The 55391-nt window shown below is 70.8% G+C and carries 54 protein-coding genes, 3 tRNA genes and 2 pseudogenes (1 of these 59 cut by a window edge); 29 read left to right on the top strand and 30 right to left on the bottom strand.

Annotated elements, in window-relative coordinates:
* The first annotated feature begins 19 nt into the window (after positions 1 to 19).
* Entirely contained in the window at positions 20 to 2080 is a 2061-nt protein-coding gene (locus tag ACFXJ8_RS19195; RefSeq protein WP_379645248.1) for a hypothetical protein, read from the top strand.
* Positions 2081 to 2082: 2 nt separating this feature from the next.
* Here the strand turns inward: ACFXJ8_RS19195 and ACFXJ8_RS19190 are convergent, their stop codons facing one another.
* A complete protein-coding gene (locus ACFXJ8_RS19190; RefSeq protein WP_379645247.1) occupies positions 2083 to 2634 on the bottom strand; it encodes an HIT family protein in 552 nt (183 codons plus the stop codon).
* Positions 2635 to 2736: 102 nt separating this feature from the next.
* On the opposite strand from ACFXJ8_RS19190, the gene ACFXJ8_RS19185 reads away from it, so the two are divergent.
* The gene (locus tag ACFXJ8_RS19185) at positions 2737 to 3459 is read left to right on the top strand and encodes a PIG-L deacetylase family protein (protein WP_379645246.1); all 723 of its coding nucleotides are present in this window, start codon (positions 2737 to 2739) and stop codon (positions 3457 to 3459) included.
* 25 nt (positions 3460 to 3484) lie between these two features.
* Here ACFXJ8_RS19185 and thrS read toward each other — a convergent pair whose 3' ends face one another.
* The 3 genes from thrS to ACFXJ8_RS19170 are packed head-to-tail and all read right to left on the bottom strand — an operon-like array spanning position 3485 to position 7285.
* A complete protein-coding gene (gene thrS, locus ACFXJ8_RS19180; protein ID WP_379645245.1) occupies positions 3485 to 5455 on the bottom strand; it encodes a threonine--tRNA ligase in 1971 nt (656 codons plus the stop codon).
* A 43-nt stretch (positions 5456 to 5498) separates the two neighbouring features.
* A complete protein-coding gene (locus ACFXJ8_RS19175) occupies positions 5499 to 6104 on the bottom strand; it encodes a glycoside hydrolase family 25 protein (protein WP_379645244.1) in 606 nt (201 codons plus the stop codon).
* A gap of 11 nt (positions 6105 to 6115) precedes the next feature.
* Positions 6116 to 7285, bottom strand: a complete 1170-nt coding sequence (locus tag ACFXJ8_RS19170; protein ID WP_379645243.1) for a glycosyltransferase — start codon at positions 7283 to 7285, stop codon at positions 6116 to 6118.
* 132 nt (positions 7286 to 7417) lie between these two features.
* On the opposite strand from ACFXJ8_RS19170, the gene ACFXJ8_RS19165 reads away from it, so the two are divergent.
* From ACFXJ8_RS19165 to ACFXJ8_RS19150, 4 genes are all read left to right on the top strand, one after another.
* Positions 7418 to 8170, top strand: a complete 753-nt coding sequence (locus tag ACFXJ8_RS19165) for a CoA transferase subunit A (protein WP_379645242.1) — start codon at positions 7418 to 7420, stop codon at positions 8168 to 8170.
* Entirely contained in the window at positions 8170 to 8805 is a 636-nt protein-coding gene (locus tag ACFXJ8_RS19160; protein WP_379645241.1) for a 3-oxoacid CoA-transferase subunit B, read from the top strand. Before ACFXJ8_RS19165 ends, ACFXJ8_RS19160 begins: the two co-directional genes overlap by 1 nt.
* A gap of 9 nt (positions 8806 to 8814) precedes the next feature.
* On the top strand, positions 8815 to 9555 hold the full coding sequence (locus ACFXJ8_RS19155) for an IclR family transcriptional regulator (protein WP_379645240.1): 741 nt from the start codon (positions 8815 to 8817) through the stop codon (positions 9553 to 9555).
* Positions 9556 to 9621: 66 nt separating this feature from the next.
* Positions 9622 to 10782, top strand: coding sequence for a 4-hydroxybenzoate 3-monooxygenase (locus ACFXJ8_RS19150; protein WP_379645239.1), 1161 nt, complete (start codon positions 9622 to 9624; stop codon positions 10780 to 10782).
* 113 nt (positions 10783 to 10895) lie between these two features.
* Here ACFXJ8_RS19150 and ACFXJ8_RS19145 read toward each other — a convergent pair whose 3' ends face one another.
* Positions 10896 to 11789 (bottom strand): TIGR03564 family F420-dependent LLM class oxidoreductase, encoded by an 894-nt coding sequence (locus tag ACFXJ8_RS19145; RefSeq protein WP_379645238.1) that lies wholly within the window; start codon positions 11787 to 11789, stop codon positions 10896 to 10898.
* Positions 11790 to 11915: 126 nt separating this feature from the next.
* On the opposite strand from ACFXJ8_RS19145, the gene pgm reads away from it, so the two are divergent.
* Entirely contained in the window at positions 11916 to 13523 is a 1608-nt protein-coding gene (gene pgm, locus ACFXJ8_RS19140; RefSeq protein ID WP_379645237.1) for a phosphoglucomutase (alpha-D-glucose-1,6-bisphosphate-dependent), read from the top strand.
* A gap of 8 nt (positions 13524 to 13531) precedes the next feature.
* On the opposite strand, the gene ACFXJ8_RS19135 is transcribed toward pgm, so the two are convergent.
* Positions 13532 to 14227 (bottom strand): DUF2786 domain-containing protein, encoded by a 696-nt coding sequence (locus tag ACFXJ8_RS19135; RefSeq protein ID WP_379645236.1) that lies wholly within the window; start codon positions 14225 to 14227, stop codon positions 13532 to 13534.
* On the bottom strand, positions 14224 to 15459 hold the full coding sequence (locus ACFXJ8_RS19130) for a hypothetical protein (protein WP_379645235.1): 1236 nt from the start codon (positions 15457 to 15459) through the stop codon (positions 14224 to 14226). Before ACFXJ8_RS19130 ends, ACFXJ8_RS19135 begins: the two co-directional genes overlap by 4 nt.
* A 200-nt stretch (positions 15460 to 15659) precedes the next feature.
* Here ACFXJ8_RS19130 and ACFXJ8_RS19125 point away from each other — a divergent pair, with 200 nt between their 5' ends.
* The 4 genes from ACFXJ8_RS19125 to ACFXJ8_RS19110 all read left to right on the top strand — a co-directional run bounded on the left by ACFXJ8_RS19125 (position 15660) and on the right by ACFXJ8_RS19110 (position 18078).
* Entirely contained in the window at positions 15660 to 16835 is a 1176-nt protein-coding gene (locus ACFXJ8_RS19125) for a cytochrome P450 (RefSeq protein ID WP_379645234.1), read from the top strand.
* A 59-nt stretch (positions 16836 to 16894) separates the two neighbouring features.
* Entirely contained in the window at positions 16895 to 17578 is a 684-nt protein-coding gene (locus tag ACFXJ8_RS19120) for an HAD family hydrolase (protein ID WP_379645233.1), read from the top strand.
* A 10-nt stretch (positions 17579 to 17588) separates the two neighbouring features.
* Positions 17589 to 17819: a hypothetical protein gene (locus ACFXJ8_RS19115; protein WP_379645232.1), complete on the top strand. Its 231-nt coding sequence runs from the start codon at positions 17589 to 17591 to the stop codon at positions 17817 to 17819.
* A gap of 103 nt (positions 17820 to 17922) precedes the next feature.
* Positions 17923 to 18078 (top strand): hypothetical protein, encoded by a 156-nt coding sequence (locus ACFXJ8_RS19110; RefSeq protein ID WP_379645231.1) that lies wholly within the window; start codon positions 17923 to 17925, stop codon positions 18076 to 18078.
* Positions 18079 to 18152: 74 nt separating this feature from the next.
* On the opposite strand, the gene ACFXJ8_RS19105 is transcribed toward ACFXJ8_RS19110, so the two are convergent.
* On the bottom strand, positions 18153 to 18680 hold the full coding sequence (locus tag ACFXJ8_RS19105; protein WP_379645230.1) for a carboxymuconolactone decarboxylase family protein: 528 nt from the start codon (positions 18678 to 18680) through the stop codon (positions 18153 to 18155).
* A gap of 328 nt (positions 18681 to 19008) precedes the next feature.
* Here ACFXJ8_RS19105 and ACFXJ8_RS19100 point away from each other — a divergent pair, with 328 nt between their 5' ends.
* A complete protein-coding gene (locus tag ACFXJ8_RS19100) occupies positions 19009 to 19404 on the top strand; it encodes a hypothetical protein (protein ID WP_379645229.1) in 396 nt (131 codons plus the stop codon).
* 162 nt (positions 19405 to 19566) lie between these two features.
* Here the strand turns inward: ACFXJ8_RS19100 and ACFXJ8_RS19095 are convergent, their stop codons facing one another.
* The gene (locus tag ACFXJ8_RS19095) at positions 19567 to 19722 is read right to left on the bottom strand and encodes a hypothetical protein (protein ID WP_379645228.1); all 156 of its coding nucleotides are present in this window, start codon (positions 19720 to 19722) and stop codon (positions 19567 to 19569) included.
* A gap of 171 nt (positions 19723 to 19893) precedes the next feature.
* Between ACFXJ8_RS19095 and ACFXJ8_RS19090 the strand changes: the two genes are divergently transcribed.
* Positions 19894 to 21393 (top strand): protein kinase, encoded by a 1500-nt coding sequence (locus tag ACFXJ8_RS19090; RefSeq protein ID WP_379645227.1) that lies wholly within the window; start codon positions 19894 to 19896, stop codon positions 21391 to 21393.
* The gene (locus ACFXJ8_RS19085; protein ID WP_379645226.1) at positions 21393 to 22838 is read left to right on the top strand and encodes a protein kinase; all 1446 of its coding nucleotides are present in this window, start codon (positions 21393 to 21395) and stop codon (positions 22836 to 22838) included. The genes ACFXJ8_RS19090 and ACFXJ8_RS19085 overlap by 1 nt, the downstream gene beginning before the upstream one ends.
* Positions 22839 to 22946: 108 nt before the next feature.
* Here the strand turns inward: ACFXJ8_RS19085 and ACFXJ8_RS19080 are convergent, their stop codons facing one another.
* A complete protein-coding gene (locus ACFXJ8_RS19080; RefSeq protein ID WP_379645225.1) occupies positions 22947 to 23183 on the bottom strand; it encodes a hypothetical protein in 237 nt (78 codons plus the stop codon).
* A 46-nt stretch (positions 23184 to 23229) separates the two neighbouring features.
* Here ACFXJ8_RS19080 and ACFXJ8_RS19075 point away from each other — a divergent pair, with 46 nt between their 5' ends.
* Both ACFXJ8_RS19075 and ACFXJ8_RS19070 read left to right on the top strand, forming a co-directional pair.
* Positions 23230 to 23649, top strand: coding sequence for a YciI family protein (locus ACFXJ8_RS19075; RefSeq protein WP_379645224.1), 420 nt, complete (start codon positions 23230 to 23232; stop codon positions 23647 to 23649).
* Between the two features lie 64 nt (positions 23650 to 23713).
* On the top strand, positions 23714 to 25009 hold the full coding sequence (locus ACFXJ8_RS19070; protein WP_379645223.1) for an RNA polymerase sigma factor: 1296 nt from the start codon (positions 23714 to 23716) through the stop codon (positions 25007 to 25009).
* Positions 25010 to 25103: 94 nt separating this feature from the next.
* On the opposite strand, the gene ACFXJ8_RS19065 is transcribed toward ACFXJ8_RS19070, so the two are convergent.
* Positions 25104 to 25178, bottom strand: a tRNA-Val gene (locus ACFXJ8_RS19065).
* A 417-nt stretch (positions 25179 to 25595) separates the two neighbouring features.
* Between ACFXJ8_RS19065 and ACFXJ8_RS19060 the strand changes: the two genes are divergently transcribed.
* On the top strand, positions 25596 to 26012 hold the full coding sequence (locus ACFXJ8_RS19060) for an SsgA family sporulation/cell division regulator (protein ID WP_379645222.1): 417 nt from the start codon (positions 25596 to 25598) through the stop codon (positions 26010 to 26012).
* Between the two features lie 62 nt (positions 26013 to 26074).
* Here ACFXJ8_RS19060 and ACFXJ8_RS19055 read toward each other — a convergent pair whose 3' ends face one another.
* Positions 26075 to 26677, bottom strand: a complete 603-nt coding sequence (locus ACFXJ8_RS19055) for a DUF305 domain-containing protein (RefSeq protein WP_379645221.1) — start codon at positions 26675 to 26677, stop codon at positions 26075 to 26077.
* 80 nt (positions 26678 to 26757) lie between these two features.
* Here ACFXJ8_RS19055 and ACFXJ8_RS19050 point away from each other — a divergent pair, with 80 nt between their 5' ends.
* Complete coding sequence (locus ACFXJ8_RS19050; RefSeq protein ID WP_379645220.1) at positions 26758 to 28182, top strand: LVIVD repeat-containing protein; 1425 nt, start codon at positions 26758 to 26760, stop codon at positions 28180 to 28182.
* Positions 28183 to 28364: 182 nt separating this feature from the next.
* Complete coding sequence (locus tag ACFXJ8_RS19045) at positions 28365 to 28796, top strand: SRPBCC family protein (RefSeq protein ID WP_379645219.1); 432 nt, start codon at positions 28365 to 28367, stop codon at positions 28794 to 28796.
* A gap of 25 nt (positions 28797 to 28821) precedes the next feature.
* On the opposite strand, the gene ACFXJ8_RS19040 is transcribed toward ACFXJ8_RS19045, so the two are convergent.
* The 8 genes and pseudogenes from ACFXJ8_RS19040 to ACFXJ8_RS19005 form a co-directional block, all read right to left on the bottom strand.
* Complete coding sequence (locus ACFXJ8_RS19040) at positions 28822 to 30522, bottom strand: ABC transporter transmembrane domain-containing protein (protein WP_379645218.1); 1701 nt, start codon at positions 30520 to 30522, stop codon at positions 28822 to 28824.
* Positions 30509 to 31327, bottom strand: coding sequence for an ATP-binding cassette domain-containing protein (locus ACFXJ8_RS19035; protein WP_379645217.1), 819 nt, complete (start codon positions 31325 to 31327; stop codon positions 30509 to 30511). Before ACFXJ8_RS19035 ends, ACFXJ8_RS19040 begins: the two co-directional genes overlap by 14 nt.
* Before the next feature lie 127 nt (positions 31328 to 31454).
* A pseudogene (locus tag ACFXJ8_RS19030) lies at positions 31455 to 32156 on the bottom strand (ABC transporter transmembrane domain-containing protein); the annotation flags it as partial.
* A 184-nt stretch (positions 32157 to 32340) separates the two neighbouring features.
* Positions 32341 to 33114, bottom strand: a complete 774-nt coding sequence (locus tag ACFXJ8_RS19025) for an ABC transporter ATP-binding protein (protein ID WP_379645216.1) — start codon at positions 33112 to 33114, stop codon at positions 32341 to 32343.
* A complete protein-coding gene (locus ACFXJ8_RS19020; RefSeq protein WP_379645215.1) occupies positions 33111 to 34157 on the bottom strand; it encodes a FecCD family ABC transporter permease in 1047 nt (348 codons plus the stop codon). Before ACFXJ8_RS19020 ends, ACFXJ8_RS19025 begins: the two co-directional genes overlap by 4 nt.
* Positions 34154 to 35125, bottom strand: coding sequence for a FecCD family ABC transporter permease (locus ACFXJ8_RS19015; RefSeq protein WP_379645214.1), 972 nt, complete (start codon positions 35123 to 35125; stop codon positions 34154 to 34156). The genes ACFXJ8_RS19020 and ACFXJ8_RS19015 overlap by 4 nt, the downstream gene beginning before the upstream one ends.
* A 66-nt stretch (positions 35126 to 35191) precedes the next feature.
* Positions 35192 to 36220, bottom strand: coding sequence for an ABC transporter substrate-binding protein (locus tag ACFXJ8_RS19010; RefSeq protein ID WP_379645213.1), 1029 nt, complete (start codon positions 36218 to 36220; stop codon positions 35192 to 35194).
* A 103-nt stretch (positions 36221 to 36323) separates the two neighbouring features.
* Positions 36324 to 36591 (bottom strand): annotated as a pseudogene (locus ACFXJ8_RS19005) (alpha/beta hydrolase); the annotation flags it as partial.
* Here ACFXJ8_RS19005 and ACFXJ8_RS19000 point away from each other — a divergent pair.
* Positions 36502 to 36726 (top strand): hypothetical protein, encoded by a 225-nt coding sequence (locus ACFXJ8_RS19000; protein WP_379645212.1) that lies wholly within the window; start codon positions 36502 to 36504, stop codon positions 36724 to 36726. The pseudogene ACFXJ8_RS19005 and the gene ACFXJ8_RS19000 sit on opposite strands and share 90 nt — an antisense overlap.
* Positions 36727 to 36839: 113 nt before the next feature.
* On the opposite strand, the gene ACFXJ8_RS18995 is transcribed toward ACFXJ8_RS19000, so the two are convergent.
* The 3 genes from ACFXJ8_RS18995 to ACFXJ8_RS18985 are packed head-to-tail and all read right to left on the bottom strand — an operon-like array spanning position 36840 to position 39545.
* Positions 36840 to 37673 (bottom strand): aminotransferase class IV, encoded by an 834-nt coding sequence (locus ACFXJ8_RS18995; RefSeq protein WP_379645211.1) that lies wholly within the window; start codon positions 37671 to 37673, stop codon positions 36840 to 36842.
* On the bottom strand, positions 37670 to 38671 hold the full coding sequence (locus ACFXJ8_RS18990; RefSeq protein ID WP_379645210.1) for a chorismate-binding protein: 1002 nt from the start codon (positions 38669 to 38671) through the stop codon (positions 37670 to 37672). Before ACFXJ8_RS18990 ends, ACFXJ8_RS18995 begins: the two co-directional genes overlap by 4 nt.
* 4 nt (positions 38672 to 38675) lie before the next feature.
* Positions 38676 to 39545: a LysR family transcriptional regulator gene (locus ACFXJ8_RS18985; RefSeq protein WP_379645209.1), complete on the bottom strand. Its 870-nt coding sequence runs from the start codon at positions 39543 to 39545 to the stop codon at positions 38676 to 38678.
* A 57-nt stretch (positions 39546 to 39602) separates the two neighbouring features.
* On the opposite strand from ACFXJ8_RS18985, the gene ACFXJ8_RS18980 reads away from it, so the two are divergent.
* Positions 39603 to 40769, top strand: coding sequence for a Rid family hydrolase (locus ACFXJ8_RS18980; protein WP_379645208.1), 1167 nt, complete (start codon positions 39603 to 39605; stop codon positions 40767 to 40769).
* Positions 40770 to 40974: 205 nt separating this feature from the next.
* Here the strand turns inward: ACFXJ8_RS18980 and hutH are convergent, their stop codons facing one another.
* Both hutH and ACFXJ8_RS18970 read right to left on the bottom strand, forming a co-directional pair.
* Positions 40975 to 42525: a histidine ammonia-lyase gene (gene hutH / locus ACFXJ8_RS18975; RefSeq protein WP_379645207.1), complete on the bottom strand. Its 1551-nt coding sequence runs from the start codon at positions 42523 to 42525 to the stop codon at positions 40975 to 40977.
* A gap of 291 nt (positions 42526 to 42816) precedes the next feature.
* Positions 42817 to 43575, bottom strand: coding sequence for a class I SAM-dependent methyltransferase (locus ACFXJ8_RS18970; RefSeq protein WP_379645206.1), 759 nt, complete (start codon positions 43573 to 43575; stop codon positions 42817 to 42819).
* 72 nt (positions 43576 to 43647) lie between these two features.
* On the opposite strand from ACFXJ8_RS18970, the gene ACFXJ8_RS18965 reads away from it, so the two are divergent.
* The 3 genes from ACFXJ8_RS18965 to ACFXJ8_RS18955 all read left to right on the top strand — a co-directional run bounded on the left by ACFXJ8_RS18965 (position 43648) and on the right by ACFXJ8_RS18955 (position 44795).
* On the top strand, positions 43648 to 44214 hold the full coding sequence (locus ACFXJ8_RS18965; RefSeq protein WP_379645205.1) for a CGNR zinc finger domain-containing protein: 567 nt from the start codon (positions 43648 to 43650) through the stop codon (positions 44212 to 44214).
* Between the two features lie 424 nt (positions 44215 to 44638).
* Positions 44639 to 44710 (top strand) — tRNA-Gly (locus ACFXJ8_RS18960).
* Between the two features lie 10 nt (positions 44711 to 44720).
* Positions 44721 to 44795, top strand: a tRNA-Val gene (locus ACFXJ8_RS18955).
* Positions 44796 to 45900: 1105 nt separating this feature from the next.
* On the opposite strand, the gene ACFXJ8_RS18950 is transcribed toward ACFXJ8_RS18955, so the two are convergent.
* The gene (locus tag ACFXJ8_RS18950) at positions 45901 to 46413 is read right to left on the bottom strand and encodes a pyridoxamine 5'-phosphate oxidase family protein (protein ID WP_379645204.1); all 513 of its coding nucleotides are present in this window, start codon (positions 46411 to 46413) and stop codon (positions 45901 to 45903) included.
* A gap of 292 nt (positions 46414 to 46705) precedes the next feature.
* On the opposite strand from ACFXJ8_RS18950, the gene ACFXJ8_RS18945 reads away from it, so the two are divergent.
* The 5 genes from ACFXJ8_RS18945 (at position 46706) to ACFXJ8_RS18925 (ending at position 50746) form a co-directional block, all read left to right on the top strand.
* A complete protein-coding gene (locus ACFXJ8_RS18945; RefSeq protein ID WP_379645203.1) occupies positions 46706 to 46957 on the top strand; it encodes a substrate-binding domain-containing protein in 252 nt (83 codons plus the stop codon).
* Positions 46958 to 46975: 18 nt separating this feature from the next.
* Positions 46976 to 47494, top strand: a complete 519-nt coding sequence (locus ACFXJ8_RS18940; protein ID WP_379645202.1) for a hypothetical protein — start codon at positions 46976 to 46978, stop codon at positions 47492 to 47494.
* A gap of 49 nt (positions 47495 to 47543) precedes the next feature.
* Positions 47544 to 48230, top strand: coding sequence for a type 1 glutamine amidotransferase (locus ACFXJ8_RS18935; protein ID WP_379645201.1), 687 nt, complete (start codon positions 47544 to 47546; stop codon positions 48228 to 48230).
* Between the two features lie 32 nt (positions 48231 to 48262).
* Complete coding sequence (locus tag ACFXJ8_RS18930; RefSeq protein ID WP_379645200.1) at positions 48263 to 49774, top strand: M1 family metallopeptidase; 1512 nt, start codon at positions 48263 to 48265, stop codon at positions 49772 to 49774.
* A gap of 96 nt (positions 49775 to 49870) precedes the next feature.
* A complete protein-coding gene (locus ACFXJ8_RS18925) occupies positions 49871 to 50746 on the top strand; it encodes an SGNH/GDSL hydrolase family protein (protein ID WP_379645199.1) in 876 nt (291 codons plus the stop codon).
* Positions 50747 to 50790: 44 nt separating this feature from the next.
* On the opposite strand, the gene ACFXJ8_RS18920 is transcribed toward ACFXJ8_RS18925, so the two are convergent.
* The 4 genes from ACFXJ8_RS18920 to ACFXJ8_RS18905 all read right to left on the bottom strand — a co-directional run.
* A complete protein-coding gene (locus tag ACFXJ8_RS18920; RefSeq protein ID WP_379645198.1) occupies positions 50791 to 51984 on the bottom strand; it encodes an RNA-guided endonuclease InsQ/TnpB family protein in 1194 nt (397 codons plus the stop codon).
* A gap of 106 nt (positions 51985 to 52090) precedes the next feature.
* The gene (locus ACFXJ8_RS18915) at positions 52091 to 52822 is read right to left on the bottom strand and encodes a sulfite exporter TauE/SafE family protein (protein WP_379645197.1); all 732 of its coding nucleotides are present in this window, start codon (positions 52820 to 52822) and stop codon (positions 52091 to 52093) included.
* Between the two features lie 193 nt (positions 52823 to 53015).
* The gene (locus tag ACFXJ8_RS18910) at positions 53016 to 54182 is read right to left on the bottom strand and encodes an erythromycin esterase family protein (protein ID WP_379645196.1); all 1167 of its coding nucleotides are present in this window, start codon (positions 54180 to 54182) and stop codon (positions 53016 to 53018) included.
* A gap of 347 nt (positions 54183 to 54529) precedes the next feature.
* Positions 54530 to 55391 carry the 3' portion of an FAD-dependent oxidoreductase gene (locus ACFXJ8_RS18905; RefSeq protein ID WP_379645195.1) on the bottom strand. It continues 428 nt past the right edge of the window, so the window shows 862 of its 1290 coding nt (coding positions 429-1290); the start codon falls outside the window, past its right edge; it ends in the stop codon at positions 54530 to 54532.

Raw genomic sequence — 55391 nt, 5'->3', positions numbered from 1 at the left:
AAGACTCGGGAGGTCGTGCGTGAGGCGGACCCTGCTGGTGCTGGCCGTGCTGGTCAGCCAGATGCTGCTGGGCTGGGCCCCCGCGCACGCGGCCGATGGGGCGGTCGACAAGGAGCGGGTCGCGCTCATCGGCGTCTCAGGCCTGCACTGGAGCGACCTGTCCAGGGCCGACACGCCCAACCTGTGGGAGCTGGCCGGCGCCGGCGCCATCGGCTCGATGTCGGTCCGCACGGTCGGCAACATCACCTGCCCCTACGACGGCTGGCTGACGGTCTCGGCGGGCATCCGCTCGGCCTCCGGCTACCGGTGCGGCCCGCCGCCGACGCCCGAGCAGCAGGGGCGGGGCGCGGTCATCCCCGACTACGACTACCTGAGCGAGGTGGCCGAGCAGCGCTACGCGGGCCTGCTGGGCGACACGCTGGCCAAGGCCGGCGAGTGCGCGATCGCCGTCGGTCCAGGCGCGGCGCTCGGGCTGGCCGACAGCAAGGGCGCGGTGGGCACCTACTACCCCTCCCCCGTCCAGGTGAAGGCCGAGGAGCTGGAGCGCTGCCGGCTGATCGCCATGGACGTCGACGATCTCATCAGGCCCTACCTCGCCGACGACGGCAAGCTCCCCAGGGTCGCCGAGAAGCTGTCGGCCCAGGACCGGCGGGCGGCGCTGCGCCTGGCCGACGCCAAGGCGGGCGCGCTGCTGGCCGTCCTGCCCCAGGACACCACCGTCCTGCTGGCCGGCATGTCCGACCACGGCTCCGTGCCGCACCTGCGCGTCGCCGCGCTCCGGCAGCAGGGAGCGCAGGGCCACGAGCTCGGCGCGGCCTCGACCCGCCGCGACGACATCTCGATCCTGCCCGACCTGACGACGACCGTGCTGACCAAGCTGGGCGTGGTCGTGCCCGACAGCGTCGTGGGGCAGGTCATGCGGGTCAACGGGCCCGGCGCGACGTTCGAGCGGATGGCGGAGGCCGACCAGACCGCCCAGGCCATGCGCTCGGTGAAGGGCTACTACTTCATCGCCCTGGCCGTGCTGCAGGTGCTCTTCTACCTGGTCGCGTTCCTGCTGCTGCGCCGCCGCAAGGGCCTTTCCTGGGTACGGCTGGCGGCGGTCACGCTGGCGGCCATCCCCATCACCTCCATCCTGGTCAACCTGCTGCCCTGGACCACGCACCTGGAGCTGTTCGGCGGCATGCTGGCCTGGCTGATCGTGATCACCGTCGCCGCGTTCGCGGGGCCGTGGCGGCGCAGCCCGCTCGGTCCGCTCGCGGTCGTCGCGGGCGTCACGGCGCTCACCCTCGCCGGTGACCTGCTGACCGGCACCACCCTGCAGCTCAACAGCTTCATGGGCTTCAGCGCCGAGCAGGGCGCCCGCTACTACGGCCTGGGCAACATCCCGTTCGCGCTCCTTGCCACCGGCACGCTGCTGACCTCCACGGTGATCGCGCACCGGCTGTCGAGGCCGTGGGGCGCGGCGGTGGTGGCGGTGCTCGGCACGTTCGCGATGGTGCTGGGCGGCTCGGGCATGGGCAGCGACTTCGGCGGGGTGATCGCGTTCGTGCCCGGCATCGCGGTGACCGCGCTGCTGATCCTCGGCAAGCGGATCTCGCTGTGGAAGCTGGGCGCCTTCTGCGTGGCCGGCGGCGTGATCGTGATGGGCTTCGCGATCGCCAACTACCTGCGGCCCGCGGCCGAGCAGTCGCACCTGGGCAGGTTCGTGGGGCAGGTGATCAGCGGCGAGGCGATCGACGTGATCGTCCGCAAGCTGGTGGCGATGCTCAGCACGCTGCTCAGCCCCACACTGATGCCCGTGGTGATCGCCGCCGTCGCGTTCCTCGTCTACGCGATCATCCGCCCCGACCGGGCGACCGCCGGCGTGCTGCCCGCCGCCTTCGAGTACTCGCCATGCCTGAAGGCGGGCCTCATCGGCACGCTCATCAGCGGCGTGGTCGGTACCCTGGTCAACGACTCGGGCGCCGCGGTCCTTTCCATGGCGCTGGCGCTGGCCATCCCGCTGGTGCTGTCGGCGGGCATCGCCGCGCTCCCCGGCGCCGCCGCCACCGAGGAACGCCCCCTGGCCAAGGTGTAGCGTCAGGTGGCCGGCCAGGCGTCGGCCAGCATCTTCCTCGTGTCGCGCAGCAGTTGCGGCAGCACCTTGGTCCTGGCCACCACGGGCATGAAGTTCGTGTCGCCGCCCCATCGGGGCACGACGTGCTGGTGCAGGTGAGCGGCGATGCCCGCGCCCGCCACATGACCGAGGTTCATGCCGACGTTGAAGCCCTGGGCGCCGCCTGCCTGGCGCAGCGCCCGCAGCGCCCGTCTGGTGAAGTCGCCGAGCTCGGTCATCTCCTCGTCCTTGAGCTCGTCGTAGTCGGAGACGTGCCGGTAGGGGCAGACCATCAGGTGACCCGAGTTGTACGGGTAGAGGTTGAGCACCGCGAACACCGTCTCACCCCTGGCGACGATCAGGCCGTCCTCGTCGCCCATCTTGGGGATCTCGCAGAACGGGCAGCCGTCGCCCTCACCTTCGCCGTTCGGCTTGTTCTCCCCCTTGATGTAGGCCATCCGGTGGGGTGTCCACAGCCGCTGGAAGTTGTCCGGCGAGCCCGCCCCAGCCTGCTCCATCGGTTCGCTCTGCTGCATGTTCTGCAGCATATGACCATGGCTGACCCCGGAAGGACCGGGAGTCCCCCGGGCGGCGGGTCGCTACGCTGGCCGTACCCCCGACGCAATCATGGAGGATCGATGGCCGAGCAGCTCGAACCCATGCCCGACGACTGGCGGCGCGCCCTGGCGATCGTCGCGCACCCCGACGACCTGGAGTACGGCTGCGCCTCGGCCGTCGCGAAATGGACCGCCGAGGGGCGCGAGGTGGCCTACCTGCTCGTGACACGCGGCGAGGCGGGCATCGACACCGTCGACCCGGCCAAGGCGGGGCCGCTGCGCGAGCGGGAGCAGCGCGCGTCGGCGGCCGTGGTCGGGGTGAGCGAGGTGGAGTTCCTCGACCACCCCGACGGCGTCATCGAGTACGGCCTCGCGCTGCGGCGCGACCTGGCCGCCGCCATCCGCAGGCACCGCCCCGAGCTGCTGATCACCCTGCACTTCGGTGAGACGTGGGGCGGCACGTACTGGAACACCCCTGACCACAAGGCGGTCGGCAGGGCGGTGCTGGACGCCGCGGCCGACGCGGGCAACCGGTGGATCTTCCCCGGCGACGGTCCCGAGCCGTGGAACGGCGTGCGCTGGGTGGCCGTGGCGGGCGCCGACGAGCCGACCCACGCCGTGGACGTCGAAAACACGATGGAGCAGGGTGTGCGGTCGTTGCTGGAGCACCGCGCCTACATCGAGGCGCTGACCGACGAGGACCCCGAGGCGTACTGCAGGAGCTTCCTGGAGGGGATCGCCCGGCAGGCCGCCGACCGGTTCGGCGGCCTGCCCGCGGTCACCTTCCGGCTCTACGAGCGCTGAAAATCTCCCTGCCGCAGACCCCTGCTCAGACCTGGACGCGGCGCTCCACGGCGTTGACGATCTCGGCGACGGCCTCCTCGACGGGCACGCCGTTCTTCTGCTCGCCGCTGCGGTAGCGGAACGACACCGCGCCGTTGGCGATGTCGTCGTCACCGGCGAGCAGCATGAACGGCACCTTCGCCTTCTGCGCGTTGCGGATCTTCTTCTGCATGCGGTCGTCGGCGGTGTCGACCTCGACCCTGATGCCGCGCTCGCGCAGCTTCTTGGCGATGTCGAGCAGGTAGGGAGCGTGCGCGTCGGCGATCGGGATGCCGACGACCTGCACGGGGGCCAGCCACGGAGGGAAGGCGCCCGCGTAGTGCTCGACCAGGACGCCGAAGAACCGCTCGATGGAGCCGAACAGCGCCCGGTGGATCATGACGGGCCGCTGACGGGAGCCGTCCGCCGACTGGTACTCCAGCTCGAAGAGCTCGGGCAGGTTGAAGTCGAGCTGAATAGTCGACATCTGCCACGAACGGCCGATCGCGTCACGGGCCTGCACGGAGATCTTCGGGCCGTAGAAGGCGGCGCCGCCCGGGTCGAGGACCAGCTCGAGCTTCTCGGCCTCGGCGACCTCGCGCAGCGTGCGGGTGGCCTGCTCCCACGCCTCGTCCGCGCCGACGTACTTGTCCGGGTCCTTGGTGGACAGCTCCAGGTAGAAGTCCTCGAGGCCGTAGTCGCGCAGCAGGCTGAGCGTGAAGCGCAGCGCGCCCGCCAGCTCGTCCTTCATCTGCTCGTGGGTGCAGTAGATGTGGGCGTCGTCCTGGGTGAGGCCGCGGACCCTGGTCAGGCCGTGGACCACGCCCGACTTCTCGTAGCGGTAGACGGTGCCGAACTCGAACAGCCGCAGCGGCAGCTCACGGTAGGACCTGCCACGCGCCCCGAAGATCAGGTTGTGCATCGGGCAGTTCATCGGCTTGAGGTAGTAGTCGGCGCCCTCCACCTCCATGGGCGGGAACATGCCGTCCTTGTACCAGTCGAGGTGGCCGGAGATCTCGTACAGGTGCCCCTTGGTGATGTGGGGCGTGTTGACGAAGGAGTAGCCGGCGTCCTCGTGCCTGCGCCTGGAGTAGTTCTCCAGCTCCCTGCGGATGACGCCGCCCTTGGGGTGGAAGACCGGCAGGCCCGAGCCGAGCTCCTCGGGGAAGGAGAACAGGTCGAGCTCGGCGCCCAGCTTGCGGTGGTCGCGCTTCTCCGCCTCCTCCAGCAGGTGGAGGTATTCGTCCTGCTTCTCGCGGCTCTCCCACGCGGTGCCGTAGATGCGCTGCAGCTGCGGGTTCTTCTCGCTGCCGCGCCAGTAGGCGCCGCCGGTGCGCATGAGCTTGAAGGCCGGGATGACCCTGGTCGAGGGCAGGTGCGGGCCCCTGCACAGGTCCTTCCAGCACAGCTTGCCGCTCTTGGGGTCGAGGTTGTCGTAGATGGTCAGCTGACCCTCGCCGACCTCGACGTTGGCGCCGTCTTCGGCGGCCGAGGCGCCGCCCTTGAGGCCGATCAGCTCCAGCTTGTACGGCTCGGCCGTAAGCTCCGCGCGCGCGTCGTCGTCGGACACCTCGCGCCGGGCGAACAGCTGACCCTGCTTGACGATCTCGCGCATCCGCTTCTCGATGCGCTTGATGTCGTCGGGGTGGAAGGACTTCTCGACGTCGAAGTCGTAGTAGAAGCCGTTCTCGACGGGCGGGCCGATGCCCAGCTTGGCCTCGGGGAACAGCTCCTGGACCGCCTGGGCCATGACGTGGGCGGTGGAGTGGCGCAGGATCGCGCGGCCGTCCTCGCTGCTGATCTGGACCGGCTCGACCACGTCGCCCTCGCGGACGGGGGAGGCCAGGTCGCGCAGCTCGCCGCCGACGCGGGCGGCGATGACGGTGCGGCCGTCGGCCTCGAGCGCCTCGCCATACGTCGTGCCGGCCGCGACCACACGCTCGGCTCCGGCGAGGGTGATATGCAGCTCGGCTGACACGGTGACTCCTTGAATAGCACGGTTTCGACGATGAACACCGATGCTATCGCGGGTCGTAGCCCAGCCTGGTCAGGTCCTCGCGGCTGCCGCGGAAGACATTGCGGTCGATGGGGCTGGTGGAGTACTGGTGAATGGCCCAGCCGCGCCACGGCATGGGCACGACGGGGCTGCCCTTCGCCCTGCCGTGCGCGGCGATCCATAGCGGGTATTCGCCGAGGCCGGCGCAGTTGCCCTCGTCGGCGAACCACGCGTAGGTGTAGATGAAAGGCCGCAGGCCCGCGTGTTCGACGATCTGCCCGCACCAGCGCCGCGCGAACCTGGCCACCTGGTCGGGCGGCAGCCCGTCGGCCGACTCCAGGTCGAGCGCCACCAGGTCGCCCCTGCGCAGCCCGCCCGCGTTCCCGATGGTGCGCAGGAAGTGGCGGGCCTGCTCGCCCGGGTCGCCCTTGGGCTTGGCGTAGTGGTAGGCGCCGCACACCATCCAGTGCTCGCGCATGAGCTGCCAGTTGCGCTCGAACGACTTGTCGACCCAGGTGCCGCCCTCCGTCGCCTTGGCGAAGCCGAAGGCGACTCCCTCGTCGGCGTGCCTGCCCCAGTCGACTGTTGCCTGCCAGTTGGAGACGTCTATGCCGTCAAGCACCCGCTTCACCCTGCCGGAGTCTACGAAAGGGACTCGTGCCCGGCCCCTCGCCGCGCCGCCTGCAGGTCATTGAACAGTTCCCGCCACATCGGGGCAACCGTCTCGCTCGAATACGCCTGCACGGTCAGGGCCGCCCGCGCCCCGAGCCTTCTGCGCCGCGGCTCGTCGGCGATCAGCTCGGCGATGGCGCGGGCGAGCGCGCCGACGTCCTGCGGGGGCACCAGCAGGCCGTCGACGTCGTGGGTGATGACCTCGCCAGGTCCTGTCGGGCAGTCGAAGGCCACCACGGGCAGCCCGTGGGCCATGGCCTCGATCATGACCATGGGCAGGCCCTCGCATCTGGAGCTGAGCACGTAGAGGGAGGAGGCGGCCAGCTCGCGGTCAAGGGCGGCGCTCCGGCCCATCAGCTCGATCCGGGCGGGCGAGCGCTCGGCGAGCTCGGCCAGGTCGGCCTGCTCGGGCCCCGTGCCGTAGATGCGCAACCGCCAGTCGCGGTGGTCATGGGTGGCCGTGGTGAAGGCGGGGATGAGCAGGTCGAAGCCCTTCTGGGGGACCAGCCTTCCGGCGGCGACCACGGTGGCGGCGCCGTGGTCGGCGGGCGCGCGCTCCATCGGGTGTACGGCGTTGGGGATGCGGACGATCCTGGTGCCGGGAAGGATCCGCGTGTAGTCGGCCCTGTCGGTCTCGGTGAGCACGGTGATGGCGTCGAACCTGCCGTAGCGCCGCCGGATGGCGCGCTGGACGGACGGCCGGTGGCCGGCGTAGTTCAGGTGCTCCTGGGCGACCAGCAGGACCCCGCCGGGGGCGTGCCGTACGGCCAGCAGGTTGAGCGCGGGCCTGGTGGTGACGAGGATCCCGCCGGTCAGCCCGCGCAGCCACGCGGCGACGGCGGCCTCGACCCCGGGGGTGAAGTAGATCGCGGTGCCCTCGCCGTGCGGAATGGCCTGGCCGGGCAGTCTTCGCAGGACCCTGGCCCGCAGGGTCGGGGCGGGCCTTCCGGCCCGCTGGTCGACGAGCGTGTGGATCCGCACGCCCTCGGGGAGGGGGAAGCCCGGCCTGGTGCGCCACCTGACGACGCTGACCACCTCGACGTCGTGACCGGCGGCGGCCATCCACCCGGCCTGGGTGAGGACGGTGCGGATGGTGCCGCCGACGCCGTAGGCGTGCAGGAGCAGGTAGCGGATCTTCATGGGGACGCCTGCTTCACCCTCCGTATCCGGTCCATGACAAAGGACGTTAACAAGCCTGCCTGCGGATTGCCCGCTTCCACTCACCGGAAGGACGCCGCCGTGTCGTCGGTGCCGGCTGCGACGGTGAGCGCTATGAGAGTCGGGAAGGTGGTCGGGTCGGCGGCCGAGGCGGTCGCCGGCATCGGTGAGGGCTCGTCGCTGGCCGTGGGCGGATTCGGGCTGTGCGGCGTGCCGTCGGTGCTGATCGCGGCGCTGCACGAACAGGGCGCGGGCGGGCTCCACGTGGTGTCGAACAACTGCGGCCTCGACGGGCGGGGGCTGGGGCTGCTGCTGGCGGCTGGCCGCATCGCGCGGGCTACGGGTTCCTACATCGGCGAGAACAAGGAGCTGGCCAGGCGCTACCTGAGCGGCGAGATCGAGGTGGAGCTGGTGCCGCAGGGCACGCTGGCCGAACGGCTCAGAGCCGGCGGCAGCGGGATCCCCGCCTTCTACACACCCGCGGGTGTGGGCACGATGGTGGCCGAGGGAGGGCTGCCGTGGCGCTACGCCGCCGACGGGCGCGTGGCCGTGGCCTCGCCGGCCAAGGAGGTGCGGGAGTTCGGCGGCCTGCCGTACGTGCTGGAGGAGTCGATCAGGACGGACTTCGCGCTGGTCAGGGCGGCCAAGGGCGACGTTCACGGCAACCTGGTGTTCGACCGGAGCGCGCGCAACTTCAACCCGCTGGCGGCGATGGCGGGCGGGGTGACGATCGCCGAGGTGGAGGAGCTGTGCGAGCTCGATCCCGGCGAGGTGCACCTGCCGGGCGTGTTCGTGCAGAAGGTGGTCGCGCTGACACCCGAGCAGGCGGCCGACAAGCACGTGGAGAAGAGGACGGTGCGCGCCTGATGGCCTGGTCAAGGGAGCAGATCGCGGCCAGGGCGGCGGCCGAGCTCGCCGACGGCGCCTACGTCAACCTCGGTATCGGGCTGCCGACGCTGATCCCCGGCTTCATCCCGCCCGGCGTGAACGTCGTCGTCCATTCGGAGAACGGCGTGCTCGGCGTGGGTCCCTACCCGCTGGCGGACGAGGTCGACCCCGACCTGATCAACGCGGGCAAGGAGACGGTCACGGTCCTGCCGGGGGCCTCGTTCTTCGACTCCGCCATGTCGTTCGGGATGATCCGCGGCGGCCACATCGACGTGGCCGTGCTCGGCGGGATGCAGGTCTCGGAAAGGGGCGACCTGGCCAACTGGTCGGTGCCGGGCAAGATGATCAAGGGGATGGGCGGGGCGATGGACCTGGTCCACGGCGCGCGCAGGGTCATCGTGGTCATGGAGCACCTCGCCCGGGACGGCTCACCCAAGATCGTCAAGGAGTGTTCGCTCCCGCTGACGGGGGCGGCGTGCGTGCACCGGATCATCACCGACCTGGCGGTGATCGACGTGACCACCGACGGGCTCAAGCTGGTGGAGACCGCGCCCGGCGTGAGCGTGGATGAGGTCAGGGCAGCCACCGAGCCCGAGTTGCTGGCCGAGGGTTAACATCCGGTCATGCCGCCCCTTAGCGTCGCAGGAAAAGTGATGGCGATCCTGGACGCCTTCACCCACGGCGAGGTACGGCTGACGCTGACCGAGATCTGCCGCCGCGCGGACCTGCCCCTGGCCACCGGGCATCGGCTGGTGGGAGAGCTGGCCAGGGGCGGTTTCGTCGAGCGGCTGCCCGACGGCGCCTACCGGGTCGGCATCAGGCTGTGGCGGATCGGCGCCCAGGCGGCCGCCGCGGCCGACCTGCGCGAGCTGGCGCTGCCGTACATGGAGGACCTGTACGAGGTGACGCACGCCAACGTGCAGCTGGCCGTACGGCGAGGGCTGAAGGCGCTGTATCTCGAACGGCTGCGCGGGCCTGCCTCGGTGCCGATCGTCAGCAGGGTCGGCGGCGAGCTACCGCTGCACGCCACCGGGGTGGGCAGGGTGCTGCTGGCCTTCGCGCCCGAGCAGGTGACCGACGAGCTCGTCGCGGCGGGGCTGCCCGCGCTGACCAGGCACACGGTGACCGACCCCGACCGGTTGCGCGCCGTCCTGGCCGAGGTGCGCAGGACGGGGGTGGCGGTGACGCGCGAGGAGATGACGCTGGGCACCTGCTCGGTGGCGGCGCCGGTGCGCGGCGCGGGCGGCGAGGTGGTCGCCGCGCTGTCGATCGTGACCAGGCCGCGCGCCGACCTGCGGGCGGTCGTGCCGACCCTGGTCACCAGCGCGAGGGCGCTGTCGCGCGACGTCAGCGGACATTATTGATGGGGTGGTTCCGCTGACCGGAAGGCGGGTGACCGGGCGCGAGGGGCCAGCCGTGAGGATCGGGGCATGCGAACCCAGGTAGCGATCATCGGTGCGGGGCCCGCGGGGCTCCTGCTCTCCCACCTGCTCGAACGGCGCGGCATCGACGCGGTGGTGCTGGAGAGCCGCGACCGCGCCTACTGCGAGAGGCGGCAGCGGGCGGGGATGCTGGAGCAGGGCACGGTGGACGTGCTGCGTGCCGCGGGCGCGGGCGAACGGCTGGACCGTGAGGGCCTCCCCCACCACGGTCTTGAGCTGCGCTTCGGCGGCGCGGGCCACCGGATCCCGCTCAGCGAGCTGACCGGCGGCCGGACGGTCACGATCTACGCGCAGACCGAGATCGTGAAGGACCTCGTCGCGCTGTCGCCCGAGGACAGGATCAGGTTCGAGGCCGAGGTGGTCGAGGTGGACCCGGCCACGCCGCGCGTCACCTACCGCGAGAACGGCGTGCTCAAGGCCCTCGACTGCGACCTGATCGCCGGCTGCGACGGCTTCCATGGGGTCTCGCGCGCCGCCGTGCCGCGGGCGAAGGTGTTCGAGCGCGACTACCCGTTCGCGTGGCTCGGCGTGCTGGCCGACGTGCCGCCCTCGACCGAGGAGCTCATCTACTGCCACCACGAGCGCGGCTTCGCCCTGCACAGCCTGCGCTCGCCCGAGGTCAGCCGCCTCTACCTCCAGGTCGCACCCGGCGAGGACCCGTCGGCCTGGCCGGACGAGCGCATCTGGAGCGAACTGCGCACCAGGTTCGCCACCGACGACGGCTGGACCCTCGACGACGGCCCGATCAGGGAGAAGGCGGTCACGCCGATGCGCAGCTTCGTCACCGAGCCGATGCGGCACGACAACCTCTTCCTGGCCGGTGACGCCGCGCACATCGTGCCGCCGACCGGGGCCAAGGGGCTCAACCTCGCGGTGTCCGACGTGACGGCGCTGGCCACGGCGATCGCCGCCCGCTACGAGGAGGGCTCGACCACGTTGCTCGACGGCTACTCCGCCGCCAGGCTCAGGCACGTGTGGCGGGCCGAGCACTTCTCGTACTGGATGACCACCCTCCTGCACACCGACCACACGGCCGATGCCTTCGCCAGGCGGCTGCAGCTGTCGCATCTGGAGTACGTGGTCTCGTCGAGGGCGGCGGCCACCACGCTGGCGGAGAACTACGTCGGCTTCGTCCCCGACGGCGCGTGACCCGTCCGCCCATCCCCCACCCTCACCCCCGGGCCTCCCCCGCTCCCGTCATCATCGGCGACGCGCACGTGGCCTGACCGGCGGGTGCCCGGTCCAGGGAGCGCCCGAAAAGGTCAGAGGAGGGTTTTGAGGAGGTCCCTGGTGCGCTCGCGGGCGGAGAACTCGGCCGCGACGAAGTCGGTCACCCCGATCTGGCCGAGCGCCTCGATCTGGGCGCGCACCTCGGCCTCGTCGCCGACGATCGCCACGTCGCCGGGGCCCGCCGCGCCCTCCCTGTCGAGCATCGCCCGGTAGGAAGGCAGCTGGCCGTACACCGAGAAGACCTCGGCGGCGCGCGCCCTGGCCGCGCCGGGTTCGTCGGTGACGCAGACCGGCAGCGCGCACACCACGCGGGGCGCGGGCCTGCCCGCCCGCTCGGCGGCGCTCGTGATGGCGGGCACGACGTGCTCGGCGACGGTCCTGGGCCCGGTCATCCAGAGGACGGTGCCGTCGGTCATCGAGCCGGCCAGTTCGAGCATGCGGGGGGCGAGCGCGGCGATCAGGACCGGCAGCCCCGTGCCCGGGATGCTCAGAGCGAGGTCGGCCCGCAGGGTCTCACCCTGGACGTCCGCCTTCTCGCCACGCGTCAGCGGCAGCAGGATGTCCAGGTACTCCTTCATGTGCCTGGCCGGACGCTCGAAGCTGTAGCCGAACATGCGCTCGATGACGACCTGGTGCGACAGGCCGATGCCGAGCGCGAGCCTGCCGCCGAGGGCGAGGTTGGCAGTCAGCGCCTGCTGGGCCAGCGCCGCGGGGTGGCGCGGGTAGGTCGGCACGACCGCGGTGCCGAGCTCGATGCCCGGCGTCTGGCTGCCGGCCACGGCCAGCGCGGTGAGAGCGTCGAGACCGAAGATGTTGGACAGCCAGGCGGAGGCGAACCCGTCTTCGGCGGCTCGGGCGATCGTCTCCCGCAGCTCGGCGATGGGATCAGCGCCCCTGGGCTCGTTGAGGTACAGTCCGACTCGCATCGCAACCGAACTCCATTCTGGTCTGGGTGCGGCGAGTCTAACCCGGCAAGATCCCGGTCACCGTGTACGCCACGGCGATCGTGTGGCGAAAGGTCGTCGCCGTGCCGGGTCTGTAGGGTGGATCTCATGACGCACGAGCGCGCCGGACAGCCCGCCCAGCCCTCCGACCTGGTCGACGTGGCCCGCCTGGTGACCGCGTACTACGCGCTGCACCCCGACCCCGCCGAGGTGTCGCAGCGCGTGGCGTTCGGCACCTCGGGGCACCGCGGCTCGTCCCTGGACACCGCCTTCAACGAGGACCACATCCTCGCCACCAGCCAGGCGATCGTCGACTACCGCGCCGCGCAGGGGATCACCGGGCCGCTGTTCCTCGGCGCGGACACCCACGCGCTGTCGGAGCCCGCGAAGGTGTCGGCGCTGGAGGTGTTCGCCGCCAACGACGTGACCGTGCTCATCGACAGCCGCGACGGCTACACGCCCACGCCCGCCGTCTCCCACGCGATCCTGACCCACCCCGGCTCCGACGGCGTCGTGGTCACCCCCTCGCACAACCCGCCGCGCGACGGCGGCTTCAAGTACAACCCGCCCAACGGCGGGCCGGCCGACACCGACGCCACCTCGTGGATCCAGGACCGCGCCAACGCGCTCATCGCGGGCGGCCTGAAGGAAGTACGGCGGGCGCCGTACACCCCGTCGCTCGGCGAGCGCTACGACTTCCTCGGCCACTACGTCGACGACCTGCCCAGCGTGATCGACCTCGACGCGATCAGGTCGGCGGGCGTGCGCATCGGGGCCGACCCGCTCGGCGGCGCGAGCGTGGCCTACTGGGGCGAGATCGCCAACAGGCACGGCATCGACCTCACGGTCGTCAACCCGCTGGTCGACCCCACCTGGCGGTTCATGACGCTCGACTGGGACGGCAAGATCCGTATGGACTGCTCGTCGCCGTACGCCATGGCGTCCCTGATCGCCAACCGGGCGGGCTACGACATCGCCACCGGCAACGACGCCGACGCCGACAGGCACGGCGTGGTCACCCCCGACGGCGGGCTGCTCAACCCCAACCACTACCTGGCCGTGGCCATCTCCTACCTGTACGGTCACCGCTCCGCCTGGCCGTCAGGGGCGGGCGTCGGCAAGACGCTCGTCAGCAGCAGCATGATCGACAGGGTGGCGGCGTCCATCGGGCGCAAGCTGTACGAGGTGCCCGTCGGGTTCAAGTGGTTCGTCTCGGGGCTGCTGGACGGCTCGCTCGGGTTCGGCGGCGAGGAGAGCGCGGGGGCCTCGTTCCTGCGGCGCGACGGGTCGCCGTGGAGCACCGACAAGGACGGGATCATCCTGGCCCTGCTGGCCTCGGAGATCCTCGCGGTGACGGGCTCGTCGCCCAGCGAGCACTACCTGTCGCTGACGTCGCGGTTCGGCACACCCGCCTACGCCAGGGTGGACGCCCCCGCCACCCGGGAGGAGAAGGCGGTGCTGGCGAAGCTGTCGGCGTCGCAGGTCAGCGCGGACACGCTGGCGGGCGAGGCGATCACCGGGGTGCTGACCAGCGCGCCCGGCAACGGGGCGGCGCTGGGCGGGGTGAAAGTGACGACGGAGAACGCCTGGTTCGCGGCCAGGCCCTCGGGGACCGAGGACGTCTACAAGATCTACGCGGAGTCCTTCAACGGCCCCGACCACCTGGCCCAGGTCCAGGAGGAGGCCCGCGCGGTCGTCTCGTCCGCGCTCGGCTGACCGACCTGTTACCCGTTCAGCGCGAACCCCGCGTCGGGGTGGACGGCGGTGCGGGCCAGGTCGGCCCGCCGTCCGGCGGCCACCCCGTCGCGATAGCCCGTCCCGCTCATCCGCGGCACGCTCCGCCTGATGCGCGGGTACACCTGCGCCACCGCCCGCTCCACGTCGGCCTTGCGATCGGCCAGCACCAGCTCTGTCCCCGGCGCGCCCGACGCCGCCGCCCGCGATTCGGCCGCCACCAGCAGCCGGTACACCTCGTCGGTGAAACCGAGCATCCACGAGCGCCGGTAGGCCCGCACCCGGTCGGGCGGCACCGCCACCCTCGCCACTCCCGACGCCATCTGCAGCAGCAGCGAGGTCGCCAGCAGGTCGGCCCGCTCCAGGTCGGACGCGAACCCGAACACGTGCACCCGCTGCCCGCCGTCCCCCTTGCCGATCAGCACGGGACGGCAGCGCACCGCCTCCGACACCAGGTAGACCAGCCTGGCCTTCTCCCGCGCCCAGGGGTCGCCGAGCGTGACGACCCGATTGGCGGGCGTGCTGCGGGCCGAGGAGGGCGCGGCCCGCTCGATGCCGTACTTGGCCATCAGCGCCGTCGCCGCGGCCATGAACGTCTCGCGTTCGTGCTCGTTGTCGGTGCCCTCGGCCTTGGCCAGCAGCTTGCGCACCCGATCGAGGGTGCGGCTCATCCCGGGGTCGGTCACCCGGTGAGGATACGGTCCCCGTCCGCGATGATGGGGAAGGCGCCGGTGTCGACGATGCCGTGCTCCTGATAGAGGGCCTCGATGAGCGCGTGCGCCTGCGGTTCGAGCTTCCACAGCGCCCGATACTCCCGCGCGGTGGCCAGCGAGAGGCCGATCTCCTGCGCGATGTCCACGGTGCGCGGCACGATCCGCTTGGCGATCTGCCGGTCCCAGTACTCCCTGGCGGCCCGCATCAGCGCGGCGCGCTGGGCGGTGTCCATGACCTGCGGGGTGGTGTCGAGCAGCTGAATGTCCTCGTCCTCGTCCTCGACCAGGCGGGCCAGCGCAGGCGGCAGCGCGGGCCTGGCCGGCACCGGCTGGTGGTCGGTCTCGGCGGCCCACGGCACGCGGGGGTCGGCGTCGATGAGCTTGGCGGTGTTGTAGAGGGCAGCGATCTGCTGCAGCAGCGCCTCCTGGCGGGCCGGGTCGACGGCCAGGCCCGTGTGCTCGACCGCCTGGTCCATCGCCCGGTCGAGGCGGGCCATCGCGACGCGCAGCTTGCGCTCGGAGGCGCCCTGCTCGCGCAGGGAGCGGGCCTTCTTGGCGGCCAGCGCCACCCTGGTGAGCCTGCGGTGGGCGTCGACCTCGCTCGCCGTACGGTCGGACACCTCGGCGATGCCCATCCGCACCAGCACCCGCTCAGGCGTGAAGCGCCAGTTGATCCGGCCGGTGCCGCGGATGCGGTGGCGTTCGATCGCCATGCCGCGCTCCCACAGCCACGCGGCCACCAGCGGCGCGGCCAGCCGGAAGATCGCCTCGGCGAGGCTGCGCGCGTCCATGCTGGACAGGACCGCGGTCAGGCACGTCAGCGCCCACACGGCGATGCCGTCGATGCCGGCGGAGAAGTTCTCCCGCATGTTGCGCCGCGCGCGCACGGCGGAGGTGACGATCGCGACCTCGATGAACGCGAACAGCAGCAGCCTGAGCGGGCCGTCGAGGCCGAGCACGTCGCCGGAGAAGCGCCACATGCCCTGCGCGGACACGCCCGTGGCGATGGAGGCGGCGACGACGGTGAGGATGTCCTCGATCGGGCGGGGGGCTATCACCTGCAGGTAGAAGCGCGCGCTCGCGCGGAGGGCGACGCGGAGGGCCAGGAAGGCGAGCGCCAGGGCGATCAGGGCCAGCAGGCAGATGAGGGCCGCGCTGACCGGGTGCTCCGACGCGAAAGTGGCGGCTTGCTCGAAGAGAGGCATCAGTCACTTTCCGTCAGTCTCGATGTCCGACTGTATATCCGACGAGATCATCGCAGAATGTCGGCTTCCTGTATGCGAAACCGCGGTGTTGGGGGGCGCTGTCGCGTGCGGGGCCCGTCCACTCTTCCCCCCTCGGAATGAGGTGCATTTCATCCCAGGGGATCACATAACCGACTACATGCCCCCCTACGCTGTTGGTCGTGTCTGATAATGAGTTCCCGCTCGTGCAGTTCATGCGCGAGGGTTTCGATCCCGTCGCCGAGCTGGCCCGCATCCGCACGGAGCAGCCGGCCTACCCCATGCGGATCCCCGGCGGGCAGACCGTGTGGCTGGTCACCCGCTACGAGGACGTACGGGCGGTCCTGGGCGACGCGGGACGGTTCAGCAACGACTTCGGCAACGTGATCGGGATGGGCGCCACCCAGGAGGACCCCGGCGGCCTCGGCTTCCGCGACCCGCCCGAGCACACCAGGTTGCGGCGCTACCTGACCCCCGAGTTCACGATGCGGCGGCTGCGCAGGCTGGAGCCCCGGATCGAGGCGATCGTGAACGACTGCCTGGACACCATGGAGCGCAAGGGCTCGCCGGTCGACCTGGTCGAGGAGTTCGCGCTGCCGATCCCCTCGCTGGTGGTGTGCGAGCTGCTCGGCGTGCCGTACGAGGAGAGGGCCGACTTCCTGCGGCTGAGCACCGACAGGTTCGACTTCTCCGCCGGACCCGAGGCGTCGCTGGCGGCGGTCAACGAGTCGATGGCCTTCCTCACCGAGCTGGCCGCCAGGGAGCGCGAGAACCCCGGTGAGGGCCTGCTCGGCCAGCTGGTGCGCGACCACGGCGACGAGATCTCCGACAAGGAGCTGGCGGGCTTCGCCGACGGGCTGCTGACCGGCGGGCACGACACCAGCACCAGCATGCTCGCGCTCGGCACGCTGTGGCTGCTGGAGAACCCCGACGAGCTGGCGAGGGTCCGCGAGGGCGGCGAGCACGTCAACAGGGTCGTGGAGGAGCTGCTTCGGTACATGAGCGTGGTGCAGGTGGCCTTCCCCCGTTTCGCGCGCGAGGACCTGAAGCTGGCCGGGCAGCCGATCGCCAAGGGCGAGATGGTGCTGTGCTCGCTGGCGGCGGCCAACCGCGACCCCGCGCTGGGCGCGGACATGGACACCGTCAAGCCGATGCGGGAGATGCCCTCCCACCTGGCCTTCGGACACGGCATCCACCGGTGCATCGGCGCTCCGCTGGCGCAGATGGAGATGCGCATCGCCTACCCCGCGCTGCTGCGGCGCTTCCCCGGGCTGCGGCTCGCCGTGCCGTACGAGGAGGTGCCGTTCAGGGAGCTGGCCATCGTGTACGGCCTGAAGCGGCTGCCCGTCGCGTTCTAGCCGTCGCCCTCAAGACATGGCCCTCCCCTGAGAGCGTGTCAAGGCGTAGCGTCACAGATGTGGCAGCGATCGACCTGACCGGGATCAGGGCCGTGGTGTTCGACACCGATGGTGTGGTCACCGACACGGCCAGGGTGCACGCCGCGGCGTGGAAGAGCGTCTTCGACCCCTACCTGCGAGGGCGCTCGGAGCCGTTCGACGTGCGGGAGGACTACATGTGCCACGTCGACGGCCGTACGCGCCTCGACGGGGTCCGCACGTTCCTCGGCTCGCGCGGGCTCGCGCCCTCGGAGGAGGACGTGGCCGCTCTCGGCGCGGCCAAGGACCGCATCTTCGTGGGGCAGATCGAGCGGTACGGCGTGGCCGCCTTCCCCGCGGCCGTCGTGCTGCTGCACGAGCTGCGGCATCGCGGCTGCCGTACGGCGGCGGTCTCGGCGAGCGCCCACTGCCGCAAGGTGGTGGCGGCGGCGGGGCTGATGCACCTGTTCGACGTGGTCATCGACGGACGGCACGACCAGCCGGGCCCCGCCTCGTTCGACGAGGCGGCGACGCTCCTTGACACCCCACCCGACGAGATCGCGGTCGTCGGCGACTCGCTGCCGGGGATCGAAGCGGCCGGTCGCGGCGGGTTCGGGCTGATCGTGGCGATCGACAGGGCGGGGCTGCCGTTCAAGGAGCTGGGCGCCCACGTGGTGATCTCCGATCTCGCGGAGCTGGACGTCACTGGTCGTGTTCGTCTATAACGTGCGGAGTATGACCGACAACCTCGACCTGGCCGCCCGCGCCCAGGAGCTGGCCGACAGCGCACCCGCCGGGTCGCTCAGCCGTACCGCCGCCCACTCGGTCGCGATCACGCTCGCGACGACCAGGGACGCCGAGCACGCCAGGAGCGTGCTCGACGGTCTCGATCCCGCCGACGTACGGCAGGCGGCGCTCGAGCTCTTCGGAGTGCTCACAGTCGACGATCGCGACGTCACCGCCTGACGGCCGGCCGGAAGCCGGGTTCCGGACAGGGCGGGGGAAGGCACCGAGGGGTCGGCGTCATATCCTGAACTGACCCTGTCCGCCGACCCTAACGGTGATCTGTATGTTCGAGGTCTTCTCGGCCCTCGCGCCGCCCGCGATCGTGGCCACCGCCTTCCTGCTGGGCGTGCGCGCCCTGCTCAAGCACGAGAAGGCGGCCAAGGCGCAGGAACGCCGCGAGGCTCTGGCCGACAGGCAGGCCGCGCAGGGCGGCCAGTAGGTCTCTGTGGGACAGGCGGGCCGCGGCGAGCGCTTGGAGGGCTCAGGCGGACCGCGGCGGGCGGCCCCGGAGGGTTAGGCCGCCTCCTCCTGCGGTTCCAGGCCGGCCAGCAGGTTGAACGCTCCTGTCATGAAGTTGAGCGTGACCAGGCCGACGAGGTCCGCGATCACCCGGTCGCTCCACCCGTGGCCGCGCAACTCGGCCACGTCCGCGTCGGAGATCGACGCGGGCTCGGCCAGCAGCCGCACCGCCACCGCGATCAACGCCCCCTCGCGAGGGTCGGTGGAGGCGCCCTGGCGGGCCAGCGTGATGTCCAGGTCGCTGAGGCCCGCCGCGCGGGCCGCCGCTTCGTGCGCCTGCTGGCACAGGGCGCAACCGATCCACTCCTGTACGGCCAGCGACACCTTCTCGCTGAGTTGACGCGGGAGCTTGACGCGCTTCATCGCCCTGTTGAGGTCGAGGTAGCCCTGGAGCAGCGCGGGCGAGTGGGCCATCGTGGAAACCATGTTCCCGGCGCCGCCGTGGCGCTGCACGATGCCGTCGAGCAGTTCCTTCGACTTCTCCGGCGCCTGTTCGGGGGCCAGGCGGTCAAGACGTCTCATGTCTCCTCCTTTGGATCACTAGCCCTGAACCATACCCCCCTAGGGTTTATTCCGCTACCACGTCCTCCCTGCTGAGGGAGCCGCGCTGCCCGGGTGGGCGGGGTGAGACCCGCGGACGCGGCGGTCGCGTGGCCGCCTTGGAGTCGGCCACGGCGCCCCACGAGTTGCGCGAGCCCCCATCCCCGCCTCGACCGCGACGACGGGGCTGCCGCCGCGGCGCTCGAAGGATCGATCCCTCCCGTCGCGCCTGCGAGCCGTGGCCCCCTTCGCCCCTGGGTAAGTGTCTATCGGCCTTGCCACGATCCGGGCCATCGCGGATGATCTCCGCGTGGAGCAGAAGCAACGGATGCCACGACCCGTCGACATCGCCTGCCTGGTCGTGACCATCCAGGCGGCGCTCGCGGCGGTCGGCGCGGTGTTCATGGGCGCCTTGATGGTGGCGGGACCGGACATTCCGTGGGTGGCGTGGGTCCTGATGCTGCTGACGCTGGCGGCGGGGGTCTGCGGCTGGATGCTGGCCGACAGGATGTCCTCCCGCAGACGACGCGTCCTCGCCTCGGTCATCGCACTGGAGGCCGCTGTTTTCGCCGCCGGGGTGGCGTCGGTCGTCGAGGACTCGGACCCCGGCTTGCTCTCGCTGGTCAACCCCCACCTCATCGCGCCCGTCGTCGTGACCGGTCTGCTGCTGGTTCCGTCGTCCGCTCGCGCCTGGTTCGACCGCTGACCGCGTCGCCGCCCGCTCCCCCGCTCGGCCCTCGATGGTGACCCCGATCTCGACCGGCCGCTCGCCGACCGGCGTCCCTGCCACGAGGGCTCGGAACCGCCGCCGAGCGCCACCACCCTGGCGTCCGCGTCGAGTGTCGGTGTCAGGCGTCAGGCGTCGATGTCAGGCGTCGGCGTCAGGCGCCAGGCGTCTGCGTCGGGTGTCGGCGTCCGCGTAGGAGGGATCGCGCAGGTGACCGGACAATGAGGAGGCGTCGACAACCTGGCGGTGCCAGGCGGCAACGGCGGCCCTGCGCCCGCTGGCGGGAGTCTCCGGCATGCCGCCTCGGTCCCGGGGTGCCGTCTCAGGTGTGACAGCTCTTTCCGCGGGTCGCGGCTCGCGGGGCGATGGCATGCCTTCGGAGGGAGATCACCGGTAGCCGCCACAAATCCTGACTTATCCCGCTAAGGTCCGTGGGGTTGCTCTCAACCGCCTCAGGAGTCACCTCTCATGCCGCACGTCGCACCACTGCGTCACGGTGACCCTGCCGCGATAGGCGCCTACCTGGTCGTCGGCCGGTTGGGAGAGGGCGGCCAAGGCGTCGTGTACCTCGGCCGGGCGCCCGACGGCAGGCCGGTGGCCATCAAGGTCCTGCGCGAGGGTGTCGCCCCCGACGACCGCTTCGCGCGGGAGATCGCCGCGGCTCGCAGGGTGGAGCCGTTCTGCGTCGCCCAGGTGCTCGACGCATCGCTGAGCGGCCGGCCGTACATCGTGACCGAGTACATCGACGGGCCCACCCTGCAGCAGGCCGGCAGGCACAGCGGCGCGGAGCTCCAGCGGCTCGCCGTCGCCACCGCGACCGCGCTGGCGGCGATCCACCAGGCGGGCGTCGTCCACAGGGACTTCAAGCCCGCGAACGTGCTGCTGGGCCCGGGTGGGCCGCGTGTCATCGACTTCGGCATCGCCCGCGCCGCCGACGCCGGGGCCACCGTGACGAGCAGCGTCGTGGGCACGCCCGCCTACATGGCTCCCGAACAGCTCGCGGGGGCCCAGGTCGAGTCGGCGACGGACGTGTTCGCGTGGGCGTCGGTGATGGTGTGGGCCGCCACGGGGGCTCCGCCGTTCGGCGAGGACACCCTGCCCGCGATCATCAACCGCATCCTGCACAACGAGCCCCAACTGGGCGACCTGCAGCAGCCGCTGCGTTCGATCGTCCACGCCTGCCTGGCCAAGGATCCCGCGCACCGGCCGACGATGCGGGACGTGCTCCTGCGGCTGATCGGGGGCGGCGCGCCTGAGGAGCACACCGCGCCCGCGCACGGCCGGCCACGAGCACGGCGCGGGCGCGTCGTCATCCCCGTGATCGCGGGCTCCGCCGTCGTGGCGTCGGCGGCCCTGGTGGCCGTCGTCGTCTCGCGGTTGCCCGCGGCGGACGGTATGGGCTCCGACCCCTTGCTCGCCGCCGTCACCACGGCCGTCCAGACGCCGGAAGAAAGCACGTCCATGCCGGCCAGGCGCGTCACGCCCGGCACGAAGAAGACCCGCAAGGCCACCCGCTCGCCCCGGCCCGCCGCTACGGACAAGCCCACGCCCACCTCCAGGCCGACGACCGCGCGGCCGACGTCCACCGCTGAACCGTCCACGTCGACCCGGCGCACCGCCCCCGCCACGCGCAAGCCCGCCGTGAGCGCGAGGGTCAGCATCCTGCCTTTCGCGATCTCCGGCGGGCCAGGGCAGAGCGAGGCGGACGGCTGCTACAAACCCCCGGTGCACTTCCAGACCGATGTGGAGTCGAGCAAGAAGTCGGTGTGGATCTCCTACCAGTGGATCGTGGACGGGAAGGTGGTCACCAGCGGCAAGAGCTGGGTCCCCGACGACGCCTACACCGCGTTCGTGACCGCTCCGCAGTACATGCTGAAGGAAGGCTCGCACAGGATCGGCCTGCGGGTCACCTCACCGGGTACGGCCAGCAGGAACGCCTCGATCGACGTCTGTTCGGTGGAGTACTGATGACGGCGTTCTCGATCGGCCCGTACCGGGTCGTCAGGCAGCTCGGCGAGGGCGGGCAGGGCGTGGTCTATCTCGCCACCGCGCCCGACGGACGTCCCGTCGCGGTCAAGACGCTGCGCGAGGGGTTCGCCGGTGACGACCGCTTCGCCAAGGAGATCGCAGCGGCGCGCAGGGTGGAGCCGTTCTGCATCGCGCAGGTCCTCGACGCTTCGCTGGGCGGCCGGCCGTACATCGTGACCGAGTACGTCGAGGGCCCCTCCCTACATCAGGCGGGCCGCCACCTCGGCGCCGACCTGCAACGGCTGGCCATCAGCACCGCCACGGCGCTGGCCGCCATCCATCGGGCGGGCGTCGTGCACCGGGACTTCAAGCCCGCCAACGTGCTGCTCGGACGGGACGGGCCGCGCGTCATCGACTTCGGCATCGCCCGCGCGGCGGGCTCCGCCCTCACGGTCACCAGCAGCATCGTCGGCACCCCCTCCTACATGGCCCCCGAACAGCTGGCCGGCGCCGAGGTCGGGCCGGCGGCGGACGTGTTCGCCTGGGCGGGGGTGATGGTGTTCGCCGCCACGGGCACACCGCCCTTCGGCAGGGGGTCGCTGCCCGAGGTGATCAGGAGGATCCAGTACGGCGAGCCCCACCTATCGGGCGTCCCCGACGCGCTGCGCCCCGTCGTGGCCGCCTGCCTCGCCAAGGACCCGGCCCGCCGCCCCGCCATGCAGGATGTGCTCTTCCAGCTCATCGGCGGCCAGGCGCCTCCTCGGACGGAGCCCGTCCGCCGTCACCGCAGGTCCGCGCTCGTGGCGGGCGGCGCGGCGCTCGCCGTGGCCTGCGTGACCGCCGGGGCCTGGTGGGCCGTCTCCACCTGGCCGGACGACAGCAGCACCGGAACCGTCGCCGCCCTTCCCCCCGGCCCCTCAGGCGCCATCACGACGGGCCGCTCAGCCACCGCCACCACGACGACCCCTGATACGTCAGGCAACGCCACCGCGGCGAAGACCGGACGCCCCTCGAACACCGCGCCAGCCAAGCCCACCAAGAGCGCGACCCGCGCCCGCCCCACCGCCGAACCCGGAGAGTCGGCCACGCGCCCCAGCTCCGCCCCCACCGCCCCGCCGACCAGACGCACCCCCAAGCCGAGCACCGCCAGCGGGAGCGTGACCTCGGTCAGCCTGCGCTACGAGGGGATCAGGATGGGCGACTGCTGGCGCTACGACATGAACATCTACGCCGACGTCGAGGCGACGGGCACGATCAGCTACCGGTGGCGGGTCAACGGGCAGAGCATGGGCAGGCGCGACAGCAGCCCGTCGGACAAGATCGTGCTTCCGTCCATCACCTGGAAGGAGGCGGGCTCGTACCGGGTCGTCTTCGAGGTGATCACGCCCGCGAGCCGCCAGCGGAGCGTGACGGTGAACATCTGCGATTTCGACGAGGGCTGGTGACCGGCTGCCCGCCCCACTCTGCGCTTTCCGGCGATCTTTGAGGTGAGGGCGGCGGCGCTGACACGCTGACACCCCTTCTGGCCGACTGGTCCGGGCGGCTCTTGCTTGCTACCCGTTCAGCTTCGCCATGGCTTCGACGATGTCAGCGTTGTCGGACTGGAGACGACCGGCCCATCCCGCGTTCTCGAGCGGGTAGTGATTCATGAGGATCAGCGTCTCTTCGGTGTTGGCGAGGCCGTCATAGGCCTCGGCGATCCTCTCCCCGACCACGGCTGAGCGTGCCGACCCCCTTTTCGGATTATCTTGCGCGCGATGTCGATTCGGCGGTTCCGCCGTTCGACGCATGGGTGAGAGGGTCCGAACGGGACCCTGGACACCGCAGGAGGAAACCGTGAAGTACATGCTGATCATGCGCGCGAGCGACGAGGCCTACGCCGCGTTCCAGGACGTCGACTTCAACGAGATCATCGAGTCCATGGGCAAGTTCAACGACGAGATGATCTCGGCGGGCGTGCTGGTCGCCGCGGAGGGTCTCGATGACGCGTCACAGGGCGTCGTCGTGGACTACTCCTGCGAGCCGCCCGTCGCCACCGACGGGCCTTACGGTGAGACCAAGGAACTGTTCGGCGGCTACTGGATCCTCGATGTCGCCTCGAAGGAAGAGGCCGTCGAGTGGGCCAAGCGGGCGCCGATGAGCGGTCCGGGGATGAAGGCCGAGATCCGCCGCGTCACCAGCATCGACGAGTTCCCGCAGGACAACGAGTGGATCCAGAAGGAGCGGGCATGGCGGGTGGCGACCGGCCAGCTGTGAGCGAGCTCGCGAGCGAACCAGTCAACACAGCATCCTGGATCACAGGCCCGACAAAGGAGGGCCTGTGATCGATCCGTACGGCGGCCGCCAGGCCGTCGCGGCGGTGTGGCGGATCGAGTCCGCGCGCATCGTCAGCGCGCTCGCCCGGTTCACCGGCGATTTCGCGCTGGCCGAGGACGTGGCACAGGAGTCGCTGGCCGAGGCGCTCGTCGCCTGGCCGCGAGACGGCGTGCCGCGCAATCCCGCGGGGTGGCTGCTCACCGCGGCCCGGCGGCGCGCGATCGACTCCTTCCGCCGCCGCTCGGCACTCGACGAGAGGTACGCCGCCCTCGCCCGCCACCTGGGCGAGGGCGGTGTCGCCTCCGCTCAACAGGCAACGCCTCCGGTGGGCGCGGCACCGGACACCGACCTGCTGTGGGATCCGGACCGCGTCGATGACGACCTGTTGGCGCTGATGTTCATCGCCTGCCATCCGGTGCTGTCGCGCGAGGCCCGGATCGCGCTCACGCTCCGCGTCCTCGGCGGCCTCACGAGCGACGAGATCGCCCGGGCTTTCCTCGTGCCGACCGCCACGGTGCAGGCGCGCATCACGCGGGCCAAGAAGACGCTCGCGGCCGCGCAGGTGCCGTTCGAGATGCCACCGCCCGACGAGTGCCGCAAGCGGCTCGGCTCGGTGCTCAGCGTGCTGTACCTGATCTTCACCGAGGGCTCGACCGCCACCTCAGGAAGTGAGTGGATCCGCCCCGATCTGGCTCGCGAGGCGGTCCGGCTGACCCGGATCCTGGCGCGGCTGGTCCCGGACGAGTCGGAGGTGCACGGCCTGCTCGCCCTCTTCGAGCTCACCGCCGCCCGGTTCCCCGCGCGCTTGGACGAGGACGGTGAACCGGTCCTGCTGGAGAAGCAGGACCGCCGGCGTTGGGACCGGGCGGCGATCCGGCGCGGGCGGGCGGCCTTGGCTCAAGCCGGGCGCGTCGGCCATGGTCTTGGTGTGTACGGCGTGCAGGCCGCGATCGCCGAATGTCATGCGGTCGCGCCGTCCGTCGAGGAGACGGACTGGGACCGGATAGTGCTGCTCTACGAGGCGCTTGGCCGCCTGGCGCCCTCGCCCGTCGTCGAGCTCAACCGGGCGGTCGCGATCTCCATGGCCCAGGGCCCGGCAGCCGCGCTTGCCGTCGTCGACGATCTGGTCGCGGCGGGGCACCTGTCCGGCTCTCATCTGCTGCCGAGCGTGCGCGGCGAGCTGCTCAGCCGCCTCGGAAAGCGCGACGACGCGCGGCGTGAGCTCGAGCTCGCCGTCAGGCTGTGCGGGAACGAGCGCGAGCGCAGCCTGCTTCAGCGTAAGCTGGCCGCCCTGGGCTGACAACCGGCTCAGGCGGTGGAGCGGATCTTCCCAGCGGATGCCCACTCGGGAGATCGAAAAGGCCGCCCCGCGTGTTGCGGAGCGGCCTTCGAGATGGTGGGCGATACTGGGATCGAACCAGTGACCTCTTCGGTGTGAACGAAGCGCTCTCCCGCTGAGCTAATCGCCCGCCCTGTCCGGCCCCTCGCGGCGCCGACGTGGAAAACCATACCGCACTTCCCGACCACTCGCGAAGCGACGCGACCCGGAGGGGGATTGGGGCCAAAGGCGGCGGTTGCCCGTCAGCATGGCGTCTCGTTGGCATACCATCAAGCTGTTCCGGAAGGCCCCGATCGCCCGAAAGGTCGTGCAGGGCGCGCCGAGACGACGCCAGCAACCCGCAAAACCCTCGCAAACATCATCCCAGTTAATGATGTTTAGCCAGGTAGATGCCCAAATGTCCATCTGTGAGTTGCGTTACAGAAGGGCCTGGAGGCGGAATCTTTCCTACAGGTTTCTTCGTTCCGCGTCATAGCTCAGGACGAAGTCCGTCAGAGCAGTGAAAGCCCCGAAGAGGGGACCGTACGACGAAAAGGTTTGGCTGACGATGAACAGCACCACCGTCTCCGCCGAGCTTGGCCTTCGGCTTGTGGTCCCCGACCGTACTACCGTCCCCCTGCTCGCCGGACTGAGCTACACAGCCGACGACCCGTATGCCATCCGCATGGCCTTCCACGTAGGGAACGACGAACCGGTCGAGTGGATCTTCGCCCGCGAACTGCTGACTGTAGGCATTGTGAGGCGTGTCGGCGACGGCGACGTGCAGGTCTGGCCCGCACGCGCCGACGGCGAACGCACGCTCCACATCAGCCTGACGTCGCCGTTCGGACAGGCGCTCTTCGAAGTCCCCCTGGCTCCTCTCACCGAGTTCCTGCACCGCACGTACGATCTCGTGCCCGCAGGCCGGGAGACCGATTTCATGGATCTGGACTCCGAGCTGACCAACATGCTCTGGCCGTCCTGACCGATCCCCGACCCCGATCCTCGTCCCGTGATGCCCGCACCCCGGTGCGGGCATCACGCTTTTCAGATGGTGGCGAGGAGCTCCTTCATGCGCGCCACCTCGATGCCCTGGCCGGAGTAGACGTCCTTGGCCATGAGCAGCATGCGCTGGTCCTGGCCGCCGGACAGCTCCTCGCCCGCCATCCGCATCGCGCCCTCGTGATGCCTGATCATGAGCTGCAGGAACATCCGGTCGAAGGCGGCGCCGCGGGCGGCGCGCAGCGCGTTCATGTCCTTCAGCGAGGCCATCCCGTAGCCGCCGGAGGCGTGCGAGCCATGATCGGGTACGGCTCTGCCGAGCGCGCCGAGCCAGTCGCGCATGACGATGATCTCCGGCCGCTGGGTGAGCGCGATCTGCCGCGCCACGGCGCGCACGCCCTCGGCCTTCGCCCGCGCCTCGACCAGGCCGGTCATCTCCATCGCCTGCCGGTGGTGCGGGATCATGCCCTCGGCGAAGCGCACGTCCGCCGCCACGGCCGACCAGTCGCGGGCCGGAAGGCTCTCCCCCGGCTGCGCCGTACGGCCGGGCCCTCCCGGCGATCCGGGGACGATCACGGGCGCGCCAGGGCCGACCGATGAGGGTCCGGCGAGCTCCGATGCGCAACCCGCCAGCGCCGATGTCACCATTACTGTGACGAAAAGTCCGCGCGTTCGGAACCTGGCTGACATAGCTTCCATACTGGTCCACGATTCCCAAGGGGGCGCACGTGAAGTTCTCCAAGCTGGGTGCCGCGGGGGCACTGCTCGTCGTGTTGTCGGCGTGCTCGTCGGCTCCACCGCCCTCTCAGCCCCAGCAGGCGGCCTCCTCCGCGGTCGCCGCTCCCCCCTCCCCCGCCGCCCCGAGCACCGGCGCCGCGGACTCCGACGGGGAGGTGATGACCTCCGACAACGTCAGGCTGGTCGCCAACATGCCGCGCGAGGCCCCGCTCGACGGCGGCATGAACTGGAACTCCGACCTGGCCTTCCAGGGCGACTACGCCTACGTGGGCAACTTCGGCGGCTTCACCGTCTACGACATCTCCGACCCCACCAAGCCGAAGACGGTCAGCAAGGTGGCGTGCGAGTCGCAGCAGAACGACGTGTCCGTCCACGGGAACCTGCTGTTCCTGTCGGTGGACGAGCCCCGCTCCGACGAGACGTGCGCGTCCAAGCCGGGCAGCAGGGGCGCCACGGAGAGCAGCACGCCGTGGGAGGGCATCCGCATCTTCGACATCACCGACAAGGCGGCGCCCAAGTACGTGAGCTCGGTGGCGACCGACTGCGGCTCCCACACCCACACGATGGTGCCCGGCAAGGACCCCGACACTCTCTACATCTACGTCTCCTCGCCGGGGCCGGAGCCCGACTCCAAGACCTGCCCCGCGCCGCACGAGCTGATCCAGATCGTCGAGGTCCCGGTGAAGGACCCGAAGCAGGCCAAGATCGTGGCCTCGCCCGACATCTTCCCCGACGGCCAGGGCGCCGACTCGTTCATGGCGGGCTGCCACGACATCACCGCCTACCCGGAGAAGAACCTGGCCGCGGCCGCGTGCTTCGGCGACGGGGTGCTGCTCGACATCACCGACAGGGTGAAGCCGAAGGTGTTGCAGCAGGTCAAGGACAAGGAGAACTTCCAGATCTGGCACTCGGCGACGTTCAACAACGACGCCACGAAGGTCGTCTTCGGTGACGAACTGGGCGGCGGCGGGATGCCGACCTGCGACGCCAAGACGCCGGTGACGAAGGGCGCCAACGCGGTCTACGACATCGTGGACGGCAAGCTGGAGCGGCGCGGCTACTTCAAGATGCCGCGGGAGCAGACGGCCAAGGAGAACTGCGTCGCGCACAACGGGTCGCTGATCCCGGTCAAGGGCAAGGACATCATGGTCCAGGCGTGGTACCAGGGCGGGGTGTCGATCTGGGACTTCACGGACTCGAACGCGCCCAGGGAGATCGGCTACTTCGAGCGCGGGCCCGAGCGCGGCGAGCCGATGATCGCGGGATCGTGGTCGGCGTACTACTACAACGGCTACATCTACTCCAGCGACATACTGCGCGGCCTGGACGTCATCGAGATCAACGACCCGCTGACGGACCCGGCGAAGTCGGTGAAGATGACCGACTTCAACGTGCAGACCCAGAAGAGCTTCTGACCGTTTTCTCTGGTACGGCAAGCCGGTGTGAGCTCTCCTGTGGTCACCACACCCGCCTGTCGGTCGACGCCACTCGGGCGCGCGGGCCGGCCGCCGTCACATCGCCCGTGAAGCGAGAAGCCCGGCGCGGCCCGCACCGCATGCGGCTCCAGGCGTCGCGGTCCGGCCGTACAGTAGGGATCATGCCGACCCGCCTGGCTGTCGCCGTGCCGACGGACCTGCTCGCCGAGCGGCTGTTCCAGGTCCTGACCGACTGGTCGAGGCACCCCGAGTGGATGTTGCTGACCACCGCGCGCGTCGTCGAGGGCGACGGGCGCGGCGTGGGCAGCGAGCTGGCCGCCTTCACCGGCGTCGGCAGGCTCGGCTTCCTCGACACGATGGTCATCACCCGGTGGGAACCGCCCACGGCGGTCGCGGTCAGGCACACGGGGCTGCTGGTGCGCGGCACGGGCGTGTTCAGGATCGCGGGCGGGCGCCTCATCTGGGCCGAGGAGCTGTCGCTGCCGCTCGGCACGCTCGTGCGCCCGGTGGCCAGGGCGTTCATGCGGTGGTCACTGCGGCGACTGGTCAGGCTGGCCACTGGCCGCGAATCGACAGCGCCGCACGGAGCGTAACCGTAAGCGGAAGTAGTGCCTACGGTCACCGGGCCACGGCCAGACGGTAGTCCTCGTCGGTGGCGAGGAGGTTCCGATGCGTGTCCTCCGCGGTGACGATGCCGTCGTCCAGGACGAGGACCCGGTCGGCGGCGTCCAGGAGGGCCGGGCTGCTGGTGATCACGATGGTGGTGCGCCCTCGGCGCAGCGCGGCGAGGTTGCGCGCGATGAGCTGCTCGGTGACCGCGTCGACCGCGGTCGTCGGGTCGTGCAGGACGAGGACGTCGGCGTCGGCGGCGAGGGCGCGGGCCAGAGACAGCCGTTGGCGCTGCCCGCCGGATAGGTTCGCGCCGCGATCGCGGACGCCGTAGTCGAGTCCTTCGCGGTGGAGGGCGACGACGTCGGTCAGCATCGACGCCTCGACGGCCTCGGGGACCATCCGGCTGGAGCCCGACGGGTCGATGTTCGTGCGGAGGGTGCCCGCGAAGATCTCCCCGTCGTACGGGTTCACCAGCATGTGCTCGCGGACCGCCTCGATCGACAGGTCCGCCGTCTCCTGCCCGCTGACCCGCACCACACCCTCATACGCGCCGGGCGGGACGTTCACGGCCAGGACCGATGCCAGGTCGGCCGCCGTGCGCGGCTGGTAGGCGGCGATCGCCACGAACTCGCCGGCCGACACCTGGAACCTCACCTTGCGCAGGGACCCGTACCGGACGCAGTCGACCTCGAGGTCCCCGCCCGCGGACGGGCGGTCCCGCCCCGGGATCATCACCGGCGGCGCGGCCAGCACCAGGGCCATCCGCTCGGCCGACGCGCGCGCGATCATCACGTACTTCGGCATCTCTGAGAACAGCTTGAGCGGTTCCATGACGAACTGCGCCAGCCCCACGGCCATGACGAGCTGCCCGATGGTGATCTGGCCCCGGAACGCGAGCCACCCCGCCGTCAGGGTCACGGCGGCGGCGAGGATCGCGTTGAGGGCCAGCGCGACGCCCGCGTACGCGCCGTTCACCCGGGCGACGGTGATCGCCTGGTGCTTCGCCTCCGTACTGACCTTTCGGTAGGACAGGAACGCCGCGTCGTTGCCGCCGAAGCCGTGCAGCGGGCGCAGGCCGGTGATCAGGTCGGCGACCTTCGCGCCCGCCCGCGCCACCCGCGCCTGCTGTTCGCGGGTACTGACGCCGATCCGCTTGGACATCACGCTCAGGATCGACAGGATCGCGACGGTCCCCACGATCACCAGCGAGCCGAGCCAGATGCTGGCCATGCCCAGCGCCACCGCCGTGATCACCACCGCGACCAGGGAGCTGATCAGCAGCGGCACCACCTCGATGATGTCGGCGGTCTGGTCGGCGTCCTCGGTGGCGATGGTCAGCACCTCGCCGGACTTGAGGTCGACGTCCCTGGCCACCGGCTGGAGTCCGCAGGCGGCGACCCGTACCCGCCAGCGGTGCGCCTCGGTCGTGTTGGCCTGCTGCAGGACGCGCATCCCGAACCGCCACGACAGCGACACGGTCGTGATGATCACGGCCAACGCGGCGATCGACAGGGCGAGCGAGCCGAGGCTCCGGTCCCGCATCGTGTGTTCGACGATGAGGCCGAGCGCGATGGGGAAGGCGGTCTCACCCGCCTGGTACATGCCCATGAGGACGGTGCCCCAGGTCATGGCGCCGACGTTGCGCCGCAGTGCGGTCCAGAGGATGTCGGACCCCCGGCGGGGCCGCTGCGTGTCAGGAGTCGTCATCGAGCTGACCGCCCTCTCGCCAGGCCCGCCACAGTCGCGCGTACCGGCCGCCCAGAGCCACCAGCTGCTCGTGAGTTCCCTGCTCCACCACGCGTCCCGCGTCCAGCACGGCGATCCGGTCCGCCGCCATCGCCTGCGTCAGCCGGTGCGCCACCAACAGCGTGGTCCGGCCCTGGCACGCGGCCGACACAGCCCGCTCCAGCTCGGCGGCGCCCTCGCTGCCCGCCTCCGCGGTCGACTCGTCGAGCACCACCACCGGCGACCGGCCCAGCACCAGCCGGGCCAAGGCGATCTGGGCGACCTTGGTGACGTCCAGGCGCTCGCCGCCCTCGCCGACCATGGTGTTCAGCCCATCGGGCAGCGCGTCGGCCCACCCGTCGGCGCCGACCGCGCGCAACGCGTCCATCAGTTCGGCGTCGGTCGCTTCCGGCGCGGCCAGCCGCAGGTCGTCGGCGAGCGGACCGGAGAACACGTGCGTCTCCTGCGTCAGGATGCTCACCAAGGCGCGCGCCCCTGCCTCGTCCAGGTCTGCGAGGTCGGTCGGCCCGATGCGCACCGATCCCGCCTGCGGGGTGCCGATGCCCGCGATCAGCGCGGCCAGGGTGGTCTTGCCCGCGCCCGTCGCGCCCACCAGCGCGAGCGAACCCCCGGCCGGGATCGCCAGGTCGACATCCAGGAGGACCGGCTCCTCGGAATCGGGGTAGCTGAACGTCAGTCCCTCGACCGTCACCGGGTACGGCACGACGTCCGCGGACACGGCGGCCGCACTGCCGACCAGCCGGTCCTGCGCGGCCTCGCCCAGCACCCCGACCAGCCCGGGTCAGGCTCGCGCCCGACTTCTGCGCCTCGTCGAAGGTGAACATGATGGAGCCCAGTGGGTTGAACAGCCGGTGGAACAGCAGCGGGGCCGCCGACACCTCGCCCAGGCTGGCGGCATCGGCCTCCAACAGGGCGTACCCCACCACGATGATCAGGACCAGCCCGATGAACTCGGCGCGGTTCTCTCTGCCGACGAACCGGCCGAAGAACCGGAACACCTCGATGCCGAGATCGCGTACCCGCCACGACTCTCTGGTGACCTGCTCGCGGAAGGCGTCCTCAAGGCGATACGCCCGGACCGTGTCGATCCCGTTCAGGCCACTGATCAACGCCTGTGCTCGGTCGGCCTGGGCCGCCCGCTGCTCCTGGTAGAGCGGGGCGGACCGAGGGAGATACCAGCGCAGGGCCAGCGCGTACGCGGGCAGCGCGCCGGCGCCCGCAAGGCCGAGTCTCCAGTCCAGTCCGAACATGCCGACCGTGGCGATGACGACCAGCACTCCCGCCGACAACACCGTGGGGATGGCCGTGCGGATGCCCTTGGACAGCACGGCCACATCGTCGCCGACCCTGGACAGCACGTCTCCCCTGCCGACCTGCTCGATCCGCGCGCTCGGCATCGCCAGCACCGCCCGGACGGCGCCCTCCCGCAGCCGCGCGAGCAGATCCGCGCCCAGCCGTCCGATCAGGTACGTCGACGCCGCGGTGGCCGCCGAGCCGGCGAGCGCGGCGGCGACCATCAGGGCGCCGATCGTCACCAGGATCGATGGCGGTTCGCCTTCGATCACCCCGTCGACCACCCGGCCGAGCAGGAGCACCGGCAGCACCTGAAGCGCGGCACCGGCCACCGTGGTGAGCACGGTGGCGGCCGTCAGCCATGACGCTTCACGGCAGTGCGCCACGACCCAACGGGTGGCTTCGCGTCCGGTCGCCGTACGCAGGGTGGCCGGGTCGACGCGGGTGTCGGTGGTGCTCACACCCGGACCAGCACCGGGAGCGCCATCAGGAAGGCACCACCATCGGGGTGCCGGCGACCGGGTCGGGCACCACGACGCAGCTGAGGCCGAAGACTTTCTCGACCAGCTCCGCGGTGATCACCGAGGTTGGGGCGCCCTCTGCGACGATGGCGCCCTCTGCCATCGCGATGACGTGGTCGCAGAAGCGGCACGCGAGGTTGAGGTCGTGCAGCACGACCACGATGGTCTTGCCGGACTCCGCGTTCAGCTTCCGCAGCAGCCGCAGCAGCTCCACCTGGTGATTGATGTCCAGGTAGGTGGTGGGCTCGTCCAGGAGCAGCAGATCGGTGTCCTGGGCGAGCGCCATCGCCACCCAGACGCGCTGCCGCTGGCCGCCGGAAAGCTGCCGGAGCGGGCGGTTGACCAGGTCGGCGGTGCCGGTGGCGTCGAGGGCGCGGGTGACCGCGTCGTCGTCGCCTTCCGTCCAGCGGCGGAACCACCCTTGGTGCGGGTAGCGGCCGCGGGAGACCAGGTCGGCGACGGTGATGCCGTCGGGCGCGAGGGGGGTCTGCGGCAGCAGCCCGAGTGTCTTGGCCACTTCGTGGGTGCTCAGCTCGGTCAGTGCCTTGCCGTCGAGGTACACGGCGCCGCGGCGGGGCTTGAGCAGCCGGGCCAGGCCGCGCAGCAGCGTGGACTTGCCGCACGCGTTGGCGCCCACGATCGCCGTGATCCTGCCGTCAGGCACCAGGACGTCGAGGTTGGTCACGACCGCCTGGTCGTCGTATCCGAGGGTCACACCCTCGGCGCGTAGTCGGGTCATCCACCCGCTCCTTGCCGGTTGGTGGTGGCCAGCAGCCACAGCAGGTAGGGCGCGCCGACCGCACCGGTCACCACGCCGGTGGGCAGCGGCGTCGGCAGCAGGTGGACGGCGATGAGGTCGGCGGTGAGCAGCAGCGCGGCGCCGACCAGCGCGGCTGGGACGATCCCGCCTGTGGCGGGGCCGAGCAGCCGGTTGGCGATCGGTCCGGCGACGAGTGCGACGAAGACCATGGGGCCGGCCACGGCGACGGCCAAGGCCGTCAGCACCACCGCCGTGGCGAGGAGGCCGGCGCGACTGAGCTCGGTACGACTCCCCAGCGCCCGAGCGGTGTCGTCGCCGAGTTCGAGCGCCCGCAGCTGCCGCTGCAGGAGGACCGCGGTGGGCAGGAGGAGCAGCACGGCGCCGAGGAGGAGCCGCAGTTCGCCGGCGTCGGCCTGCCCGACGGAGCCGGTCAGCCAATGCATCGCCTGCCGGGCGTCGGACAGCTGGGCTCGGCTCAGCATGTAGCCGATCAGGCCGTCGAAGAAGAGCCCGGCGCCGATGCCGATGAGGATGAACCGGTAGCCGGCCACGCCGTCGCGCCAGGCGAGCACGTACATCAGCAGGGCGGCGACGACGGCCCCTGCGAGAGCGAGGGCGCTCACGGCCAGCCCGCTGACCTGAAACAGCACGATCCCGGTGATGGCGGCGAGCCCGGCGCCTGAGTTGATGCCGACGAAATCGGGAGACGCGAGAGGGTTGCGCAGCAGCTGCTGGAAGATCGTCCCGGCGGCGCCGAGGGCGAGACCGACGGCCAGCGCGGACGCCGCGGTGGGCAGCCGCAACCCCCGGACAACGAAATCCACGCTGGGGTCGTCGCGCAGGTGGAGCACCGAGGCGATGACCTCGCCCGCGCTGAGCTGAAAGCTGCCCACCATCATGGTGAGCACGAACAGTGCGCTGGCGGCCATGGCCAGCGAGCACGTCACCACAAGCGAACGGGTGGTCCGGCGACGCCGGGTGGTGCGGAAGGCGCCGGCGGTCGTGGTCGTTTTCACGGTCACGCCTCCGACAACCGGCGGTAGCGGACGATGCCGACGAACGCCGGCGCCCCGAGCACGCCGAGGACCACACCGACCTGCAGTTCGTCGGGGGCGGCCACCACCCGGCCGAGCACGTCGGCCAGCAGCAGCATGATGGGGGCCAGCAGCATGGAGTACGGCAGGATCCACCGGTAGTCCGGGCCGCAGATGAACCGCGCGACGTGCGGTACGACCAGCCCGACGAAGACGATCGGTCCGCAGGCGGCCGTGGCGGCGCCGGCGAGCACCGCGACCACGCCGAACGCTGCCGCCCGGGTCCGGGTGACCTGCTGGCCGAGGCCGCGGGCCATGTCCTCGCCGAGCGCGAGCCCGTTGAGCGCCCGCCCGAAACCCAGCGAGGCGACCAGCCCGAGGATGAGGAACGGCGCGACCCCGGTAAGAATCGGGGCGTACCGCCCGGCCAGCGACCCCACCTGCCAGAACCGCAGCTCGTTGAGCGCGTCCACATTGGTCATCACGATCCCGGTGGTCACCGAGGCCAGCCCCGCGGTGACGGCCGCGCCGGCCAGGGCCAGCTTGACCGGGGTGGCGCCCTCCCTGCCGAGCGACGCGATCGCGTACACCAGCACGAGGGCCCCGATCGCCCCGGCGAAGGCGAACCAGACGTAGACATCCGCGCCGCGCACGCCGAGCACCGTGATGGCGAAGACCACGAAGACAGCCGCGCCCGAGTTGATGCCCATGATCCCCGTATCGGCCAGCGGGTTGCGGGTGACGCCCTGCAGGATGGCGCCGGCGACGCCGAGGGCGGCGCCCACCAGGATGCCGAGCAGCGTGCGGGGCACGCGCAGCTCCAGCGTGACCGTGCTGTTGATCGACCCGTCGGTGTCCAGACTGCCCAAGGCGCGCAGCACCTCCGCCAGGCCGATCGAGCGCGAGCCCAGGGTGACGCTGAGAAAGGCGACCAGGGCCAGTAGTACGCACAGCACGGCGAGCCCCGGCCCGAGGGCCGCGGCTCTACGTGCGAGATGTGTCGAACTGCTCATCAGTGGTGATCAGTTGCCGACGTTCGGGTCCGCGGCCTTGACCGCCGCCGTCAGCTTGTCCAGCTCGGTGGCGAAGTGGCCGTAGGTGTGCAGCCAGTACGCCGGCCACGACACAACCGCCCCCGCCTTGGCCGCCTTGATCTTGAACCAGGTGGGCTGCTTCTTACCCCACTCGGCATTGGCGGTGGGCTTGAAGCTACGGCCGTCCCACAGGATCAGGTCGGGCTGGTACTTGTCGACGTTCTCCCAGCTCAGGTTCTCCCAGTACGGGAAGCCGGGGTCCGGGCTGTCCGGGTTGATCACCTTCAGCCCCCAGCGCTGGAAGTCCAGCAGTTCGGGCGCGTACTCGGGGTTGGCCACGTACACCTTGTCGTCCGCGGGCGACATCGCGGCCACCGTGAGGCCCGGCTTGGCCGCTACCGCCGCCTTGAACGTGGCGACCGCGTCGTCGAAGCGCTTCTTGTTCGCGGCGATCTGCGGGGCGTCGACATCGGCACCCAGGCTCTTGGCGAGGTCCTCATACCCCTTGGCCAGATCGACGATCGACTTGCCCTGGGAGACACCCACCACCGGGGCCAGCTCGGCGAGCTTCTTGCTCTTCTCGTCGACGCCTTCCTCCAGGCCGCTGTACGCCTTCTCCGCCGGCCACCAGTCGCCGACGATCAGGTCTGGCCGCAGGGCCGCGGCCTTCTCCACGTCGATCTTGCCCCACTCCTGGCCCAGGATCTCGATGCCGGTCAGGTCGAGATCTTTCAGGTTCGCGTCGGTCTTGACCGACTCGTCGGCGTAGATGCCGACCGGCTTGATGCCGAAGGACATCAACGCGGCCGCCTCGCCCGCGTGCGCGATGATCCGCTTTGGCGACCTTGCCGCTTTGGCGACCTTGCCGGACCCGTCGGTGAACGACCAGGGGCCGGACGGTGCGGTGGAGGGTGCGGCGGAGGCTGCAGTGGTAGTGCCGGGATTGTCTCCGGAGCCGCAACCGGCGAGCACAACGCTCAGGGCGGTGAGTACCAGGACCGGACGCCATGCGCGCATGGTGAAGCTTCCGTTCTCGCTTAGGGGAGGTCAACAGTTAGGCAAGGCTAACCATAGTTTTGGCATTTGGCTAGGCGAGTGTGATCGGGCGGCTCGGCGTCACGGCGCGGATCTCCGCCGGGATCGCGTCTGGGTGGCGGGTCCCCACGTCCAGGAAGTGGCCGAAGAAGACGTCGGCGCTCGCGCCGATCAGCTGCTCGGGCAGGCCGGGCGGTTGCGGCCGAGGCTCCTCGCATGACGTCTCACATGTCCAGCGTGGGCAGGACGTCGAGGGAGGGCAGGTGGGTGACAGAGCCGGGACGGTCGAGCCCGGCGCGGACAGCGACCAGGGCGCGCCGGTCGTGTCCGGCCAGGGCGAAGCGGTGGTGCCCCGCTTGGAGTGGGCGGTTCTGTCGGGGTTGGGTGAGGCACTGGAGCGGGCAGGCCGGCCGCCGTCACATCGCCCGTGCACTCTCGCAACGGGCGACGTGACGGCGGGGACCGGAGTCCTGCTGGAGCACGCGTGATGGACGGGCGGCCACCGGTGACCGCGGGGGCCTTTCGCCCGCTTGCCGTACCGGATCGGACGTGAGCCGCCGGATCGGATGTGAGCCGCCGGATCGGGTCAGCGCGGAGCGGGTCAGCGCGGGTCGGGGTCGGCGGCTGCGCGGACGGCGAAGATCTCCTGGGCCTTGGCCGTGACGGGCCCGGGCGCCGACGGCAGCACGGTCCCGTCCACCAGCCGGATCGGCTGGATGTCGCGGGTCGTCGAGGTCAGGAACGCCTCCTCCGCCTCATACAGCGCCGACAGCGGCACGTCGGCCTCCTCGCCGCCGCACCACTCCAGCGTCAGCGCGCGGGTGACGCCCGCCAGGCACCCCGACGCCAGCGTCGGCGTGATCAGCCGCCCGCCCTGCACGAGGAAGATGTTCGATCCCGTGCCCTCACACAGGTTGCCCGCCAGGTTGCCGAAGATGGCCTCGCCGCCGCCGCGGGCCTTGGCGTAGGCCAGCGCCTTGGCGTTGTCGCCGTACGACGTCGACTTCACCCCCGACAGCGCGCCGCGCTCGTTGCGCGGCCACGGGACCACGGTCACGTCGGCGGTCAGCGGGAAGGCGGCCTGCTCGCCGACGATGACGATCGCGGTGGTGCCCTGGTTGCCCCGGTCGGAGCCGAGCGGGCCAGGACCGCTGGTGTAGGTGATGCGGATGCGGCCGAGCGGCCAGGCGGGCGCCGCGGCCAGGCAGCGGCGCACGCCGTCGGCGATGGCGTCGACGTCGGGCTCGGGCAGGTCCATCCGCTGGGCCGACAGCTTGAGCCGGTCGAGGTGCCTGGTGAGCGCGAACGACTCGCCGTTGACGCACTTGACGGTCTCGAACACGCCGTCGCCCACCATCAGCCCGTGGTCGAACACCGAGACGGTGGCCTGTGCCGGATCCAGCAGTTCCCCGTTGACCCAGACGGGAACGTTCATCGATTTCCTCCTGAGGATGCCAAATGGATGAGCCGCGACGCCTTCAGCTCGGTTTCGCGCCATTCCCCGCGGGGGTCGCTCCCCCACGTGATGCCCGCCCCCGTGCCGAAGCGGATCTCCCCTTCGGTGATCCAGAACGTGCGGATGCCGACGGCCAGCGCGGCCGTGCGCCGGTCGGCGTCGACCCAGCCCACGGCCCCACAGTAGGGCCCTCGGGGCTCGGGTTCGAGCTCATTGATGATGCGCAGGGCCGAAGATTTGGGCGCCCCGGTGACGGAGCCGGGCGGGAAGGTCGCGCCGAACAGCTCGGCCCACCCCGTGCCCTCGGCCAACCTGGCCCTGACCGTCGACACCAGATGGACCAGGCCGGGGTGCTCCTCGACCGCGCACAGCGACGGCACGCTGACCGAGCCGACCTCGGCGACCCTGCCGAGGTCGTTGCGGACCAGGTCGACGATCATGACGTTCTCGGCGTAGTCCTTGTCCAGCAGGTCGGCGGCGGTGGCGCCGGTGCCCTTGATGGGCTTGGACTCCACGGTGGCGCCGTCGCGCGAGAGATACAGCTCGGGCGAGGCCGACACCACGCTCAGCCCGGGAACGCTGACCACGGCGGCGTAGGGGGCGGGGTTGCCCTTCTGGAGCCTGGCCGCCAGCGCGAGCGGGTCGGCCTCGGGGCCGAGCGGCGCGGACAGGACGCGGCAGAGGTTGGCCTGGTAGACCTCGCCCTGCTCGATGTAGTCGCGGATGCGCTGCACGCCGCGTTCGTAGGCGTCCTGGTCGAGGGAACTGCGCCAGTCTCCCCGCGCGGGCCCGTGCCACGCTCCGGCGGCGGGCAGCGGCGCCTGCCGTACGTCGTCGAAGCCGGCGCAGGTGACCTTGCCCTCGTAGTCGACCACGACGGCCCACCAGCCGGAGCTGTCGAGGGCGGCCAGGTCGGTGGTGAGGTCTCTGAGCCTGGTCGCCAGGAGGCCACCGACATGGGCGAAACTGTCGTGCACGCCCCTATTGTCCCAGTATTCCGACGAAGGCCAGCGCGGACGGCAGCGGCACCTCCGGCAGCGCCGCGTAGACCTTCCTGCGCGACCCCTCCTCGGAGATCGGCCGCACCACCAGCTCGTCTGGTACGGCCCGCGCCGCCAGCTCCGGCACCAGCGTCACACCGAGCCCGGCCGCGACATAGCCGAACTTGCCCGTCCACTCGGCCACCCGCAGCCCGCCACGCGGCGTGAACCCCGCCCTGGCACAGGCGGCGGTCAGGATCGTCGGCTGCCCGCGGGGCGCGGCCTCGATCCAGGTCTCCTCCGCCAGGTCGCGCAGGTCGATCACCTCGCGGTCGGCCAGCCGGTGTCCCGAGGGCAGCGCCACCAGCAGCCGCTCCTCCAGCAGCAGCACCGTCTCGGCCGCCGCGGGCAGGCCCGCCGGATAGTCGCTGACCACGGCCACGTCGAGGGCGCCGCCGTCGAGCTGGTCGAGCAGTTGCCCCGACAGGCCCTCGGTCAGGCGCACCTCGACGTTCGGGTGGTGCTCGCCGAACGCCTTGAGCGCCTGCGGGACCAGCCAGACGTTCGCGGTGGCGAAGGCGCCGACGCGCAGCGTGCCGCCGCTGCCGCGGTGGATCGCGGCCAGCTCCTCCTGCGCCCGGTCCAGGCGGTCGAGGACGGCCACGGCGTGCCTGCGCAGCGCGACGCCCGCCGGGGTGAGCCGGACGCCCCTGGCCAGCCGCACGAACAGCGGACCTCCCGCCGCGCGCTCCATCGCGGCGACGCGGCGCGACACGGCGGACTGGGTGTAGCCGAGCAGCTCGGCGGCACCGGTGAAGGAGCCCTCGCGGGCGACCTCGGTGAACAGCCTCAAGTCATTCGTCTCAAGCATGGCTGGCATGCAGCATAGTCGGTGGTGGAATGGCTCGCATCGCGCTTGAATCAGCACGTGATTGCATTTCTCGGACAGGGACGCATGGGCGTCCCCATGGCCCGGCGCCTCATGGAGGCCGGGCACCAGGTGACGGTGTGGAAGCGCGGGCTCGGCCCGGTACGCGCGGCGGTGGAGGGCGCCGACCTGGTCATCACCATGTTGCGCGACGGCCAGGCCGTCGAGGAGGTGCTGACCCAGGCGCTGGACGGGCTGCGGCCAGGGGCGACGGTGGTGGAGATGTCCACGATCGGGCCCGAGGCGGTGCGGCGGCTGCGGGCGCTGCTGCCCTCGTCCGTGGCGCTCGTGGACGCGCCCGTGCTGGGCAGCGTCGGCCCCGCCGCCGACGGCACGCTGACGGTCCTGGCCGGCGGCGACGTGTCGGCGTGCAGGCAGGTGCTGTCGGTCTTCGGGAACGTCCTCGAACTCGGTCCGCTCGGGGCCGGGGCGGCGCTGAAGGTGGCCGTGATGGGGGCGCTGGTGCCCGCGCAGGTGCTGCTGGCCGAGACCTTCGCGTACGGCGAGGCGCACGGGGTGCCGCGTGAGGCGCTGGCGCAGGTGCTGGGCGGGATGCCGCTGGGCGTGCTGGCGTCCCGGATCGCGGACCCGGCAGAGGAGACCAGGTACGCGCTGGGACTGGCTGCCAAGGACGTGCGGCTGGGAGCGTGGGAAGGGGCGACGATGGCGCGGGCGGCGCAGGCTCGGCTGGAGGCGGCGGAGAAGGTGGGCTACGGCGAGCGGGACGTGACGTCCATCGCCGCCTTCGTCACCGAGGAGCCCCTGAACGGGGCCACGGGGTCGCGCGCGGTGCCGGTGAATTCGGACAGCGTGCCGGCCACCAACGGGTTCTACTCGCATGCCGTCCGCGTGGGCGACATGCTCTACGTCTCCGGACAGGCCGCCTTCGACGAGCGCGGCGAGGTGATCGGCGAGGGCGACATGACGGCGCAGGCCGAGGCCGTCTTCCAGAACATCGGCAAGATCCTCGCCGACCAGGGGGCCGGGTTCGAGGACATCGCCTTCATCAGGACCTACCTGACGGACATGGACGAGCGCTCCGCCTATGGGGAGGTGCGCAGGAAGTACATCACCGGCACACCGCCCGCGAGCACGACCGTGGAGGTGTCGAAGCTGTTCATGCCGGGGCTGATGCTGGAGATCGACCTGATCGTCGCGCTGCGGTGACGGTGGCGGGTGTGGCGGGCCGCGTCTGGGCGGCCGGCCACGCGCTCCCGAGGAGCGTCACCCTGGACGGGCGCCCGCCCCGTGCCGGGGGTGGGCTCTCGTCGGCTTGCCGTACGGGATGGGGGGTGTGGGCACCCCCGCCGAGGCCGCGGCTTGCTCGGGGACCCTCGGGAGCGGGCTCCTGAGGGTCCCCGAGACGTCCGAGTTACGCCAGCGGGCCGGTGACGGATTCCGCGGCGGAGACGACGGTGCCGTCGGCGACCAGGCGGACGACGGCTTCGATCTCGGGTGCCAGGAACCTGTCGGGCCCTGGACCCGGCACGTTCTCGCGCAGCGCCCTGACCACCGCGGCGGTCGCCGGGGCGGGCTGGAGCGGCGCGCGCAGGTCGATGCCGCGGGCGGCGGTGAGCACCTCCACGGCCAGCACCCGCGTCAGCCCGTCGACCGAGCGGCGCAGCTTGCGCGCGGCCGACCAGCCCATGGAGACGTGGTCCTCCTGCATGGCCGAGCTCGGGATCGAGTCGACGCTGGCGGGGGCCGCCAGGCGCTTCATCTCCGAGACGACGGCCGCCTGGGTGTACTGGGCGATCATGTGGCCGGAGTCGACGCCCGGATCGTCGGCGAGGAAGGCGGGCAGTCCGTGGTTGCGGGCCACGTCCAGGAAGCGGTCGGTCCTGCGCTCGGACATCGAGGCGACGTCGGCGGCGACGATGGCCAGGAAGTCGAGGACGTAGGCGACGGGGGCGCCGTGGAAGTTGCCGTTGGACTCCACCCGGCCGTCGGCCAGGACGGCCGGGTTGTCGACGGCGGAGGCCAGCTCCCACGTGGCGACGTTCGTGGCGTGGGCGACGGTGTCGCGGGCGGCCCCTGCGACCTGCGGGGCGCAACGCAGCGAATAGGCGTCCTGGACGCGGGTGCAGGCGTTCGGGTCGCGGTGGCTCTCCATGATGCCGGAGTCCGTCAGGACGCGGACCATGTTCGCCGCGGCCAGCGCCTGACCCGGCTGCGGGCGCAGGGCCTGGAGCTCGGGGGCGAAGACGCGGTCGGTGCCGAGCAGCGCCTCCACGCTCATGGCGGCGCTGATGTCGGCGGCCTTGAGCAGCCTGGTCAGGTCGTCGATGGCGAGGATGAGCATGCCGAGCATGCCGTCGGTGCCGTTGATGAGGGCCAGGCCCTCCTTGGCGGCCAGTTCGACGGGCTCGATGCCCGCCTGCTTGAGCGCCTCGGCGCTCGGCCCGACATTCCCGGATTTGTCTCGTACGACGCCCTCGCCCATCAAGGTCAGGGCGACATGGGCGAGCGGCGCGAGGTCTCCCGAACAGCCCAGGCTGCCGTATTCATGGACGACCGGGGTGATGTGGGCGTTCAGCAGGGCCGCCATGGTCTTGGCGGTCGTCGGCCGGATGCCGGTGTGTCCGGTGGCGAGCGTGTGCAGGCGCAGCAGCATCAGCGCGCGCACCACCTCGGTCTCGACCTCGGGCCCGCTGCCCGCCGCGTGCGAGCGGACCAGCGAGCGCTGCAGCTGGGCGCGCAGCGCGGGGTCGATGTGCCGGGTGGCCAGCGCCCCGAACCCGGTCGAGACGCCGTAGGCGGGGACGGGACTCTCGGCGAGCTCGTCCACCCGCTGGCGGGCGGCGGAGATCGCGGCGATGGCGTCGTCCGTGAGCTGGACGGGGGCGCCGTGGCGGGCCACTCGGATGACGTCGTCGAAGGTCAGCGGCTCAGGCCCGACGTTCACGACTTCGTTGTCGCGCATGTTGCACTCTCTCACTCAGGTAACCGGCGTATGCGATGTTAGCTCCTTACAGGACAAGACACCCGCTATGCCTGTACTGCCCCATGCGGGCAGGTATCACCACACAGTAGGTGGGCGGGGTGGGCCTGGTCGGCGAGGAGCGCGGCGACCAGGCATCGGACGGACGGGGTGGGCCCGATCGGCGATCGAGCACGCCGTACGAGCACCGGGCGGGCGAGCTTGGCCTGGTCGGCGAGCACGCCGACGGACGCCGGCTCGCGCGGTCATGTACCGGCGGCCCATGGGGCCGGTCTAGGCGCCGGCCACCGCGCACAGCAGGCGGTTGTTGCCGCGCTGCCACAGCGTGCCGATCTCGGCGAAGCCCGCGCCGCGCAGGGCCTCGACATGCGTCGAGAGCAGGTTGGACTCCGAGCCGCTGTGCGCGGATCCGGCCGTGGTGCGGGCGGTGTTCAGCTCGGACAGGTCGGGGTCGGCCGCCACGGCCTCCCACCACTGTCCCCAGCCCTCGGGCCGGTCGCCGGCGAAGTACCGCTCGGTCTCCTTGTCGTGTACGGCGCGCTCCAGCCTGGCGATGGACGGCGTGGCGTCGTCGGAGTCGAGGTGGTCACCGTTCAGCAGCAGTCCGCCCGGCCGCAGGACCGAGGCGAGCTCGGCGTACATGACGGCCAGTTCAGGTCCGGAGATCCAGTGCAGCGCGGTGGTGCTCACCGCGGCGTCCACCTGCCTGTCGAGGCCCAGCTGACCGGTCCAGCCGGGAGTGCGCAGGTCGAGGGAGACGAAGTCCAGGTGCGGGTAGGCGACGCGACCCAGGCCGAGCAGCAGCGGGTCGGCGTCGACGGAGATCACCGTGGCCTTCGGCAGGCGCTCGAGCAACCGGGCCGACAGCGAGCCGGGACCGCACCCCAGGTCGATGACGAGCGGGTCGGGACGCCCGATCGCCTCCACGGCGTCGATCAGCGCGGTGAAACGCTCCTCGCGGTCGGGCAGGTAGCCCTCCTGCTGGCGGTCCCAGCGCGCGATCCATTCCCTTGCGACATCGTTGGTGAGCACGAAGATCTCCCTGTGACCGTCGTTTACAATTTCGACAGTCACAACTTAGAGCGCAAAGGTGTAACTGGTCAAGTGGAATTCAACAGTCACAACGATGGGGTGGTCCGGGTTGCCGTGGGCCTGGTCAACTGCCTGACGGGCGGCGAACGGCGGGGGCGACCGTACGAGCTGCCCTCCGAGCTGGCCCCCGCGGCCACCGAAGGCCTGCGCGCCGGCTACCCACGCCACCGGGAGGCGAGCGAGACGGAGGCGAGCGAGCTGGCCGCCGTCGCCGAGCGGCTGCGCGGGGTGTTCGCATCCGTCGCCGCCGACGACATCGACTCCGCCGCCCAGCAGATCAACCGGCTACTCGACGAGACCAACGCGCGCCCGCACCTGAACCGCCACGACGGCGAGCCGTGGCACCTGCACTTCCACGGCCCCGGCGGCACGATGGCCGGCGACTGGGCGGCCAGCTGCGCGACGTCGCTGGCGATCGTGCTGGGCAGCGAGTTCCACGACCGGCTCGGGGTGTGTACGGCGCCGCACTGCGACCGCGTCTACGTGGACGTCTCCCGCAACGGCACCCGCCGCTTCTGCTCCACGGCCTGCCAGAACAGGGTGAAGACCGCCGCCTTCCGCGCCCGCGCCAAGACGTGACCCTCGCCTGCCCCTCAGAAACCAAGGGCGAAGGGCATGGTCCCTCACGGCGGCGCGCTTCGCGCGTTTCGGGTTCGGGGCTGTTCCTCCCAGGGGCTTCCCAGCCCCTTCGACCCCGGCCTGGGCCACTTGGAGAACAAAGCGGAAGATCACGATCGCAGACCGGCCCGAATCTTGGCCGGACAGCAACGAAGCTCCTGGCAGGAATGCGTCGCCCGATGGCAGAAACGTGAGTTCCCGCCCTTGCGCATGGCCCCGACCAACGTCGGGCGGAGATCGAAACCTCGAGGGGCCGCGGCTGGTCGCGGTGCCGAGCCGTACCGGCAGGGGTCGGCTGTGCCCTCGCACCCGGTATGGCGTCTCGGTTTGGGGACTCGGCAAGGATTCGGTACAGTTCTCTTCGTCGTCGCGAACGAGCGACAACGCGGAAGTGGCTCAGTGGTAGAGCATCACCTTGCCAAGGTGAGGGTCGCGGGTTCGAATCCCGTCTTCCGCTCGGAACCCGAGGACGATTAGCTCAGCGGGAGAGCGCTTCCCTGACACGGAAGAGGTCACTGGTTCAATCCCAGTATCGTCCACCACGCTCCGTAGCAGACTTGGTCCGATCTGGCCAAAGAGGAGACAACGCCCCAGCTCACGGCATACGCCCGGAGTCTGGGGCTTCTTGTCGTTCTCGGTTGATCGTGGCGGCCGTCAGCACGCGTGCCGAGGTTGTACTGTCCTCCTTCCTTCAATTGCTTGACGACAGTGGCTCGCCGGACGGAACACGTTTCGAGCAGCCAGTACGCGCCGACTTCCGCACCCATGACCTGCGCCACCGCTTCCTCCAACCGACTCGCCAACGGCGTGGCCAGGACAGGCGTGGCCATGATGGTGGGCCTCGGCGACTCCCGAGCCACGGCCAACTACACCCACCGTGTCAAAGACAAGTGGGCCGAGCGCTTATCGGAGGGCGCTGCGATGAACGCTCTGTGCACCTTTGAGCCGTCGGCCGCTCCACTATGGCAGGCGATGGCGTCGACCGCTCCCACCTTCCTCAGGCAATCGGTGCGCCACTACGTCAGGTGATCGGCGGGTACACGTGGTCGCCCCGGTGCTCGGGCGGGAGGACGCAGCGCCGGTTTGTGGCGGTGCTGGGGCACCGTTCGGCGTCCTCGCGCATCGGGAGTTCGCCTACGGGTTCGTCGCTCATCATCGCCCTCTGCTGAGAAGAGGGTCAAAAAGTATCCACTGCCGCCAGGCAGGTCCAGATGTTACTAACGGTAACGATCGACCGGCGGACCTGCGGGAAGTCCTGTGACGTCGCACCCGACGCATCCACCCGCCCTCCAGTGTCAGTTACGACTCCCTCACCAGCCCCGTGGGCGCTGTTCGCGGTGGTCATCTCGACGATGGGTGCCGGCGAGCCGTGCGGTTCTTTCTCCTGGGCCTGGACGACCAGGCTGGCGGCTGGTTCAGCAGGCCCACACTGGGTGCGACATCACGCGGTGGGGGAACCATGTGGTGCGGTCGAACACGTGGGTGCAGCCGATCACACGGGTACGACACCACGCGGTGGGGCCGACCATGCGGACATCACGTCCGACCGCGCTCGAACGAACGGGCCAGGGTCTTCACCGACTGCGCATTCAGCTCGAACCCTGGCGGCTCCAGTGGTTCGGGGCTTCGCCTGGGCGGGCGGGGAGGTCAGAACAGCCAGCGGGTCTGGCCGTACTCGCTTTCCCTGGCGAACCCGAAGGCCCGTTCAGGCGCGACCGCGAACACCAAGGCCCTGCCGCCCTCCCCGGCGAAAGCCCCGTCCACCACGTCGAAATGCCACGCGGGACCGTACTTCGCCTCATACGCCTCGGCCAGGCGACGCAGCCTGGCCTCGTCGTGCACGAGCACCGCCTGTCCCTCGACCACCACGTCCAGCCCCTTGGTCAAGGAGTTGGCGCCGCCCGCGGTCATCACGCAGCGGGGGTTGCTCTGCAGGTTCTTGGCCTTGCGCTCGTCCGGCCCGGTGCAGAAATGCAGCGCGCCGTCGTGCCAGATCCCGATCAGCGGGGTGACGTGCGGGCTGCCGTCCGGCCGTACCGTCGACAGCCAGTAGATCTCCGCGGCTTCGAGGAGGTCGCGCGCTTCCCGCCAGGTCGTCGGGGTGGCCTTGTCGCTGCTGAACTGGGCGTCGAGTTCGGTCACGGGCTCTTTGTCTGCCATATCTCCGGCTTATCACCTCTCCACGGAACGGCGCACGTGGCCGCGCGTCTCCCTCTCTGGTTCGGCGTTAGAAACCACCGGTTCGCCGCTTGGAGCCTCGGACCACGTCGTCTATCCGCTCCCTTCAGACGCCGCCAGTACCGCCCGTCTTGTCGCGAAACCGTGCCCGGCCTCCCTTCTCACGAGTGGGTCAGCGGAGGAAGGCGGCGGCCACGCCAGTGTCAACTGGAACGTGCAGGCCGGTGGTGAGTGACAGGTCCCCGCCGGTCAGGGCGAACACCGCCGCCGCGATGTGCTCAGGAAGGACTTCCCGCTTCAGCAACGTCCGCTGCGCGTACCCGAGCAGGTGTCGCTGATCGGCTACGACGACATCGACTTCGCCGCCGCGTCCGCGGTGTCGCTCAGCTCGATCAGGCAGCCGACCTACCCGCTCGGCAGGGTCGCCACCGAACTGCCGCTGGACGAGTGCGACAACCCCGGCACGCACGCCCACCAGCAGATCATGTTCCAGCCCGAGCTGGTCGTCAGAGAATCCAGCCGGTGACGTTCTAGACTGCCCTGCATGCCCAATGCTGTCCGCCATGTCCTCGGAGTGGTCGCAGGTCTGCTCCTGACCCCTTTGCTCGCCGTCGGCCTGGCCTACGGAGTGGGTCAGATCGTGTTCGTGTTCAAGGTGACGTTCATCATGCCGTGGCAGGGACCAGTGGCTCTGGCGGCGTGCGCGGTCGTGCTCGGAGTCATGGCGGGCTCCCGCCTGTCCCCCGTCGCCTCGCTGCTGCCTGGCCTGACCTTCACGCTCGCGGGCGGGACGATGCTCATCCCCGAGTGGTATCCGGCCCGTCTCCTGGAGCTGCTGCCGGGCACGCTCAGGTTCGGCATCGACGGCCTCGGAACGACCGGCCTGCTGTTCGTGCTCGGGGTGCTGCTGCTGACCGCCTCCGCCTTCCCCTCGCGGTGGCGCGCGACCAGGCCGAAGCTCCCCTCGCCGCCCCAGCAGCCGCCGTCCTACCCGTCGGCCTTCACCCCCTTCCAGCCGTCCGGCCAGGGCGGCGACGACCAGACCAGGCCCATGCCGCGCTGACCGTGCCCACGGCGTTTCCACCTCCCCCACCGCCTGAGAAAGGCCAACGATGCGTGAAGTCCTGATCGTGCAGAACGCCGCCACCGGAGGCCCCAGGAGGGTGGGCGACTGGCTGGCCGAGGACGGTCTCGAGCTGGAGGTCGTGCGGGCCTTCGATGGGGCCGAGGTGCCGGCGAGCCTGGGCGATCGAGCGCTGCTCGTGCTGGGCGGCGGCTACCTGCCCTCCGACGACTTCAGGGCGCCATGGCTGCCCGCCGTCAGGGAGCTGGTACGGCAGGCGATCGACGGCGGCCGGCCGTACCTGGGGATCTGCCTGGGCGGGCAGATGCTCGCCGAGGTCGCGGGCGGGCTGGTGAAGGCCGACGCGGGCGAGCCGGAGAACGGCAGCGTCCCGATCACCCTGCGCCCCGAGGCCGACGACGACCCGCTCTTCCACGGGCTGCCCCAGGTCGTCACCGCGATCGAGCACCACAAGGACGCGGTCGTCGAGCTGCCGGAGGGGGCCGCCTGGCTGGCGCAGACCGAGGCCTGCCCCTACCAGGCCTTCAGGGTCGGCCCGGTGGCCTGGGGCCTGCAGTTCCACCCCGAGGCGCCGCCTGAGCGGATCACGGAGTGGGACGACAGGGGCTTCGACCTGGCGGCGTTGTACGAGCAGGCGATGCTCGACGAGCCCGCCGCCGTCGCCGTCTGGCGGGAGATGATCCGACGCTTCGGCGCCGTGGCCCGAATGTCGTAGACGAGATCGCGGGCCTCGGTTAGCTTGCGAAAATGCGATCATTCCGATCACGCACCCTTATCGCCATCAGCGCGGCCGCGGCACTGTTCCTCGCCACTCCCGCGTCCGCCACCGACAAGGGCCCGGGCGCTCCGGGCATCGGAGACTCCTACTTTCCCAACCACGGCAACGGCGGCTACGACGCCAGGCACTACAGCCTGAAGCTGTCCTACCAGCCCGGCGCCGACCTGCTGCGCGGCAAGGCCACCATCGTGGCCAAGGCCACCCAGCACCTGAGCCGGTTCAACCTCGACTTCCTGCTCAAGGTCGACAGCGTCAAGGTCAACGGCAGGCCCGCCACGTTCGCCAAAACGGGCCTGCACGAGCTGGAGATCACGCCGGCGCACAAGCTGCGCGACGGCGTGCCGTTCGTCGTGGAGGTGACCTACGCCGACACCCCGTCCAAGGTGCCGGTGCCCGACGAGACGGGCGGCTTCACCCCGTGGATCGCCACGGCCGACGGCGCGCTCGCGCTGGGTCAGCCGCAGGTGGCGTGGTGGTGGTTCCCGAGCAACGACCACCCGCTCGACAAGGCGACCTACGACATCTCGATCACCGTGCCGGAGGGCACCCAGGCCATCAGCAACGGCATCAAGGCCAAGGAGCGCACCGCCGACGGCCGGACGACCACCACGTGGGTGATGGACAAGCCGATGGCCACCTACCTGGCCACGCTGTTCATCGGCCAGCTCGACGTGCGCACCGGCCGCTCGTCGTCCGGGCTGCCCGTCACCACCGCCTACAGCAAGAACCTCGGCCAGTACGACGCGGCGGCCAAGGAGTCGGTGGAGCAGACGCCGCAGATCGTCGACTGGCTGTCCAGCCAGGTCGGCCGCTACCCGTTCCGCTCGATGGGCGGCTCGGTGACCAGCGCGCTGCCCGGGTTCGCGCTGGAGACGCAGACGCAGCCGGTCTACGACCCGCGCTTCTTCGCCGGCGGCCCCGACACCTACGTGGTCGTGCACGAGAACGCCCACCAGTGGTTCGGCGACAGCATCGCCGTCAAGGACTGGAAGCACATCTGGCTCAACGAGGGCTTCGCCACCTACGCCGAGTGGATGTGGTCGGAGAAGCTGGGTGAGGGCACGGCCGCCGAGGTCGCCGACTTCTTCTATAACGACTTCCCGGCTGACGACCCGTTCTGGCAGGTCAAGCCGGGTGATCCGGGGATGGCCGACCTCTTCCACAACGCCACCTACTACCGCGGCGGCATGACGCTGCAGGCGCTGCGCACCGAGGTCGGGGACGCGGCCTTCTTCTCCATCGTCAAGGCGTGGGCGCGTAAGAAGGCGCACGGCAACGCCGAGACGGCCGAGTTCATCGCGCTGGCCGAGCGCATCTCGGGCAAGCAGCTCGACGCGCTGTTCAACACGTGGCTGTTCACGCCGGGCAAGCCCGCCACCTCGCCGACCGGCGCGGCGGCGGCGGCCAAGACGGCGAGCGCTCCCGCGTCGATCGCCAAGATCAAGAAGGTGCACGAGCTGCTGAGGCAGCACAAGTCCTGACCCGATGGAGCCGGTACGGCAAGCGCGTGCCGTACCGGCTCCATGACTTGGTGAAATCGGCTGCGCACGCACAGTGACGCTCCCCACAATGTCGGCGTGCTGGCTTCCCTCATCCTCTTCGCCGGGCTGCTGACCGCGCCCGCCCAGGCCTACCAGGAGTACGTCGCGCTCGGCGACTCGTGGAGCGCCGACGTCTCCGTCCTCCACATCACCGACGAGCACGCGCCCCGCGGCTGCGCGCAGAGCACCTACAACTATCCGAAGCAGGTCGCCGCGGCGCTCGGGGTGCCCGTCTTCCGCGACGCGACCTGCGGCGGCGCGACGACCGCCCACATGACGGCCGCCCAGGACGTCAACCACGTGAAGAGGCTGTTCGACGGGGTGAACCCGCCGCAGTTCGACCGGCTGAGCCCGACCACCGACCTGGTGACGCTGGGCATCGGCGGCAACGACGCCAGGCTCGCCACGGCGGCGGCCGAATGCCTCAACCTGCTGCCCGCCCCGCTCGGCAGGCCGTGCCGGCCCAAGTGGGTCAGCGGCGGCGTCGACCGCATGTCGCGTGCCATCCTGGCGGCCGAGCCGAAGGTGGCGAAGGTCGTCGACGGCATCAGGCGGCGTTCGCCGCGGGCCCACATCCTGCTCGTCGACTATCTGGCGGGCCTGCCGCAGAAGGGCGGCTGCTATCCGTACGTCCAGGCCCACAATCGCGACCTCGAATGGCTCGGCGACAAGCTGGAGGAGCTGAACGCGATGCTGGCCAGGGTGGCGGCGGCCAAGGGGGTCGAGCTGGTCGACACCTACAGCACCAGCGTCGGGCACGACGTGTGCAAGCGTCCGGGCGTCAAGTGGGTCGAGGGGTACCTGCCGCTGTCGACCGACCCGCTCGGCCCCGCCATCCCCCTGCATCCGAACCGGCGGGGCGCCGACCACCAGGCCGTCAGGGTGCTCGCCGCGCTGGAGCCCTCTCGTTAGTTGACATCCTCCCCCTCGTGAACGAGGGGGATGCCAACCCGTTCCTACGCAGGCAGGAGGACAGGTTGAGGTTCGCGGTTCATCCGCCCCGGCAACCCGGAGCGTCCCCGCGCAGCCACCGCATGCCCTGCGGCGGTATCACGCATGTTCTTGGCCGCGTTCACGTCGGCATGGTCCAGCCACCCGCAGGCCACGCACAGGAAGAGGGCTTGGCTCTCGCGGCTCTCCCCGGCGATGTGCTTGCAGGCGTTGCAGGTCTGCGACGTGTAACGCGGGTTGATCTTCTGGACGCGGTCGGGAGCCTTGTGCTCCAGCCGCTCGACGAGGTGGCCCCATCCGGCGGCGAGGATGCCCCGGTTCAGCCCTGCCTTCTGCCGGACGTTGCGGCCCGGCACTTCGATGGTGCCCCTGGCCGAGCGGGTCATGTTCGAGATCTTCAGATCTTCGACGGCGATCACATCGAACCGTCGCGCGAGATCGGTGCTGGTCTTCTCCACCCAGTCCTTGCGCCGATCGGCCTCGCGCGCCTTCAGCCGCGCGATCGCGGCCTTGATCTTGCCGCGCCGCCTGGAGCCGCGTCTGGCGCGGGCCAGCCTGCGCTCCAGACGTCGCAGCCGGGCGGCTTCGGTCTTGCGCAAGCCGGGCGCGTGCAGCAGCTCGCCCGTCGACAGCGCCGCGCTGACCGTCACGCCACGATCGATCCCCACCGCCTCGCCCGTGCCCGGTGCCGGGATCGGCTCGGGGACGGCGGCGAAGGCGACATGCCAGCGCCCCGCCCGATCCAGGGTGACCCGGTAGGACTTCACCCCTCCGGGCACGGCACGCGACCAGCGGAACCGCACCCACCCCACCTTGGGGATCTTCACCTCGCCCACATGCCGGGAGACGCGGCGCACATCGCCCGCCTTGACCGCGATGATCCGAAACCCCTCATGCCGTCCGGCCTTGCGCCATGTCGGCCGCCGATGCGTCCCGGCGAAGAAGTTGGCCATGGCCTGGGCGAAGTCCTTGAGCGCCTGCTGCTGGACGGTCACCGATCCCGCCGCCAGCCACCGATTGGCCGCTCGCGCCTCGGTCAGCTGACGGCACTGCTCGGCAAACCCCGGCCCGCTCTTACGGCCCGGAGCCCAATGCGCGTGCTGCTCCACCGCCAGATTCCACACGAACCGGGCATGCCCGCAATGCTCCAGCAATACCGCCTCCTGGGCGGGCGTCGGCTGGAGGCGGTAGCGGGACACGCCGATCAACCTACCGACCGCCGCCGACAAATTCAGGAGATCACAGTGACCCGCCGCTCCGCGTTTCCTCCCCGCCCTGAAGGACGGGGCCTCCACGCTGTAGGTGTTAGGTGAAAGCGTCGAGGCCGAGCTTCACGGACACCGCCAGCCCGCAGGCCGCCGCCAGGTAGGGCAGCGACCTGCCGGGCAGGCGGCGGGCGATGGAGGGGCCGAGCCAGCCGCCGACCAGGAACCCCGCGGCCAGCGGCGCGACCGCCCACCACTGCACAGGACCGAACAGCGCGAAGCCGACCGCGGCCACGCAGTTGGCCAGCCCCGACACGACGTTCTTGACCGCGTTCACCCTGGCGGGAGCCTGGTCCATGATGGCGGTGAGCACGGCGAACATGAGGATCCCGCCCGCGGCGCCGAAGTAGCCGACGTAGACGGCGACCGCGAACAGCGCGGCCCGCATGAGCGTGCTGTGGTTGCCGCCCGGCCGCAAGCCTGGCGGGCGGATGAGCATCACGGAGGCGATCGCGATCAGGAAGGGCGCGATCAGCTCGAACGTCCGCGAGGGCGTGATCAGCAGGAGCAGCGCGCCCGTCGCGCCGCCGAGCGCGGTGATCCAGCCCAGGCGCAGGACGAGCGGGCCCTGTCCCTTGAGCTCGGGCCTCGACCCGGCCGCCGCCCCGATGCCGGTGAAGACCAGGGCGACGGTGTTGGTGACGTTGGCGGCCAGCGGGTTCAGGCCGAAGGCGAGCAGCGCGGGGTAGGAGACGATCGAGGCCAGGCTGACCACGGTGCTGACCACTCCGGCCACGACGCCGACCGTGAGCAGACCGAGGACTTCGAGCATCACGACATGCTATGACCTACCGGAATAGTCGCTTGGATCGGGTCGGCGAAGCCTGGAAGCCGACCGCTCTCGGCGCGGGATCCGCTGCCCGAGCCGCGCAACCTGCGCAAGCGCGCCGCCTTCGGTGAGGGGGCGGGCATGGATGGTGTGATTGATGCGTGCGTGTCAGCACAGCCTGACACGCACGCGCCTGTCAACCCAGTTTTTTCAGCCTGACAGCCTGCTTGAGGAAGACGATGCCGTCGATCATGTCGAGCTGGGCCGGGTCCAGCGGGAAATAGGCGAAATCGTGGGAGGTACGCGGGGCGGGCTTCGTGATGGCCCCGGCCAGGCGGCGGGCGTCGATGAGAGAGTGGTCCCACGGGAGCGTGGACAGGAGGCCCTCGACGGTGTCCGGGGACGGAATGTCGTCGCCGACCGTGCCGAGGGCCGAGGCCAGAAAGACGTACCGGTCGCCCAGGTGCGTTTCGGCGATCGCCCCCGCGCTCCACCACTCCAGTGTCTGGTCGCCGAACGGCATGAGGCTCTTGTTCCGCTGCAGGTGAAGGTTGCTGGCGAAAACCAGGGCCGGGCCTTGCTCGGCGACGGCACGCAGGTTGGCGGCCATCATCGCGTCCCGCAGGGCCGACAGCCGGGTCCACCGTGCCGGGGACGCGTCGGCCATCCAGTGGTGGTAGCGGAGCAGGCCGGTGGCGGTGCGCCCGTACAGTGCCGCCCGCTGCCTGTCCTCCGCGCTCAGCCGCGGCGCCTGCGTGTCGAGCAGCGCCACCAGGTCGTCGGCGATCAGTCGCAGCCGCTGGGCGTCGGCGGACTGGCCGATCGACTGGGACGGATCCATGGCCGCGGCCTCGTTCGCCCACCGGTCGTCCGGGCCCAGCAGCGTGTCGAGGGTCTCCCTGGTGCAGGGGAGCGGGCCGTCGAGGAGGGCGTAGAGGGCGGTGAGCGCCTGGCGCGGGCTCGCCGCCCAATACTCCAGAGGGCCGTCGAAGCCGAAGAACCGGAGCTTTTCGTCATGCTCCTCGTTGTACGCCCGCATCCAGCGCACGAGCTCGCGGTTGGCCGGTGACGCGCCGAAGCCGTGGCTGAAGCCGCGTTCCATGACGTCATCGAGTGTGCCCGCGCCCGTCGTGATGTAGTCGTCGACCACGAGGCCCATGAGACAGTCGCTCTCGATGGCGAACGAGCGGTAGCCCTCGTGCTCGACCAGATGCCGGAAGATCTCGTTGCGCAACTCGCCCAGCTCCCCCACGAAGTGCCTGGCCTCACCCAGGCCGAGCAGCAGGGGTTTGGCGGGAAGCGACCGGAGGAGCGCCGAGACGCCCGCGCCGTCGAGCGGACGGGCCGTGTCCTTGATATCCATGCTTTAAACGGTATCGTTGAACACTCGGTGTAAACTTTGCCGTGGAAATCCCCGCTCTCACCGCGATAGACCTTCAATCGGTGATGCATCCATGAGGCCGGTGGACCTGGCGCGCGAGCACGGCCTGTCCACCCAGGCGATCACGACCTACGAGGACGCCGGAAACGCCGGGCTGGCGAGGCCGAGCGCAGGACGATGGCCGTGGGAGTGAAGGCGGCCGAGGCGCCGGCGCCCACGCATGCGCACCCCGGTGTCGAGACGGCCACCGAGAACCTGCTGGTAGGGCCGTTGGCGGCGGTGAAGGACAGGACAGTCGGCAAGCAGGGGGCTAGAGATCCGGTCCCGGCCTATCTGGACCTCCGCCAGGCGACACCGCCCGCGATCAGCAGCCCGGCCGCCGCGGCCGCCGCCCAGCGGCGCTGGCGGGCCACGCGCCGCTCCACCTCGGCGTAGGGGGTGGTGGAGAAGGAGACCAGCTCGTAGCGGGAGACGTAGCGGCCGGGCAGCACCCGCTCCAGAGCGTGCTCGACGCGCTTTTGCGCCAGGAACGCCCTGGAGCCGACCTTGTCGCGCATCTCCACGAAGTTGTCCAGCGCGAGGCGGGCGATCACGTCGGTGTCGGCCTTGCGGCGCTGGAACAGCTCCAGCGCCCTGGCGAAGTCGTCGCCCGTCTCGTCCAGGCACCTGTCGAGCTCGACGCAGTCCTGGAAGCCGCAGTTGGCGCCCTGGCCGTAGAAGGGGACGATGGCGTGGGCCGCGTCGCCGATCAGCCCGACCAGCACGCCGTTGACGGTCCTGTGCCACGGATCGCAGCGCATCGTGACCAGGTGGCCGACGGGGTTGCGCGCGTAGTCGGCGGCCAGGTCCGGCATCACCTCGACGGCGTCGGGATACTCCTTGCCGAAGTGGGCGCGCACCTTCTCCGGCGTGTCGAGCGCGGCCAGCGCCTCGTGCGGCCAGAACAACGTGCAGGTGAACGACCTGTCGGGGTTCGGCAGGGCGATCATCATCGAGCGGCCGCGCGGCCAGATGTGCAGGGCGCCGGGGTCGAAGGCGAACTCGCCCTTCCTGGGCGGGATCGTCAGCTCCTTGTAGCCGTAGTCGAGGTACTGCTGGCTGAAGTCCGTCCCTGGGAGCTGCTGGAGCCTGGCTCTGACCGCGCTGTAGGCGCCGTCGGCGCCGATGACGACCTGCTGGCCCTTCTCGACG

The organism is Nonomuraea sp. NPDC059194 (assembly GCF_042754765.1).
In the GTDB taxonomy this organism is placed as follows: domain Bacteria; phylum Actinomycetota; class Actinomycetes; order Streptosporangiales; family Streptosporangiaceae; genus Nonomuraea.
Note: the sequence above shows the minus strand (reverse complement) of the source record. Positions and strands in the feature narration are given on the sequence as shown.

Excerpts from the sequence above, each read along its gene's own strand:
- ACFXJ8_RS19190 (WP_379645247.1), bottom strand. The coding sequence starts at position 2,634 with ATGCAGCAGAGCGAACCGATGGAGCAGGCTGGGGCGGGCTCGCCGGAC.
- ACFXJ8_RS19185 (WP_379645246.1), top strand. The coding sequence starts at position 2,737 with ATGGCCGAGCAGCTCGAACCCATGCCCGACGACTGGCGGCGCGCCCTG.
- ACFXJ8_RS19170 (WP_379645243.1), bottom strand. The coding sequence starts at position 7,285 with ATGAAGATCCGCTACCTGCTCCTGCACGCCTACGGCGTCGGCGGCACC.
- ACFXJ8_RS19165 (WP_379645242.1), top strand. The coding sequence starts at position 7,418 with ATGAGAGTCGGGAAGGTGGTCGGGTCGGCGGCCGAGGCGGTCGCCGGC.
- ACFXJ8_RS19160 (WP_379645241.1), top strand. The coding sequence starts at position 8,170 with ATGGCCTGGTCAAGGGAGCAGATCGCGGCCAGGGCGGCGGCCGAGCTC.
- ACFXJ8_RS19155 (WP_379645240.1), top strand. The coding sequence starts at position 8,815 with ATGCCGCCCCTTAGCGTCGCAGGAAAAGTGATGGCGATCCTGGACGCC.
- ACFXJ8_RS19150 (WP_379645239.1), top strand. The coding sequence starts at position 9,622 with ATGCGAACCCAGGTAGCGATCATCGGTGCGGGGCCCGCGGGGCTCCTG.
- ACFXJ8_RS19145 (WP_379645238.1), bottom strand. The coding sequence starts at position 11,789 with ATGCGAGTCGGACTGTACCTCAACGAGCCCAGGGGCGCTGATCCCATC.
- pgm (WP_379645237.1), top strand. The coding sequence starts at position 11,916 with ATGACGCACGAGCGCGCCGGACAGCCCGCCCAGCCCTCCGACCTGGTC.
- ACFXJ8_RS19130 (WP_379645235.1), bottom strand. The coding sequence starts at position 15,459 with ATGCCTCTCTTCGAGCAAGCCGCCACTTTCGCGTCGGAGCACCCGGTC.
- ACFXJ8_RS19115 (WP_379645232.1), top strand. The coding sequence starts at position 17,589 with ATGACCGACAACCTCGACCTGGCCGCCCGCGCCCAGGAGCTGGCCGAC.
- ACFXJ8_RS19110 (WP_379645231.1), top strand. The coding sequence starts at position 17,923 with ATGTTCGAGGTCTTCTCGGCCCTCGCGCCGCCCGCGATCGTGGCCACC.
- ACFXJ8_RS19105 (WP_379645230.1), bottom strand. The coding sequence starts at position 18,680 with ATGAGACGTCTTGACCGCCTGGCCCCCGAACAGGCGCCGGAGAAGTCG.
- ACFXJ8_RS19095 (WP_379645228.1), bottom strand. The coding sequence starts at position 19,722 with ATGCCGGAGACTCCCGCCAGCGGGCGCAGGGCCGCCGTTGCCGCCTGG.
- ACFXJ8_RS19090 (WP_379645227.1), top strand. The coding sequence starts at position 19,894 with ATGCCGCACGTCGCACCACTGCGTCACGGTGACCCTGCCGCGATAGGC.
- ACFXJ8_RS19085 (WP_379645226.1), top strand. The coding sequence starts at position 21,393 with ATGACGGCGTTCTCGATCGGCCCGTACCGGGTCGTCAGGCAGCTCGGC.
- ACFXJ8_RS19080 (WP_379645225.1), bottom strand. The coding sequence starts at position 23,183 with ATGCGTCGAACGGCGGAACCGCCGAATCGACATCGCGCGCAAGATAAT.
- ACFXJ8_RS19060 (WP_379645222.1), top strand. The coding sequence starts at position 25,596 with ATGAACAGCACCACCGTCTCCGCCGAGCTTGGCCTTCGGCTTGTGGTC.
- ACFXJ8_RS19055 (WP_379645221.1), bottom strand. The coding sequence starts at position 26,677 with ATGGTGACATCGGCGCTGGCGGGTTGCGCATCGGAGCTCGCCGGACCC.
- ACFXJ8_RS19045 (WP_379645219.1), top strand. The coding sequence starts at position 28,365 with ATGCCGACCCGCCTGGCTGTCGCCGTGCCGACGGACCTGCTCGCCGAG.
- ACFXJ8_RS19040 (WP_379645218.1), bottom strand. The coding sequence starts at position 30,522 with ATGACGACTCCTGACACGCAGCGGCCCCGCCGGGGGTCCGACATCCTC.
- ACFXJ8_RS19025 (WP_379645216.1), bottom strand. The coding sequence starts at position 33,114 with ATGACCCGACTACGCGCCGAGGGTGTGACCCTCGGATACGACGACCAG.
- ACFXJ8_RS19010 (WP_379645213.1), bottom strand. The coding sequence starts at position 36,220 with ATGCGCGCATGGCGTCCGGTCCTGGTACTCACCGCCCTGAGCGTTGTG.
- ACFXJ8_RS18995 (WP_379645211.1), bottom strand. The coding sequence starts at position 37,673 with ATGAACGTTCCCGTCTGGGTCAACGGGGAACTGCTGGATCCGGCACAG.
- ACFXJ8_RS18985 (WP_379645209.1), bottom strand. The coding sequence starts at position 39,545 with ATGCTTGAGACGAATGACTTGAGGCTGTTCACCGAGGTCGCCCGCGAG.
- hutH (WP_379645207.1), bottom strand. The coding sequence starts at position 42,525 with ATGCGCGACAACGAAGTCGTGAACGTCGGGCCTGAGCCGCTGACCTTC.
- ACFXJ8_RS18950 (WP_379645204.1), bottom strand. The coding sequence starts at position 46,413 with ATGGCAGACAAAGAGCCCGTGACCGAACTCGACGCCCAGTTCAGCAGC.
- ACFXJ8_RS18940 (WP_379645202.1), top strand. The coding sequence starts at position 46,976 with ATGCCCAATGCTGTCCGCCATGTCCTCGGAGTGGTCGCAGGTCTGCTC.
- ACFXJ8_RS18935 (WP_379645201.1), top strand. The coding sequence starts at position 47,544 with ATGCGTGAAGTCCTGATCGTGCAGAACGCCGCCACCGGAGGCCCCAGG.
- ACFXJ8_RS18930 (WP_379645200.1), top strand. The coding sequence starts at position 48,263 with ATGCGATCATTCCGATCACGCACCCTTATCGCCATCAGCGCGGCCGCG.
- ACFXJ8_RS18915 (WP_379645197.1), bottom strand. The coding sequence starts at position 52,822 with ATGCTCGAAGTCCTCGGTCTGCTCACGGTCGGCGTCGTGGCCGGAGTG.
- ACFXJ8_RS18910 (WP_379645196.1), bottom strand. The coding sequence starts at position 54,182 with ATGGATATCAAGGACACGGCCCGTCCGCTCGACGGCGCGGGCGTCTCG.